This window comes from Alteromonas sp. 4NH20-0104 (assembly GCF_057547795.1).
In genome coordinates this window covers 1-41,742 of the sequence record NZ_BAAJLP010000039.1, presented here as the reverse complement: position 1 = coordinate 41,742, position 41,742 = coordinate 1, and the positions used below count along the sequence as shown (strand labels likewise).

General features: G+C 48.1%; 56 protein-coding genes. 25 read left to right on the top strand and 31 right to left on the bottom strand.

From position 1 onward, the window contains the following. Window positions 1–213: 213 nt before the first annotated feature. The 28 genes from AC27IB_RS21315 to AC27IB_RS21180 form a co-directional block, all read right to left on the bottom strand. The gene (locus AC27IB_RS21315) at window positions 214–1,428 is read right to left on the bottom strand and encodes a phage minor head protein (protein ID WP_487123516.1); all 1,215 of its coding nucleotides are present in this window, start codon (window positions 1,426–1,428) and stop codon (window positions 214–216) included. A 13-nt stretch (window positions 1,429–1,441) separates the two neighbouring features. Beyond that, on the bottom strand, window positions 1,442–2,092 hold the full coding sequence (locus tag AC27IB_RS21310) for a hypothetical protein (protein ID WP_487123514.1): 651 nt from the start codon (window positions 2,090–2,092) through the stop codon (window positions 1,442–1,444). 4 nt (window positions 2,093–2,096) lie between these two features. Further along, window positions 2,097–2,222: a hypothetical protein gene (locus AC27IB_RS21305; RefSeq protein WP_487123512.1), complete on the bottom strand. Its 126-nt coding sequence runs from the start codon at window positions 2,220–2,222 to the stop codon at window positions 2,097–2,099. A 15-nt stretch (window positions 2,223–2,237) separates the two neighbouring features. Next, window positions 2,238–3,683: a phage portal protein family protein gene (locus tag AC27IB_RS21300; protein ID WP_487123510.1), complete on the bottom strand. Its 1,446-nt coding sequence runs from the start codon at window positions 3,681–3,683 to the stop codon at window positions 2,238–2,240. After that, window positions 3,673–5,304, bottom strand: coding sequence for a phage terminase large subunit (terL, locus tag AC27IB_RS21295; protein ID WP_487123508.1), 1,632 nt, complete (start codon window positions 5,302–5,304; stop codon window positions 3,673–3,675). Before terL ends, AC27IB_RS21300 begins: the two co-directional genes overlap by 11 nt. Further along, window positions 5,297–5,794, bottom strand: coding sequence for a DUF1804 family protein (locus AC27IB_RS21290; RefSeq protein WP_487123506.1), 498 nt, complete (start codon window positions 5,792–5,794; stop codon window positions 5,297–5,299). The genes terL and AC27IB_RS21290 overlap by 8 nt, the downstream gene beginning before the upstream one ends. Next, window positions 5,794–6,012 carry a hypothetical protein gene (locus AC27IB_RS21285; RefSeq protein ID WP_487123504.1) on the bottom strand — a complete coding sequence of 73 codons (219 nt, stop codon included), beginning with the start codon at window positions 6,010–6,012 and terminating at the stop codon, window positions 5,794–5,796. The genes AC27IB_RS21290 and AC27IB_RS21285 overlap by 1 nt, the downstream gene beginning before the upstream one ends. After that, the gene (locus AC27IB_RS21280) at window positions 6,012–6,530 is read right to left on the bottom strand and encodes a hypothetical protein (RefSeq protein WP_487123503.1); all 519 of its coding nucleotides are present in this window, start codon (window positions 6,528–6,530) and stop codon (window positions 6,012–6,014) included. The genes AC27IB_RS21285 and AC27IB_RS21280 overlap by 1 nt, the downstream gene beginning before the upstream one ends. Further along, window positions 6,518–6,961 (bottom strand): M15 family metallopeptidase domain-containing protein, encoded by a 444-nt coding sequence (locus AC27IB_RS21275; protein WP_487123501.1) that lies wholly within the window; start codon window positions 6,959–6,961, stop codon window positions 6,518–6,520. Before AC27IB_RS21275 ends, AC27IB_RS21280 begins: the two co-directional genes overlap by 13 nt. After that, window positions 6,954–7,271, bottom strand: coding sequence for a hypothetical protein (locus AC27IB_RS21270; protein ID WP_487123499.1), 318 nt, complete (start codon window positions 7,269–7,271; stop codon window positions 6,954–6,956). The genes AC27IB_RS21275 and AC27IB_RS21270 overlap by 8 nt, the downstream gene beginning before the upstream one ends. 86 nt (window positions 7,272–7,357) lie before the next feature. Continuing rightward, window positions 7,358–7,762 carry a Mor transcription activator family protein gene (locus AC27IB_RS21265; protein ID WP_487123497.1) on the bottom strand — a complete coding sequence of 135 codons (405 nt, stop codon included), beginning with the start codon at window positions 7,760–7,762 and terminating at the stop codon, window positions 7,358–7,360. After that, the gene (locus tag AC27IB_RS21260) at window positions 7,759–8,160 is read right to left on the bottom strand and encodes a regulatory protein GemA (protein WP_487123495.1); all 402 of its coding nucleotides are present in this window, start codon (window positions 8,158–8,160) and stop codon (window positions 7,759–7,761) included. Before AC27IB_RS21260 ends, AC27IB_RS21265 begins: the two co-directional genes overlap by 4 nt. Then, window positions 8,153–8,326 (bottom strand): hypothetical protein, encoded by a 174-nt coding sequence (locus AC27IB_RS21255; RefSeq protein ID WP_487123493.1) that lies wholly within the window; start codon window positions 8,324–8,326, stop codon window positions 8,153–8,155. Before AC27IB_RS21255 ends, AC27IB_RS21260 begins: the two co-directional genes overlap by 8 nt. After that, complete coding sequence (locus tag AC27IB_RS21250) at window positions 8,326–8,934, bottom strand: hypothetical protein (protein ID WP_487123491.1); 609 nt, start codon at window positions 8,932–8,934, stop codon at window positions 8,326–8,328. The genes AC27IB_RS21255 and AC27IB_RS21250 overlap by 1 nt, the downstream gene beginning before the upstream one ends. A gap of 16 nt (window positions 8,935–8,950) precedes the next feature. Beyond that, window positions 8,951–9,124, bottom strand: coding sequence for a hypothetical protein (locus tag AC27IB_RS21245; protein WP_487123489.1), 174 nt, complete (start codon window positions 9,122–9,124; stop codon window positions 8,951–8,953). A 16-nt stretch (window positions 9,125–9,140) separates the two neighbouring features. Further along, window positions 9,141–9,386, bottom strand: a complete 246-nt coding sequence (locus AC27IB_RS21240) for a hypothetical protein (protein WP_487123487.1) — start codon at window positions 9,384–9,386, stop codon at window positions 9,141–9,143. Then, window positions 9,361–9,615: a hypothetical protein gene (locus AC27IB_RS21235; protein ID WP_487123485.1), complete on the bottom strand. Its 255-nt coding sequence runs from the start codon at window positions 9,613–9,615 to the stop codon at window positions 9,361–9,363. Before AC27IB_RS21235 ends, AC27IB_RS21240 begins: the two co-directional genes overlap by 26 nt. Beyond that, the gene (locus tag AC27IB_RS21230; protein ID WP_487123483.1) at window positions 9,612–9,833 is read right to left on the bottom strand and encodes a hypothetical protein; all 222 of its coding nucleotides are present in this window, start codon (window positions 9,831–9,833) and stop codon (window positions 9,612–9,614) included. The genes AC27IB_RS21235 and AC27IB_RS21230 overlap by 4 nt, the downstream gene beginning before the upstream one ends. Window positions 9,834–9,873: 40 nt before the next feature. Next, window positions 9,874–10,149, bottom strand: coding sequence for an HU family DNA-binding protein (locus tag AC27IB_RS21225; RefSeq protein ID WP_487123481.1), 276 nt, complete (start codon window positions 10,147–10,149; stop codon window positions 9,874–9,876). Between the two features lie 87 nt (window positions 10,150–10,236). Continuing rightward, entirely contained in the window at window positions 10,237–10,515 is a 279-nt protein-coding gene (locus AC27IB_RS21220) for a hypothetical protein (protein WP_487123479.1), read from the bottom strand. Next, complete coding sequence (locus AC27IB_RS21215; protein ID WP_487123477.1) at window positions 10,505–11,215, bottom strand: DUF3164 family protein; 711 nt, start codon at window positions 11,213–11,215, stop codon at window positions 10,505–10,507. The genes AC27IB_RS21220 and AC27IB_RS21215 overlap by 11 nt, the downstream gene beginning before the upstream one ends. 9 nt (window positions 11,216–11,224) lie before the next feature. Then, the gene (locus AC27IB_RS21210) at window positions 11,225–12,256 is read right to left on the bottom strand and encodes an AAA family ATPase (protein ID WP_487123475.1); all 1,032 of its coding nucleotides are present in this window, start codon (window positions 12,254–12,256) and stop codon (window positions 11,225–11,227) included. Continuing rightward, window positions 12,246–13,967 (bottom strand): transposase, encoded by a 1,722-nt coding sequence (locus AC27IB_RS21205; RefSeq protein ID WP_487123473.1) that lies wholly within the window; start codon window positions 13,965–13,967, stop codon window positions 12,246–12,248. Before AC27IB_RS21205 ends, AC27IB_RS21210 begins: the two co-directional genes overlap by 11 nt. Next, window positions 13,967–14,986: a hypothetical protein gene (locus AC27IB_RS21200; protein WP_487123471.1), complete on the bottom strand. Its 1,020-nt coding sequence runs from the start codon at window positions 14,984–14,986 to the stop codon at window positions 13,967–13,969. The genes AC27IB_RS21205 and AC27IB_RS21200 overlap by 1 nt, the downstream gene beginning before the upstream one ends. After that, entirely contained in the window at window positions 14,979–15,440 is a 462-nt protein-coding gene (locus AC27IB_RS21195; RefSeq protein WP_487123469.1) for a hypothetical protein, read from the bottom strand. Before AC27IB_RS21195 ends, AC27IB_RS21200 begins: the two co-directional genes overlap by 8 nt. Before the next feature lies 1 nt (window position 15,441). Continuing rightward, the gene (locus AC27IB_RS21190; RefSeq protein WP_487123467.1) at window positions 15,442–15,888 is read right to left on the bottom strand and encodes a hypothetical protein; all 447 of its coding nucleotides are present in this window, start codon (window positions 15,886–15,888) and stop codon (window positions 15,442–15,444) included. Window positions 15,889–15,907: 19 nt separating this feature from the next. After that, entirely contained in the window at window positions 15,908–16,372 is a 465-nt protein-coding gene (locus AC27IB_RS21185) for a hypothetical protein (RefSeq protein WP_487123465.1), read from the bottom strand. An 11-nt stretch (window positions 16,373–16,383) separates the two neighbouring features. Continuing rightward, the gene (locus AC27IB_RS21180) at window positions 16,384–16,647 is read right to left on the bottom strand and encodes a helix-turn-helix domain-containing protein (RefSeq protein ID WP_487123463.1); all 264 of its coding nucleotides are present in this window, start codon (window positions 16,645–16,647) and stop codon (window positions 16,384–16,386) included. Window positions 16,648–16,773: 126 nt separating this feature from the next. Here AC27IB_RS21180 and AC27IB_RS21175 point away from each other — a divergent pair, with 126 nt between their 5' ends. From AC27IB_RS21175 to AC27IB_RS21150, 6 genes are all read left to right on the top strand, one after another. Beyond that, window positions 16,774–17,145, top strand: coding sequence for a helix-turn-helix domain-containing protein (locus tag AC27IB_RS21175; protein WP_487123461.1), 372 nt, complete (start codon window positions 16,774–16,776; stop codon window positions 17,143–17,145). 31 nt (window positions 17,146–17,176) lie between these two features. Then, window positions 17,177–17,770, top strand: coding sequence for a hypothetical protein (locus tag AC27IB_RS21170; RefSeq protein WP_487123459.1), 594 nt, complete (start codon window positions 17,177–17,179; stop codon window positions 17,768–17,770). A gap of 21 nt (window positions 17,771–17,791) precedes the next feature. Next, entirely contained in the window at window positions 17,792–18,325 is a 534-nt protein-coding gene (locus AC27IB_RS21165) for a hypothetical protein (protein ID WP_487123457.1), read from the top strand. Between the two features lies 1 nt (window position 18,326). Continuing rightward, on the top strand, window positions 18,327–18,539 hold the full coding sequence (locus AC27IB_RS21160) for a hypothetical protein (RefSeq protein WP_487123455.1): 213 nt from the start codon (window positions 18,327–18,329) through the stop codon (window positions 18,537–18,539). A gap of 2 nt (window positions 18,540–18,541) precedes the next feature. Further along, window positions 18,542–19,486, top strand: coding sequence for a hypothetical protein (locus tag AC27IB_RS21155; RefSeq protein ID WP_487123453.1), 945 nt, complete (start codon window positions 18,542–18,544; stop codon window positions 19,484–19,486). Window positions 19,487–19,767: 281 nt separating this feature from the next. Continuing rightward, window positions 19,768–19,980 carry a hypothetical protein gene (locus AC27IB_RS21150; protein ID WP_487123451.1) on the top strand — a complete coding sequence of 71 codons (213 nt, stop codon included), beginning with the start codon at window positions 19,768–19,770 and terminating at the stop codon, window positions 19,978–19,980. A 200-nt stretch (window positions 19,981–20,180) separates the two neighbouring features. Here AC27IB_RS21150 and AC27IB_RS21145 read toward each other — a convergent pair whose 3' ends face one another. The 3 genes from AC27IB_RS21145 to AC27IB_RS21135 all read right to left on the bottom strand — a co-directional run bounded on the left by AC27IB_RS21145 (window position 20,181) and on the right by AC27IB_RS21135 (window position 22,309). Further along, window positions 20,181–20,660 carry a hypothetical protein gene (locus AC27IB_RS21145; RefSeq protein WP_487123449.1) on the bottom strand — a complete coding sequence of 160 codons (480 nt, stop codon included), beginning with the start codon at window positions 20,658–20,660 and terminating at the stop codon, window positions 20,181–20,183. A gap of 91 nt (window positions 20,661–20,751) precedes the next feature. Beyond that, window positions 20,752–22,077, bottom strand: a complete 1,326-nt coding sequence (dnaB, locus tag AC27IB_RS21140) for a replicative DNA helicase (protein ID WP_487123447.1) — start codon at window positions 22,075–22,077, stop codon at window positions 20,752–20,754. A 1-nt stretch (window position 22,078) separates the two neighbouring features. After that, the gene (locus tag AC27IB_RS21135; RefSeq protein WP_487123445.1) at window positions 22,079–22,309 is read right to left on the bottom strand and encodes a hypothetical protein; all 231 of its coding nucleotides are present in this window, start codon (window positions 22,307–22,309) and stop codon (window positions 22,079–22,081) included. A 196-nt stretch (window positions 22,310–22,505) separates the two neighbouring features. Here AC27IB_RS21135 and AC27IB_RS21130 point away from each other — a divergent pair, with 196 nt between their 5' ends. The 19 genes from AC27IB_RS21130 to AC27IB_RS21040 all read left to right on the top strand — a co-directional run bounded on the left by AC27IB_RS21130 (window position 22,506) and on the right by AC27IB_RS21040 (window position 41,636). After that, window positions 22,506–23,723, top strand: coding sequence for a hypothetical protein (locus tag AC27IB_RS21130; protein ID WP_487123443.1), 1,218 nt, complete (start codon window positions 22,506–22,508; stop codon window positions 23,721–23,723). A gap of 2 nt (window positions 23,724–23,725) precedes the next feature. After that, window positions 23,726–24,082, top strand: a complete 357-nt coding sequence (locus tag AC27IB_RS21125; RefSeq protein ID WP_487123441.1) for a capsid cement protein — start codon at window positions 23,726–23,728, stop codon at window positions 24,080–24,082. Between the two features lie 11 nt (window positions 24,083–24,093). Beyond that, window positions 24,094–25,023, top strand: coding sequence for a hypothetical protein (locus AC27IB_RS21120; RefSeq protein WP_487123439.1), 930 nt, complete (start codon window positions 24,094–24,096; stop codon window positions 25,021–25,023). An 82-nt stretch (window positions 25,024–25,105) separates the two neighbouring features. Further along, window positions 25,106–25,456 (top strand): hypothetical protein, encoded by a 351-nt coding sequence (locus tag AC27IB_RS21115; RefSeq protein WP_487123437.1) that lies wholly within the window; start codon window positions 25,106–25,108, stop codon window positions 25,454–25,456. After that, complete coding sequence (locus AC27IB_RS21110) at window positions 25,456–25,947, top strand: phage protein Gp36 family protein (protein ID WP_487123435.1); 492 nt, start codon at window positions 25,456–25,458, stop codon at window positions 25,945–25,947. The genes AC27IB_RS21115 and AC27IB_RS21110 overlap by 1 nt, the downstream gene beginning before the upstream one ends. Continuing rightward, on the top strand, window positions 25,944–26,390 hold the full coding sequence (locus AC27IB_RS21105) for a phage virion morphogenesis protein (protein ID WP_487123433.1): 447 nt from the start codon (window positions 25,944–25,946) through the stop codon (window positions 26,388–26,390). The genes AC27IB_RS21110 and AC27IB_RS21105 overlap by 4 nt, the downstream gene beginning before the upstream one ends. After that, window positions 26,387–26,842: a phage tail terminator protein gene (locus AC27IB_RS21100; protein WP_487123431.1), complete on the top strand. Its 456-nt coding sequence runs from the start codon at window positions 26,387–26,389 to the stop codon at window positions 26,840–26,842. The genes AC27IB_RS21105 and AC27IB_RS21100 overlap by 4 nt, the downstream gene beginning before the upstream one ends. Beyond that, complete coding sequence (locus AC27IB_RS21095; RefSeq protein ID WP_487123429.1) at window positions 26,839–27,000, top strand: hypothetical protein; 162 nt, start codon at window positions 26,839–26,841, stop codon at window positions 26,998–27,000. Before AC27IB_RS21100 ends, AC27IB_RS21095 begins: the two co-directional genes overlap by 4 nt. Further along, window positions 27,000–27,935 (top strand): phage tail tube protein, encoded by a 936-nt coding sequence (locus AC27IB_RS21090; protein WP_487123427.1) that lies wholly within the window; start codon window positions 27,000–27,002, stop codon window positions 27,933–27,935. Before AC27IB_RS21095 ends, AC27IB_RS21090 begins: the two co-directional genes overlap by 1 nt. Window positions 27,936–27,942: 7 nt before the next feature. Continuing rightward, window positions 27,943–28,260, top strand: a complete 318-nt coding sequence (locus tag AC27IB_RS21085) for a hypothetical protein (protein ID WP_487123425.1) — start codon at window positions 27,943–27,945, stop codon at window positions 28,258–28,260. A 50-nt stretch (window positions 28,261–28,310) separates the two neighbouring features. After that, on the top strand, window positions 28,311–28,577 hold the full coding sequence (locus AC27IB_RS21080; RefSeq protein WP_487123518.1) for a DUF1799 domain-containing protein: 267 nt from the start codon (window positions 28,311–28,313) through the stop codon (window positions 28,575–28,577). Next, on the top strand, window positions 28,578–31,388 hold the full coding sequence (locus AC27IB_RS21075; protein WP_487123423.1) for a tape measure protein: 2,811 nt from the start codon (window positions 28,578–28,580) through the stop codon (window positions 31,386–31,388). Continuing rightward, window positions 31,388–31,984 (top strand): hypothetical protein, encoded by a 597-nt coding sequence (locus tag AC27IB_RS21070; RefSeq protein ID WP_487123421.1) that lies wholly within the window; start codon window positions 31,388–31,390, stop codon window positions 31,982–31,984. Before AC27IB_RS21075 ends, AC27IB_RS21070 begins: the two co-directional genes overlap by 1 nt. Then, a complete protein-coding gene (locus AC27IB_RS21065) occupies window positions 31,977–32,582 on the top strand; it encodes a hypothetical protein (protein WP_487123419.1) in 606 nt (201 codons plus the stop codon). The genes AC27IB_RS21070 and AC27IB_RS21065 overlap by 8 nt, the downstream gene beginning before the upstream one ends. Then, window positions 32,582–32,995 carry a DUF6950 family protein gene (locus tag AC27IB_RS21060; RefSeq protein ID WP_487123417.1) on the top strand — a complete coding sequence of 138 codons (414 nt, stop codon included), beginning with the start codon at window positions 32,582–32,584 and terminating at the stop codon, window positions 32,993–32,995. The genes AC27IB_RS21065 and AC27IB_RS21060 overlap by 1 nt, the downstream gene beginning before the upstream one ends. Next, complete coding sequence (locus AC27IB_RS21055) at window positions 32,995–36,354, top strand: phage tail tip protein J-related protein (RefSeq protein ID WP_487123415.1); 3,360 nt, start codon at window positions 32,995–32,997, stop codon at window positions 36,352–36,354. Before AC27IB_RS21060 ends, AC27IB_RS21055 begins: the two co-directional genes overlap by 1 nt. Beyond that, complete coding sequence (locus AC27IB_RS21050; protein WP_487123413.1) at window positions 36,351–39,011, top strand: hypothetical protein; 2,661 nt, start codon at window positions 36,351–36,353, stop codon at window positions 39,009–39,011. Before AC27IB_RS21055 ends, AC27IB_RS21050 begins: the two co-directional genes overlap by 4 nt. A gap of 151 nt (window positions 39,012–39,162) precedes the next feature. Continuing rightward, a complete protein-coding gene (locus AC27IB_RS21045) occupies window positions 39,163–41,085 on the top strand; it encodes a hypothetical protein (protein WP_487123411.1) in 1,923 nt (640 codons plus the stop codon). A 284-nt stretch (window positions 41,086–41,369) separates the two neighbouring features. Then, window positions 41,370–41,636 carry a hypothetical protein gene (locus AC27IB_RS21040; protein ID WP_487123409.1) on the top strand — a complete coding sequence of 89 codons (267 nt, stop codon included), beginning with the start codon at window positions 41,370–41,372 and terminating at the stop codon, window positions 41,634–41,636. Window positions 41,637–41,742: the final 106 nt, after the last annotated feature.

Genomic DNA, 41,742 nt, shown 5'->3' with positions numbered 1-41,742 from the left:
CTACTCTCACATGGGGGTGATGTAGGGTAGTGATAGTTTTTAAATTAATCTGAAACGAGAAAATTACCCTCTAGCCCTTTTTTAATAAGGGATTCGGCCAATTATTACCAGAAACCAGTTTTATAATAGGTTTTGAAATATTTTGGCACTCTTCGAGTTTTTACTAGTAAGAAAGTGGGGGGTTAGTGGTAAAAAAGTTATCGCAAATTACCACTAATTAGCACCGGCTAAAATTCCAAATAACAGTACATATGGCCCGTTGATAAGTTCGGTACCGGATGTCAGGAACGCAGACTCAACGTAATTCAGTTCGCCCTGCCCAGCTATAGTCACAGTAAATGCCAGGTACCCGTTTTCTCCTTGTTTAGCGTAAACTAGGCTTTGGGTTGATTGGTTGTATAGCACTGCATCTGGATTTCGCAGTATCGCTGGGATCCTGTTTATAGATGAAAGTGCGATGCTCTGGCCAGGTACACCATTTAGCATTTCGGCAATGCTTTGGTCACGAATAGCGATCGCCGCGTTCGTTGGGTACCTGAGTTCGTCGGCCAGTTCATTTATAACGATGTTATTAAAGTAACCTACCCCAATAGCGCCGCTATCTATATCTGTTTTACCTTTTACCACCTGGTACGCCACTTTGTTTGAAAATCGTTTAAAAGGGTTTTCAAAGTGGTTTAAATCAATGTTATTAAGTGCGGCTTGTCTTAAATCGGCTGGTACTTCCATCAGTTGCTGGCCAAACGCCTTTTCTGGCCCCAGCCATTCCATACCAACGTTATAATCCCAACCAAAGCCGATACCGTCATATTCTCGGGTTACTTCGCCTGTTTCAGGATCTAGCGTGTCGGCCTGGCGAGGCATTTCTACCGTGGATTCGGTTAAACCTTCTTCTTCCATATCATCCTGGGAAAGTGATCTAACGCCACAGCGGCATAGCCAGTCGTTTGGTGGATATATGAGCTTCCATATTGCGTGTGTTATCCGAAATATTTTTAGGTGCCATTTCATGTGCGAATCACGCACCTTTTCGTCACCAACTGTAAGGTACTGCAGATAAGGCCGATACTCGCGCATGCGCCATAGCTGTTCCCATTTACCTGCCATATAGGCAGTAATTTTGTTGGTTTGGAATATAACGCGGGTGCGCCAGCCCCGTTTACCGTTATATGACCAGCCGTGTTTATCGACTATGCGATCAAACTCTTTTCTGAAGTCGTTTAAGGTACCGCCAGATTCAATTACCTGGTTTACAGCATTATAGAAGTCGGTAGCGATGGCTAGTTTAGCCGCTCCGGCTACAGTAAAGGCTTTTGAATGAACCGGCCCTACCAAATCCCGCCATTGGCGGGATGGTATGACAAGTTTGTTCTGAAAGAACTTAATGGCTTCCGTGAATGGCAGGCCATCGACTTTTATATCAGCCATTTATAAATTCAACCTAGCGGTTTAGTTGTTGGCGGAGTTGGCTATCCAAATAATCTTCAAGTCCAGCAGAGTCAACAAAGTTAGAGTTGTCATCTGAAAACTTAATCGCATCTTCAACACCCTTAATCTGCTGCTCAATGGCGAATTTGTTTAAAGCTGTATGACAGGAGTCGGTACAAGCTTCAGCTAATTCTTTCCTCATTCCTGAGTCTGGCATAAACATTAATACAGCCCTGCCTGCGACTAATCTAAGTTTGGATAATTTTGCACTAACTGCATCCCGCTCATTTTGCGTAGCTTCCGCGAGTTCTTTCAGTTCATTAACGTGCTCGTGGAGCGTGCTAAAGCCGCCATGTTGAAAGTCAATGTTATTTCCAACGATTGCCCAGCATTCATCCATTATTTCGTTTGATTTCAGCGCGCCTTTCTCCAACTCAACAATGCGGCTTACGTCTGATAAGGAGCGAAACTCTTTAAATCCGTAAATGCAGAAAGAATCAAAATCACCTTCAACCCATGTTGAATCATCGTCGAGGTACCAAACCTTTACACATGAAGCAAAATCACCGTCTAAATAAAGCTCGGTGCCACTGGGGCCATCATCTATAACGCCGAAATACTTGGCTTTAATTGGCGCATTAGCTGCTATTTCAATGTTGTTCATTGGCTTATCCGAAACTGATATTAATGAAGGAAAATAGCCATAAAAGGATTTCTATGACTGCCCAACCAACAATCCCTGCAATAAACATCAGTGCAGTCATGGCTTTACCTAAGTCTGAATCAGAAAACATGTTCGCTCTCCTGGTTTAACTTTCACTTATCATACCGCGCCCAAAGTCACCTTCCAGCTCCTGGGTAACTACGTTACGCAGTGCTTCGGTATCGAGGTCGGCGTATGAATTAACGATATTGGCTAATACTTCTTCTAAGGTTTCGCCGCTATCGATAGCCTGTTTTACCTGGTCAATGATTTGCTCTATGGCAATATCCTGCTCTGTCCATTCGTCTTCGGCTTTTGAGAATTGGGACTGTTCACCAGGTGTATTTTCACGTTGTTGGTTGCCGGTAAATACAACATCTTCGCCATCGGTGGGTTCCGATAGTTCCAGGCGCTTATAGATATCTTCACGCCGAATAGGTACTAGTGTGCTGGCCTGTTTGAAAAAGTTAACATCGCTGGTATTCAGCTCTTTTTTGTCAACATACTTATATTTAGGGGCAGCAACGTTTGGTCCAAAATTCACTTCAGTGATCATCTTGAACAGTTCGTTGTAGGTATCAGCTACCAGGGCTCTATCGGACTTTAAGTTTTCAACTGTGCGCTGCGCGTGTGTTTCAGCTGCCGCACGGCTACCACCGTCGATAATTTCAGTACTTAGGCTCTGGCTGGTAAGCGCCTTACTCATTTCGCGGTTACACAAGTTAACCAGGCGTTCCTGTGGCAATTCGCCGCCCGCTTTGGTTTCCAGTAGTGCTAACTCCACGCCCTCAGGCACTGCGGCTACAGCGTCTTCTATCATGGTTTGCAGGCGTTCTACCAGCTCAGCAATGCCTTTGTCATCGGTGCCTTGAGGATATTTACCTATAGGCCATGGCACCCCGTATTTTTCGCAGAATTTAACGAAGAATTTCATGCCACCATTTTTAAACATCCATGGCCAGAAGCAGCTACTTAGAAGCGCAACACCGTAGGGGTTATCGCGATCTGGCATGTGGCGTGTTACCAGCCAGCGGTATGGCTCTGGCGGCTCACCCTCGGGTTTTTGAATGGTGCGTATCAGTAACTCACCTTCATAATTAAAGGCATACGAGCGGGTGCTAATATCAAATAACTTTTCTGGTACCAGTTTGCCATCCAGTACTTGCCACTTTATATGGTGTACGCGTCTGCCATGTAGCGTGGCTTTCCCTATTGACCATGTGATATCTGGCCAGCGCATTGCGCTGTTGGGTTGCCTGGTGAAAATACTTTCACATAACTCCCTGGCCTGATCGGCATGGGAGCTATCGTCACCTGATTTAATCTCGTACTTAAACCCTAATAAACCGGTACGCAGTGAGCGAACCTCGCCTATCACATGGGCGTCTGCCAGTATTTCGTTATAGACGGCGTAATCGATACCGGCCTTACGTAAAATAACGTCCGGGTCGGGTAGTTCGTGGAGTAAATCAATCAGATGCTGATCCAGCAGGTTATCAATTACTGTTGAATCAGCGAGTGCGTGCTTTTTATTAATGACTTTATCCGCCATGTCCGTACCCTCTCATATCTGTTGTACCTCGGCGCTTGGCTGTACTCACTTTAGGTAATCCGCCTGCGCCACTTACTGCCAGCATCCACAGCATTTGCAAACAGTCCGGGCCATCATCGTGATCGGCTTCTGGCCAGTGCCTTAGTTGGTCGTAAAGTACGGTTTGAGAGCTGTGCAGTAATATCTCGCCGTTAGTAACATACGGTTCCAGGCTTTCTATACGCAGGTCTTTGTCGGTGTTAGGCACAATGGCTCTGGTAGGTACCGCAATGCCTTTTTCTTTGCCTCGTTCTATTAGCCTGGTACGCATAAATTCCTGAAACTGCACCGCTTCAATACCCCACACCATGCAGTTGTATTCGCGGTGAAACTTAATAATGTCTTCAATGATGAGGTTAGGAATGCGCCGCTTAATACTGGCTTCAACTACGTGTAAATTGCCTTTTTGCCTGTCGTAACCGCCCACCAGTATCGCGCTGGGGTCACGCTTTTTGTTCTTTTTACCCAATGAAGGATCGCACGCGCCGTAATACAACCAGCGGTCGGCCATGTGTACCCAGAATTTAATACCAGTAAAAGTAGCCTCTTCTTCGTTGGTCGGATCGTTTTGAAACTCGCAATCAAAGGCGTGTTTATCGTCGGCACGTTCCATCATCAGGAACAACAATGGCCGCTTTTCGGGCCAACTCACTATTGCGCCTTCATCCATCGCCGCTTTGCGCTGCAGGTAGAATTGCTCTGCGGCGTCTTCGCCATCGTTGCGCAGGATTTCTTCCCATTCTTCCCACAAATCCATGTTGATTGGCCAGCGGATAATCGACTGGAATTTGGCGTATTTAAAGCTTGGCAGCTTTATTGTCCTGGCCAGCACGGAGTCGTAGTGCAGCATGGTGCCGATATACATGATCTTCAATGAGCCATCGGGCGGCCCTAACTTAAATACTGCTTTCTTAAGCCATTTGAATATCTTGTCGCGCTGTTCAGGGCTTTTTACGTTTTCATCGTTTTCGATGTCGTCGAGCTTTACCCGGTCAGGTCGGTAAGCACCATGGCGAATACCCCGTATTTTTTGCCCAGCACCAAAGGCAGTCACTTTTATATCGTTGCGAGTAACCATTACCCCTGAACGCCATACTGGCCCCTGTCCGGCAATGTCGGGATAGTCCTGGGCTAACCTGGGGTTTGTGTCTAATTCTGCCTTAATGGCTTCTAGCATGGGCGCAGCTTGCGTTTCAAACGCGTCCATGATGATCACCGTGTTATGGGTTTTCTCGGTGATAATTTCCCATATTGTATGCAGTTGAGTGGCTATGGTGGATTTTGCTTCACCACGGGGGGCTATAATGGCCTCACGTACACCTTTTTTAGTGGCTGATATTTCTGGCAGGCGTTTAAATAAGTGCTTGTGTAAAACCGATTCCGTGTCATCGATATAGTGCGGAAAATAGGTTTTACAGAAGAACTTAAACCCAGTAACCGGATCATGGGTTTTACGGTCGCGTTCGGCCCTGGCGTCCTCGTCTGCAGCGAAGCCTTCCACCTCGTTTTCTATCTGCAGGCGTAATTCGTCACCTAATTGTGTCAGTTCTTTTAAAAACTGATTTACGGTGGTCTTAGCCATAGGTTTTACTTACCTCACGGCCAAAGGGCTCCAGGATTTCTAAGAATACATGCGCATGCTGTGGGTAATCATTGCGAATAAAGGTGCTTAACAGCTGTAGCAGCTCCATAGCAAAACCGATTTTATCGAAGTTGTTGCTGGTTCCCAGAAACTTACTCACCTTACTCATTGAGTCGGCCCACTTAGACATTAAATCCACCATGTCCTGGGGCTTTAGCTGTTCGGTTTTCTCGATGGATTCAAAGATGCGTTCGCTTTGAATATAAAAGCGTTCCAGTACCTGGTTAAGCAGCTCCTTCTTACCGCCCTGGGAGAGCAAAAGTGCATTGCGCGCGGTATCCCAGTCATCACCTTCTTTTTTGGCGCGGGCTTTCCAGTTACGCGCGGTGCCGTAGCTCACACCATGCATCGACGCAGCAACCGTTAAATCCTGCTGCTCGTTCACATAGGTGCTGCGTACTGCTAACTGGGTTTTAGATGAATGCGCCATTAACCGCTAATGCCCTTTTTAATCGCATCAATACTTACTGCCACAAATGCAGCTACAGTTGCCGATATGCCCGCACTGTGGGTTTCCTGTTTACGCAAGCGGGTGTCTAACCCTCGTTGGTGCTCCCACTGGTTTTTATTGTCTTCTTTCAAGCCGTCCAGCTTGGCGTCGATTTCACCTAATTTGGTGAATAACGCTTGTTTAGTAACATCATCCATTAACGTTCCCTCTCACTGGCGTCCATTGAGCCGCCAAAATAAAAACCAGTTACTTCTTTTCTTTCGTCAAATAACGATTTAATTGCCATACCAAGAACATTACTAACAGCCGCAAGCAAAGCCGCATCGTTGCGAAAAAAGTGCAGCACCACGCAGTTGATAATGACCAGGCCAACAATAAATGGCAGGTTATAGCGCATAACGCGCTCGGCAATTTTGTCGGCTTGCTGGGGGTGAATACGGTAGGTTTGCCGGGCATCTTTGCGGTCTTCATATGCCGCCATTTTCAATGCGTGTTCATTCTCCAAAACTAAATTTCGGAAATTGTGAGTATGGCCTGGGCTACTATTCACAGCTTCAAGTGCTTCTTCTGGGGTCTTTCTCCCGGTTACTTGTTTAGCCAGGTCGATTACCTTGCTAGCAACCTTGCCGGTTACCGTGCCGCTGATTTTCTCTTTTAGCCAGTCATCAACGCCCGCCGCTTTGGCGAGAGCTAACGCAATGGTTACAGGTTCCATACGTTTTCCTCGGTGAGTTCAAAGTGGGGGTAGTCTCTGAATTTATGGTCAAGTGTGCGGCCATCGCTATCCCAATCGCCGCCCCAAATAACCTGGTGTGTGATATCGCCAGCTATATAAAGTCGCTTAGCCGTTACTAGTACCGCGCCTGCAAAGGCAGCAAACGCTGATAAGTCGTTCCAGTCGGTGTTTTTAAGCTCTGAAAAATACGGCCCCATATCAATGGCCATACTGGGGTACTGGTTATGTTTAGAAAGTGGCCAGCGTAGCTCTGATTTGCCTTCATCTACCGCTTTATTCTGCGCATATTCGCCCCGGTGTCCTTCAAAAATACTGAAGTCGATAAAGTTAATTAGCTCCAGGCAAATCACCATCCAGTCTCGATGGCAGGTCATTAGCTCCTCATAGGAATTACTACCAAAGCTATACATTAGAGCCTCCCAGCGCGTTTTTTAAATCCTGGCAATGCTGAAGGGCCACAGAGGGTAAAACCGTTTTAGGCTTGGTTTTAAGGCTTTCTGGAAGCGGGGCAAATTTATAAGTATGGCGGTAGTCAGCCGGTCGCTTTTTGTTGCGGTTCATAGCCTCTTTACGTTGCTGGCTGGCTCGAACCATAGATACAGTGCTGCGCAACAAATTACGCAAATGGTGAGGGCATGTGTTGGCCAGCTCGTTCCTGCGTGCTTTGTCTTTGGCGCGGCATATTTTCACCGCTAACGAAATAAGATCTGTGGCTTTCATAACCACAGCATGCAGCATCTATTTAGGGGCTATATCCCGAAGCTTTTTCCGTGGATATAAATGTGGGGAGGCGTTGATATCGTGGGCTAAAAACCAGCGAATTTCAACTGTTGATTTTCGGTGTTATCGCGCTCGATTGGATCGCCGCTGTTGATGATTTTTTGAATTTGATAGCGGGTTAGCTGGTATTTTTGGATCAGCTCGCGCATGGTCATGCTTCTAGAGTCTTCGCGTATTTCCTCGTTACGCAGGCGCTTTTCAACATAGTTAATTACCGGTAACTCAAACTCCTGGTTAGGCCACAACTGAGACAGCGCGCGGTGTACCTCAATGCCTAACTTTTTACTGGCAGCATGGGCTGCTGTAGGGCTTTCGCTAATATAAAAACTCTGACCACCATACTGCTGTAACAATTTGTACGCGGCTTCTGGGCCAATAGCGCGTGCAATGACTTTGCCTGAGTTACTAAAGTGATCGAGAGTTAATTTCATTTGATTCGCCCTGTGCTGATGTTTTCCCGCGCGCACCACTGCTTGAGGGCTTCTACGATGTTTTGTAGTTGGCCTCTTTGTGCGCGGTAAAACGGTTTGCCATGAGTAAAGCGCTTGCAGAATGTTTCCATTGCTGCCTTGCCTGGTGTTTTTAGGCAGTCTTCTTCCCCTAACCGCATCCATAAAAACTGAATGGTACGGATCAGCTTTGCGTTTTGGTTATTGGGCTCCCAGCCAAGCCGTTTAAACTCGTTTAAAACCGCCTTAATCTCGGTTTTAGAAAGTTCGGTACTACTGGTTTTACCGGTAATGCGATGCAGCAAGCCCTGGTAAGTTTCCTGGTCCATATTCAGCTTCACCTGGGCAGCTTTTATCTGGCGGCGTAGTGGTTCAGTCATAGTGCTTCCATTTGTCATGAACAACCTCGGCGTTATCAATGCATGGGTTATTCTTTTCCATGCTGTTATAGCCACATAATTCAACGTGTATCCAATCGGTAATATCCTTATCAGAAGCATGATCGGGAACTTCGATATACAGAGTTACTTCTATTTCCTTTGCCATTACACTGTCTCCAGTTGTTCTGCGCGGTCTTTTACAAATCGATACACATCACCCAATTCATAGATATCCTGGTTACTGAATCCAGCCATCTGCAGCTCCTGGAAGTTCAGTGTGTCGAGTAAGCGAAAAAGCAAAGCGGTGCCTTTGTCGGTCAGCCCAGTAGCGACAGACAAGCCTGGTTGCACGTTTGCAGTTTTTTTTGGTTTTACAAGTGCTTCTGGCTGTTTGGGAGCTGCTTTTACGTTATCGACTTGGCGGGAGGGCTTCTTGGGTTCAGATGGTTGCTTAGCAGTGGCCACCGGTGGAGCCATCACATTACCTGCGCCACGCTTATAACGTTCAGCTCTTGTTTTTGCCGTTGGATGGATCTGCATTTTTTCGGCCCGGGCTTTTTCGATACCGGCTTCAGTCAGGGTGTAAACCCCGTTCTCCAATAACAACACTAAGCCTTCAGTGCGTAGCTCTCGCAACAGATTGCCAAGTTCGTACTTTTCAATACCCGTGGCCTCGTGCAGTTGCTTAGGAAAAATCAGCTTTTTGGCGCTGGCCAGTGCCGCCAGTATCTGATCTTTTTTACTGATTGATGATGTAGGTGCATCGTTAAACATGGTGTGCCTCGCAAATTTAGTTAATGTCGGAATAACTTAAGCCAAGCTCCCTGGCTAATTGCACGTCTTCCCATTTACGGCGTTTCTCACACTGCTTTTTTTGTTCCTCGGTCACTCTGGTGCTGGGTACCGTAGTGTTTTCGCTGTAGCGGTCTTTTGCGCTTTTAATGACAAAGTGCCCTGGTTTCATGTTGCACCTCCTCTGGTTATTGCACCCCGCCAATACTGGCCGGGATGGTTTCTTTTGTTTCCAGGCGATCGGCGGTATCTCTGAGAGCTGCGATACCGCTTTCACGATGAATGTTGCTGATATAGTCAGATACAGGGTCATTCTGTTTAAACGGCGTTACCACTAAGAAGAACCCCATATCTTCGCCATAGATACGGCGCAGCTTTTTGGTTAAAAGCTTTGCCACACCCCGCAGTTCACGCTCTTGCTGCAGCGTTGCCATTCAGCGCCTCCACTACTTCATTGCGGTGCGTTTCAACTGCTTCAGCCACATCAACGGCTGAATTACCAACCAACACAGTCATACCGTTATCCATGACGATTTCAGTACCAACAAAATGTGAATCCCGACCTTCGCCTTGTACGCCCTTCCAGCACGACACTTTTGAAAGGTCAACGCCTACTGATTTATCTAAGTGGCGGCCATAGCCACGGAATAATTTGGTTTTCATGCTGCTGCTCCCGTTTGTTTGTTGCCATGTTTGGCAATAATGTGTTCAACCTGATTTGGCATGTCGCCCACCAACAACTCTGAGCCATCATCCATGTGTATTAGCGTGCCAACATTGCCCAGGCTCGAAACAAACTCCCAGGACACAATGCGCTCTAATACAACGCCGGTTTTTAAGTGGGCTTTTTTGCCCCAGCCAGTAAATTGATGCGGTGTCATAACGTGCTCCTTGTGGGGGGCGCAAAGCGCCCCGGTTGGGTTAAGCGTTAACGCTGTCTTTTAAGGTTTTACCCGCTTTAAAAGCAGCTGATTTAGAGGCGGCAATGGTGATTGCCTCGCCCGTTTTTGGATTACGGCCCTGGCGTTCGCCGCGTTCTCTCACCTCAAAGTTACCGAAGCCAGGCAGGCTCACTTTGCTACCCGCTGCCAGGCTTTCGGTTACCGTGTCGGTAAAAGCATCCAGGGCACGGCCAGCGGCTGCTTTAGAAATGTCAGCTTTACCTGCGATAGCGTCGATTAATTGTGTTTTGTTCATAGTTACTCTCTTTTGTTTTAATGGGCCTGGTGCCCGGTTTAACGGCGCTGTTGCCAGCGCCAGTGGTGGCGACGAAAACGAATTGCTTTATTCTTCGTCATCGTCGGGATCTTCAATTTTTAGCGGAAACTCACCGATTTGATTTTTGGCCAGCATCAGGCCAAGTCGCATGCCGGTTATAATGTCCGGGTTATCAATCTCGGTATCGTTAAGGTGCACTACGTCAGCTTTTTTTGTGTACTCAATCAGCTGGTCGATGCTGGTTAATTTACTTTCGTAGTGAGCCTCAACACGCAGGATTAGGTTGTACTGCTCCTGGTTTACAGAAACCTTTTCACCGTTGGAAAAATCGAGATTAAGCGGCATCGGATTGCTCCTCTTTGGCTTCACCCTGGGGAGCAGTTGCAGCGATGCTGCTAAACTGCAGTGGCATGGCTGTCCAGGAGTCATCCCTTGGATTGCGAATGTAAAAACGCAGGTAGGCTTTGCTACCGCTAATAAACAGGCTCTGCATGAGTGCAGACTTGGCACCCACGTATAACGGGTGGTCAATGTCTTTGTTCAGTAGATCGATTAAGCGGGAGGTAGAGTACTTACCGTTCTTCGCAGTGGTGGCGATATCGATAAACTTAACGGCATCCGGCCCGGCCTGTTCTTTGAGTACTTCTGAATACATCGCAAACTTTTGCATAGCTACTTCAATGCTGCTGTCGTGTTCGATGCGATCGTCGACGGCGCGCTGAATTTTGTAGTTACCGTTCACACTTACAAACTGCACGTTGCCTTTAATTTTGGTGAACTTTTTAATGCCATGTTCTTTCACGCAGCGCTTTATGGTTTCTTCAATCATGTTCATTGCGACATACTTAAACTCTGCCATGGCATCGTGCAGGGCTTTGGCTCTGGGAAATATGGCGTTTACCAGGGCGTCTTCCTCGCGCTCAAGGTCGGTTAGGTTTTCCAGTTTCACCAGGTCGCCATTGGCGCGCATGGCATAGCCTGGTGGGATCTGAATTTCATCAGTCATAGGTTGTTCCTGTTTAGTTGGTTTATTGGTCTGTGACATGTGCCCCCCTTATATGGCTGATGCCTTGCGTGGTATTGCTGGAGGGTGTGCAATACCCATATAGGATTTGGCGATTTTGGCCATCAGTTCGCGGCTAATACCGCCATAGCTTTGGCTGTTTTCGCGGGAATGTTTATCGAGCATCAGCACCTGCTTAATCAAACTCTTAATAAGCTTTCTGGCGCTGCCGCCTACCAGGTCAAAGGCGTACCGGGCTACCTCGTCGAAGGTTTCGTATTTTGTGATCATGTCTTCGGTGATGTAGGGCTGCATCAGTAGTTTTACGTCTTCTGGCGATATCTTGTTGATGATCTCCGGCCAAAACACTACGCGGCTTTCAATCAGGTCGTAGCGGTTATCACCCATGGCCACCATGTTGCGCAGATTAACGTTACCGGCCAGTACTACACCGCAGCCAGTGGCATCGGATATGGTGCGTAATGGATCGGGCGTGTCTTTTTGGCATTTGTCGGTTTCGTCCAGAATGATTAAGCGGCCCGTGTCTTTAAGCTGATCCACAATGGCGGCAACTTTGGCGCTTTTACGGTACTGTCGGCCGGTTTTAATGCTCAAAGCATCCAGCAACATATCGATAACCGCTGTGCTGTTAATTACCTCGCTACCGCACAGGTAAATGGTGTTGGGGTGCAGCTCGGCGTAGTGGCGTAGGCTGGCAGATTTACCCACACCAGGCGATCCGGCAACTACTGAAAAGCCGCCCTCTGCTCTGGCCATCCGGCAGGCATGCTGCACAATCATCCAGATGCTGGTTTCTATAAAGTCTCCAGGGCGGTGTTCGCGCTCGGTGTCTTCAACAATGGGCAGTATTTTGGCAATCAGGCCATCCGCCTTTACTGCATGACGTCCGGCCAGCAGCGTTGAAATGTACGCATCACTAACACCGGCGCAGCGTGACAGCCAACGGTTGGTGCGCGATGGGCTGGCATTCATCCAGTCGATAATGTTGTTAACGTGGGTGATATCCTGCTCTGAATAGTTCTCGTTAAAGCTGGCAGGTTTATCAATGGTTTTAGCGGCCATGTGTAGTTTCTCCTGGGTGAATGGATAAAGGGTCGAAGTCGTCGTCTTCCTCGGGCTCTGGGTCCGGTGCGTGGATAACGTTTTGCATCAGGCTGTCAAAATTCAGTTCATCGTTTTTTGGGGCTTGCGCGGCCACCAGGTTGGCAAAGCTTTCTTCCAGTTGGTCGATATCGCTGGCTTGTTCAACATGCAGCGGAATATCGCGCCCGGCTTCCATACGCTTTTCGTGGATCTTGTTGTTAAGGCGTTTGGTTTGCTCCAGCAGGCGTTTGCGCTGCGCGTCTTCAATACGGCTGGTAGAGATATAATCCTTTTTGGTTTTAAGCGTGGCAGTGGTAAGCCAACGGCCGTCCATATCGAATAACCGTATAGTGCTGTCGTCGTGCAGGTCGTACTCTGCAACGAGCTTTTGCCCTTCGTACTGGTAAAGGTATTCACTGATGTATTTACGCTTGTGCAGCGTTACCAGGGAGCGAGAAACGGATACTTCTTCGCGAGGTTTAACCAGTAAGTTGTGATCAACCACCGGCACTCGCTCTAACTGCGACCATAACTCAGCCGGGGTGGTACCAGGTTCTTCCGGGTGTGGCCGGTTGTGATAGCGGTTTAGCCAATCGGTGAACGCTTCGCACCATTCATCAACAGTGGGAATGTGGATCTTACCTTCCGCTGCGGCTTTCTCGGCTTTTACCGAGCTGCTGAACAGTCGGCTGGCGTCTGGGCTCATGTCGTAGCCGCAGTACGTATCAAAATCTTTGCCAAAGTCGTCTTCCATGGTGCGGAAGAAACGCTCTACGTTTTTGGCTTTGGCGTTGCCGGGTAATGCCCAGATAGGCTCGATACCGAATGATGTGTAAAAGCCCGATGTTTCGCTGTTCATCAGCTTAGACTTAAAGCCACTGCCGTTATCGATATGGATTAGCGCCGGTACGTGGTTGTGGGTACCCATGGCATGGCTGAGTGCAGCCATGGTGCTAATACTGGATTCAGCCACGCTCAGGTACCAGCCCACAATGTAACGGCTGCGCACGTCCATAAACACGGTTAATTCAGCACGCCAAAGCTTACCAGTACGCGGGTGGCGCAGGTATACGTCGATAGTGTGTCCATCACCCTGGAACAACACACCTACGGGTAAATTTTCGGTTGTCCGGGCGATATGCTCTCGCAGTGCATCGTTATATTGTTTGCGGCCCATGCGCCAGGGCGAGCGTTCCTGCAGGTCGGCCGGTAACGTGCTAAAGAAGTAGCGCACATTATGCTCTTTGGCGCTTCTGAAACCGTATTTTTCGCGTAGGTCTCGGGCAACCTTACGAATGCTGGGCTTTTGTGGTTTGTGGTACAACTCCAGGGCTCTGGCTTCCCAGCCGTAGTCATTGCGGGAGGTGCCAGAATGTTTGGGGAGTAAACCGTTTTTACCTGTATCGTCGAACGCTTTACACCATAGGCGAATGGTGGCGGGTTTTGGGTTGCTTAAGGCGACATATGCCTTTGCCAAAGTTTCGTCGGCATTGTTGTGTTCACACTGTTGTATAACGTGAGCCAACGCCGCCTGCATTGTCATGGTGGTAGCCGCTTTTTGAACAGCAGTGACTACATGCATGCGTTTGTTGGCAATAGACCGGGCTTTTTCAGTAGCGCGTGTCCACGGATCACAATCGTGGATAACCTGCTCTATAATTTGGTTAAATTGGTGAACAGCAGGATGCATTACTTACGCCCCCGCTTTTTACGTGGTTTAGTGGCATCCTCGTGCAGCAAAATAATGGTTTGGCGTTTGTTTTCGGCCTCTTCCCATTCTGCTTCGCTGTAGGTGGGTAACTCCGCATCAACGCCGGTCAGGTCGTCCCCAAAGTGTGCTTCCAGGCGGTTAATGGCTAAACCAATTTGTTTGTATGGAGCTGCTATAAAGTGATACAGCGCCTGTGCGGCCATTTTTGCTTGCACGTAATCCAGGTTAGGGGCGATTAAACGTTCTACCAGGTTCACCGCTGTTAAGCCGTGCTCATGGATTTGCTGGCTAACTGAGGGCGCTTCCTGGCGGATCATGGCAACCAGTGGCAATAGCCCATAAATCTTTTCGGGTGCCTTGGCTATTTTTTCGCGATTCATTTCGTTAATGGCATCGGCATGCTGGACTTGCAGTTCTTCCAGCTGTTTCTTTAAATTGGCATTCTGGGCTTCAAGTTTGCTTTCGCTTTCAAAGTCCAGGTTCATTTGTTTTACCGCTGTTTTAAGAGCGCGCACGGGCATTTTGCTTAGTTCCTGCAGTTCTTCTGGCTGCAGTGATTTGATCTTTTCTTCCGGGAGTCGGGTCAGTTCGGTTAGTTGGCTAAAGCTGAATGATTCAAGTGTTACTGATTCGCTACTTTCCAAATCCGCAGACGTCTGCGGTTTTGAGTTTTCTGCATCGTTTAAAATGGCAGACGTCTGCCGATTTAAAGCTGGGCAATTTAAAATTAGTTCGGCTACTGCTATTCGATTCTGAGCATTACGCTCTGGGATACCTCTACGTTTTAGTTCAGAGTTAAACTCACCATGCGGCAACTGTTCTTTTAGTGCTTTATACGCCAGGCCAGCTTTAACGTGGTACAGGCAGGCATATACCTCGCTGTTTTCAACTATCGCCCATAGCTCGTTTTGCTCGGCTGGCAGGGTAAACTCTTCTTCGCCCAGCTTTGTAATTAGCTGGTTCATAATGGTGTTAACCGGTGCTGCAGGCTTAGTCATTTAACGCCCCCATAAAGCTTGATACACCCCAACCTAAAACCTGGTTAAACTCAGCTACTGGCATGTTGTGCATGAGTATCTCCAGGTCATCCAGCCGATGGTCGCTAACGCTAAATTGCGGCGTATCGCAGAGCATTAATACGCGGTACAAACTTACGTGGTCCCAACCGCCACCACATAAAAAACTCAGTTTGCTGGCTCCGGTGAGTTCCTCTCTCAGACTAATAAATCGATTGTTCATTACCACACACTCGTGTTTGAATCTCTTGCCCATCAAATTACTCAGAGTCTGATTGCTAAGTATTTTGTTACCCAGCAACACACGGCTACAAACTTTACGAGCTGTATTTAACTGAGGGTCCTTTAACGGTGTGGCCGGGTGAGCGCAAAAATGCTTTATATCGGCACTAAACACCTTGTTTGCGGGTATCTTGTCGAGCTGTTGTAAATCCATGCTATTTCCCTCTTATCATCATTTGCTGAAGCGCTCGCTCTATGTCTCTGGATTCCTTCTGGCGCATTTTGTTGCTCACATCCAGTTCGGCTTTTTGGCGTAGCAGGTCGGCGCGCATATCAGCCGGTTTAAAGCCCAGGGGGTTAAGCATTGCGGTCATGGGTTCAATAGACTGAAGTGCCCAGCAAATGGCTGGCATTACCCAGGCAGGTACACAGTTGTCCTGGCTTGGTGATAGCCACTTGTTTAATTGGATCTTTGTTACTTTTTGGCCGGTATCACGCAGGCATAAGTTAATGCGATCTAAAAAGCGGTCTCGGCCCAGTCCGCTGTTGCGCTCGCATTGCTTAATGATTTGAATAACGTCCAGTTCTAAATCCAAGCTAGGAGCGTTTTCGGTGTTGAGTAAGTCCAGATCGAGCTGGTCTAATAAATCGCGCTGAGACATGTGTTAAACCTCCACCGGCTTACCGGTAAAAATTTGGAATGGTTTTACCAGTGACGCGGGTAGCGGACTCACCTAGCATTAATGTTGTTTTTGAATCTGCGGAGAGAACTTGTGTACCATGCTTTGGATAAGCGCGTTGAGCGACCACTAGTAAGTAGCGTTTTAACGCGGCAAGACATTGAGCAACTGCAGACTGAAGTGCGCTCGGTTGGGGTGCGTACACTTCTTTTGCGATTGCCACCTTTACCTGCAGTGGAATGGTGCTTATCGGTGTGCCCAGGTACTCATGACACACTGCGTACAATGCCCAATCGGCGTCATTTAGTGTGGCTGGGTCTTGTGCTTGTTGCACTGCGCGCAGAACGCTTACGGGCACAACAAGGGATTGCTGTTTCAAGAAATATAGAACATCTGGCCGCTGAGCAGCTTGCAAACCTATGTCGGTGGGTACGGGAGTCAAAATGAGAGAGCGAATTGAGATCATCCTGGTTCCCCTTATGCGCTTAGCAACTGAGCAAGTTCTTGCTTTTTTTGCTCACGTAACTGGGATTTGGATTGGTGGTAAGGCTTTACATCGTGAAATACATCGAGGAGATCTTTATCGATGGCTTTGCATACCGCTTCGGCGATTTCACGAGAATAGGAGGTTTTGTTGATGACCTGGCCAACAGCAGAGACGCTTTTGCCCAAAATTTCGGCCAGCATTTTGTTTGAGTAACCACGGGCTTTTAATTCCGCTTTAATTTCTTTCGGGGTCATAGTATGTTTACCTTACGTGTAGCGCTTTCAGCGAACCTTGCCGGGATATCTGAAAGCGTTTTGTTAATGTTGATGTTTATCATAGGTTCTAAATGTGGAACCTGTCAATACTTTAGGTTTTAAAAATTGAACCTTTTAAAGGCTGAAAGAGAGCGTTTGGGGCTAAAACAGAGTCAAGTGTTTGAACATATTGGAGTTTCTAAAGGAACTTTTATTAGGTGGGAGCAAGATGCTCCTATACCTTCAGACAAGTTGGCTGGGTTAGCTAGTTTAGGTTTTGATATTAATTATGTGGTTACTGGTATTAGAACGGTAAACACTAAACGAGTAGCTGAAATCGTAGAGCTTATTGAATCACTATTAGTCGAGCATGGCAGGCATGTTAGCCCCAAAGGCAAAGCCCGTATCATTGCCGGGCTATTGGAATTAGAACAAGAATCACAGCAAGAGGTGAAGGCGTCTAACGTTCTGCCTTTTGTTACAGCAGCAGGTTTTTAATATGTAACTTTCACGTAGTCTGGAGTGAATTATGGATGATTTTGAAAGTAAGGTTACGCAACTCTTTAAAGAGAGCTTTTCGGAAAGTGAGGGAAGCTCTTCTGTCCCTCAAAACGTAACCACATCAGGTACAGGTAACATTGTGTCTATTGGTACTAACCATATCAATGTGACAAACCAGGAAGTAATCGTAAAACCCAATGTAATGCCTGGTAGCCATCACATCACAAGTGATCAGCAATACATCATCCGCCTGTTAGTCGATGACGTGGTTACAGCCGAAAAAGCATCTAAAAAGAACCCCAGAAACCATGCTGCGGTTTGGACGGCCCTAAAGCGAAAGTTTAAATTCTCCTCATACAAATTCATAGAGCGGGAAAAGTTTCCAGAAGTAGAAAGCTACTTACGCCAGACGATCGGAAGGCTTAAACGTGCCAAATCAGCTCGCGGCTTTTCATCATGGCGTAAGAGCCGCTACAGTTTCATCTATACTCGATTAAGAAAATTAGATCGGGTTGATGACAAAGACTGGTACCTGGAATTTAGTTTTGGTTGCAGTTCGTTAACTGAATTAACCGATGACCAACTTCAACAAACTTATGATTGGGTGGCTTCGCTCAAATAATTTTTAACAAGGATGTTAGCAATGAAAATAATACTACTTTCCCCACTTTTTTTGTTCTTATCTGGCTGCTTAGACCCAGGGAATACGAAGTACATTGATAACCAGGTTTTAGCTATCTCCAGTCGTCTAAGTGAGTTGGAAAATCGAGTAATAGTTAATGAACAACAATTGGGGGAGTACCGTTATATAGCAGTTGACCCCCAACTTAGCTTTACTGTCGAAAATGTAAAGTTTGTTGAGCCAAAGAGTGAGTACGGGAGTTACTATATTAAAGCAGCTATTGATGTCACTCAGCATAATTTTTCTTTTGTCCCTTCAGAATACGGTATAAATGTTCAGTTAGAAATTTTTGATAAAGAGGGGTTCTCCATATACACCACTGGAGCATCCGGGAAAATGAAAAATGGGATTGATGCAATAGCTCTTGATAATAGCTTATATGGAGTCAATAAAGATGATTTTACGGGACATACTCTAAAGGTAACTGCTTACTCTTGGTACCCGATTGACAAGTTTGAACCTTTTCTCTTGGAAAATAATAGCGAGAGTATGTGACATGGATACTGATGACCAAAATAGTATTTTAGAGCAAATAGTTTATTCAACTTACGCAGTTCTCCAGGACAAAGGGCTTCACCTGAATCAAATCCGGGATGAAGTGATCGAAAAGGTTACGGAGAATGCCCCTCACACATTTATTTCCAGCAATTTAAAAACACAATTAATAGCGACATTAACAGAGATTGTTGCTCAAATCGAAAAGGACTAATCATGCTTGTTAGGTTTGTAGGTTTCTCGATAGAGGTGCCTGATTCACTGCCCTTATCTGAACTAATGGCATCTATGGCCGCTGATGACGCCAACTTCGAGAGTGCTGACGATGTTGGCAGATTTATGTTTATCGACGATACTTCCAACGACGATTATTACCTAGGCTTAGTTGTCACCGTTAAAAATCAGCGTACATTTTGCGAGTTAAAGGAAAAATCCGGAGCATTTAAAATTCAAGTTAATAGCTTAGAAGATGATTCCAGAATTATGGATTTTAATTTTTTTGTGATCAATAAAGCTTCGGGAATAGGTTTATATCAACACTACCATCAATCCTGTAGTATCGGACAGGCTATGAGAGGCATGAAGAAGAAATTTTTACGCCTAAAAGATACTAGGAAAGAGGCTAAAAAAGCTGAAGTACTCGAAAGTGGTAAAAGCGAAGGCGCAGCAAAGAAAGCTGCTGGTAAACAATATAAGGGTACCTTTAAGTGGCAGGTACTTATTAGTAGAGAAAGCCTACCGAGCTTGCTAGCCGAAATGGATAAAATTAAATCATTGGAGTTTGATTTTGCATATTTGGAACCTGAAGCACGATATTTTAGTCAACTTTCTGGATATGTTCGCAAGCAACGAAAAAAGTTTAGTTTTTCAACGAGTGCACCATTTTCAGGGGTGCTAGACGCAGTTGTGAGTTCAGTTGAACAGGCAATAGGCCAGGATGAAGCTGAGCAAGGAAAAGTCTTTGCATCGGATAGCGAAGGTTTTGATCGAATCATTCGAATTCAGAATCAACCAGATAATTTTGGTGAATATGACTACGATGAATTGGCTTCGCATATAAGTGATCTAGAAGTTAGCGACTTCGCTAGTAGCTGGGTTACAGCAAAGTTAATTGAAATTTGTATTGAACATGATGAAGTATTTGAGGCTCCAATAAGATGAGAATACGGTTTCTTTTATGTGCATTGATAGCGACTATTATTATAGGCGCTGTGGATTGTTACGTAACAGATATACCGAAGTTTGTTAAATTCTACGAAGAAAACCTGCGCGGAAACTTATTTGCCGGTTTTTTAACGGTTGGTGGATTTCTGCTTTCGTTAAAAACATTCATCCTGATAAAACTGAAAGAAAACGTGTACGATCGTCCCCAGTATAAAAAGCGGTTTGAGAAGCTGCGAAAACTTGATACTTCACTACAAATTTATGCCCCATTGAGAAATTTGAGCGATTTTTTATTTTGGTCGGTGCTCGCTACCATCTGCGCAGCCATTGCCCAGCTATCGATCGGCCTTATTGGTATTCAGTGGTTTGTTTATGCTGCTATCTGGATTTCGGTATTTGCGCTTTGCATATTGATCGCTTCATTACTGCTGATAAAAACAAGCCTGAATGACTGGTTTGATTTCATTAACGAAGATATTGGCCCATCTTAAAGACCTTTACGGTCTTTCTACGCCTAGTGATAACGTAGAAAGCTTGTTTTGGAGGAAAGCGCCTAAAATCATTCAGAAGTCATTATCTGAAAATATTTGAACGCTGGTTTGCGTCTTTGATTTGATGCGTTTTTAGAGTGCTTTTAAAACGGTTTTCAACAACTTTTTGGTTTAAAAGCCTGTTTTGCTAAACCCCGTTTTTAGAACCTTGTAAAAAACTGTTCCGGCTCAGGAAATCCAAACTGCATTAATGCTATCGATGGGCGAATTAGATCGTAAGGGGCAATATCCCCTTTGGTAAGTTTGGTAAACGTTGTAGATGATACTTTTAATATCTCTTCCCAGTCTTTAGGGCGGTCGCTTATTTCCATCATAAAATCATAATCAAGACGGGATTGCTCCATTGGCGCTTCGACTCGGTTTTTGTTTTTTGGATACCAGGTGGTTTCGTTTATCCATAGCTGCTCTTGCCGCCGCATTGGAATATTCATAACAATGCAAAAAATGCCTTCCGCAAATACCTTTTGTTCTTGAGTGAAGTTATCCCTTCCGAGTAAGAAGGCAAATGGGCTGGTTAAATCCAGTCCGAGCTCAACAATATAATTTGAACGTTTGCCACTGGTTGCACCAATGGCTTCTTTCATTATCTGGATAAATGATCTTAATTGTTGATGGGTCATAGTTGAAGAATCGATGCATTGCGTGGTCATTTTTTAACTCAAAGCTATTTTAAAGCTTAAATAAAGCATTAAATAAAACTTTTTGCAAAAACTAATTGCGGTTGACGAATTTTGAATACTCCCCCTGAAACAACAAGTGAGCGGTCCCTGTGGGGCCGTTTCGCTGTTTGCCAATTATTATTTCCGCTTCGCCCGGATGTTCTGTTTCCGGGTTGTATACTTCATCCCGATAAATAAACAGGATCACGTCTGCATCCTGTTCTAACGAACCCGACTCCCGAAGGTCAGAGTTAATAGGGCGTTTATCCTGGCGGTTCTCCAGGCTGCGGTTAAGTTGAGAAAGTGCCACCACCGGTATGCCGAAGTCTTTGGCCATTTCTTTTAGACTGTTTGAGATCTCAGCTATTTCATCTGCGCGGTTTTTCCTGGTCTCGCTTACTCGCATCAGCTGCACGTAATCCACCATTAGCATACTGGGCTTGCCGTGTTTACGTATTAGGTTACGGGTACGGGTACGAATGTCTGACGGGGTTAGCGAAGCGGCATCATCAATAAACAGGTTGCCCCGTTCTTTAAGGGTAGTCATTACGTTTGCTACCCGACACCATTCTTCGTCGTCCATTTTACCGTTACGTATCTTGGTTAGGTTCACCCGGGCCAGTGACGCCCAGAGCCGCATCATAATTTGCTCTGAAGGCATTTCCAGGCTGTATACCACCACAGGTGCCGTGCTTTGCATCATGGCGTTTTCTACCAGGTTCATAGCGAAGGTGGTTTTGCCTTGTGAGGGCCGGGCCGCAACCAGTACCAAATCACCCGGGGCCAGTTCGTATATCAGTTCGTCCAGTTCGTTAAAGCCGGTGGTTAGCCCTTTAGCTGGGCCGCGTCCTTCTGCAATGGCCTGCAGCTTGTCGGCAATACTGAGCGTCATTTGCCCTATGCTTTGCATCTTTGTGGCTTCGTGCTGGGCATGGCGCAGGTTAAATAGGGCGGTTTCGGCGCGTTCCAGTATCGATACTGCAGTAGCGCCCTGGCTGTCGTAGCAGGCGTCTTTAATTTTGTTGCTGGCCAGTATTACCTGGCGTTGTGTGGTGAGTGTGGCAATGCGTGTTTTAGCCTGCATTGCCTGGGCTTCATTGATATGGTTGCGCACCAGCTGCTGCAGGTAAGCTAAATCCCCGGCTTTTTCGAGCAGATTACGCTGGGCCAGGTAGTCGGCAACGGTGAGCGTATCAATGGGGCTGCTGTTTTGATGCAGGTATCGGATGGTGGTAAATATGTATCGGTGGGCAGAAAAATAGAAAAACTCAGGCTCTATGCCTTCCAGCAGGTCGTCGTGCTCGTTTGTTACCAGCAGCTCTCCTAATAGCATCTGCTCCGCTGCCATGTCCTGAGGCAGCGTATTAGCAGGCAGCATGTTAGTGCATCTTACTGTTAGGGATGGTTACCTGGCGTGCAGCCCAGCCTTCGTGTTTTAAGTCGAAGGTTAGCTGTGCATTGGCTTTTGCTTCGCTTTCAAATACCAGTGCGGTGGTTAGGTCGGTGGTAAAAATGGGGCGTAAACGTTGAGTGATTTTAGCCAGGTAATGCGGCTGAGTAATATCAAAATAGCGGGATGTAAATTGCTGCAGTACCCAAACTGTTTGCATAATGATTCTCCGGCTGGGTAGTAAAAAGAGCCCCTGGCAGACCAGGGGCAAGAGGTTACACATGTCCAAAGGAGCTGATTAAAAAACTCGTTGAATTTCTTAGTCAGCGCAGTTAGGTTATTAAAAGGAACCCCATCCTTTACCCCGGAGTTTTCTTCGGGCGGCAGCATAAGTTTTCTCGGGCCATCATGGCTCCATGAAAACGAAAACCCCCACATTCAAAAAATTACCCATCAGCGACGTTGTGGCCGACGCCATGACAACGGTGACCGAGTTTCCCTGGCATGATGTTTTTTTTGCGGGGGAGCATACCGACAACACGGGTAAATCACGTAACTACAGCCGCGAAGACTTGCAGCAGGTAGTGGATAACTTTACCCCCAACAAATCGCCCCTGGTGATTGGCCACCCTAAAACCAATGCCCCGGCCTTAGGCTGGGTAACTGGAGTGCGCTTAACCGACGATGACCGCCTGGAGGTCACCGCCAGCAACGTCAACGTGGACTTTGCCAAAGCCGTTGCGGCCAAGTCATTCCCTAATCGCAGTATTAGCCTGGTACGCACAGATAAGGGGCTTGCCCTTCGCCACATTGGTTATCTGGGCGCAGTTGAGCCTGCCCTGGAGGGATTAGGCTGGCAGTTTAACGGTGCAGAGGCTGACCCAACCGAAACTGTTGAATTTAGCGCGGAACCATCAGAAACCATTGAGTTCAGCATGGAGATGGAACACCAGCGCACCCTGCTGGATATGTTCTCTAATATGCGCGACTTCTTTATCGAGAAGTTTTCCCAGGAAGACGCAGACCGCGTTGTACCTAAATGGAGCCTGGACTGGATGCGGGAGGCATTAACCCGCGAAGAAGTACGCAAAGAGACCCCTGATGACCCGTTAACACCCGAATTTTCTAAACCCAAAACTGAGGAGCCTGCAGTGACTAAATACACTCAGGAGCAGCTTGATGCTGCCATTAAACAGGCGAAAGATGACGCCGAGGCCAGCTTTAGCAGTCAACTGAGTGCTGAAAAGTCTCGCGCAGACAGCGCCGAAAAGACCCTGGAAGAGCAAGCCTTTGCGGCGCGTGTGGCTGATTGTAAAGCCGTGGTGGATGCACAGATTGCCGCAGGCCGCTTAACCCCGGCAAATGCCGCTGGCCTGGCTGAGTTTATGGCCAGCCTGCCACAAGGTGACGATGCGCAAACATTCAGCTTTAGCAAATCAGACGCCGAAACCGTTGAGCAAAGCCAGTACGACTTTGCCAAGGCGTTTGTCGGTTCGCTGGGTGCCAAATCGCCAATGGGCGGTGATCCAGAGCTGGGCCACGACAAAGACCTGGACGAAAAAGCCGAAGAATATTCAAAGGCACATGGTGTTAGCTACGCAGACGCCGTTATTGCCGTAAGTCAAGGAGCATAACCATGGCGAATTACTTAAACAAAGCACGGGTAGCAATTTTAACTATTAGCGTACAAGCAGCTGCTGCATTAGCGCAGTGCCGTGCTGTTGGCGCAGACGGTAACTACGCGTCTGCCGGTGCTCACATGACTGGCGTTACCTATAACCCTGCAACAGCAGGCGAACAGGCGGCGGTTGATGTATTGGGTACCGTTCCTTGTGAAGCGGGAGCTGTCATTGCAGCAGATGCCCTACTGGAAGTAGGTGCCAGCGGTAAGTTAATCACAAGAACCTCTGGAAAGGTTGTTGGCCGTGCGCTAACGGCAGCAAGTGGCGATGGCGCGATCTTCACCGCGCTATTAATTCCGGCTAACACATAAGGAGCAACGAAATGGATCGCGTATCAATTCGTACCGACAAAGTTTTAAGTAAAATTGCGCTGGGCTTTATGGCCCCGGGTTTAATTGGTTTTGAGCTGTTCCCGCGTGTTTCAGTAGATGAGGCCAGTGGCAAAATCATCCAGTTTGATAAATCTGCCTTTCAACTGATTAACACGCGCCGTGCGCCGGGTGAAAACACCAAACGCATTAAAGTGGGTTTTGATAAAGGCAACTACAGCCTGACTAACAACGCCCTGGATGCGCAAATACCCCGTGAGTGGTTACGTGACCAAGCGAGCACACCAGGTATTAACTTTCAGCGCCAATCGGTTGAAACCGTGATGCAGGTAGAGCAGAACAACCTGGAGTTTGAACAGTCAACACTGGCTCGGGATGCCACCAAATACGGCACCAATAACAAAATCACGCTGTCAGGTAGCGACCAGTGGAGCGACTACGAAAACTCAGACCCACTGAAAGATGTGGCTGATTACAAAGAAGCCGTCCGGGCCGCTATTGGCTCGTATCCCAATAAGATGGTTATTCCTGCTCAGGTACATAAAACGCTTAAGCACCACCCCAAGTTGTTGGCACGCATGAGCAATAACGACCTGAAAATGCTTACCCTGGAGCATTACCGCCAGCTGTTTGAAATCGAAAATATCGTTATTGGCCAATCCATGGTGGTTGATGCTTCAGGCAATTTTGAAGAGCTATGGGGCCTGGACGTGATTTTGGCGTATGTGCCCACTGTTATCACCTCTCGCGCCATGCCGTCTTATGGTTACACCTACGTACTCAATGGCCAGCCGCTGGTTGAGCCTATGTGGTACGACAAAGCCACTAAGAGCTGGATTGCCGGTGTGGAATACGAACGCCAGCCGCTGCTAACCGGTATTGCCTCAGGCTTCCTGATTAAGAGCGCCGTAGCCACCTCTTAACGCTACAGCAAACCTATAACCACCTGAGAGCGAAGCAAGGACGATAACGGGCCACGGAGTTGGCCCTTTACAGGAGCCTGACATGAGCGAGACAACCCAGTTAACCGATTATGAGTGCGTAGAGCCGGTACAGCATAACCAGAAAAAGTATCTACCTGGTGCACCCATTAGCCTGAGTGGCAAGGACGCTGCGTCTTTGTTGGCCATTAACGCCATCAAAGTGCCTGCAGGCAAAGCTGAACCTGTGGTGCCACAGCTTTCAACCCTTGAGCAATTACTGACCGTTATCCCTAATGTGATTACGGATAAAGCCAATTTAACCAGCAGCGGTTTGCCCCTGGTTGAAGCGCTAACGGACGCAGTGGGCTTTGATGTGAGCGCGGATATGCGTAACGAAGCCTGGGCAGCCTTTCAGGCAAAGGACGCTGAATAGTGATCACGGCAGCAGCGGTTATCGAGCGCATTGGCACCTTTGAGCTGGGCAATATTCTGGCGGGCCGGATTGAGGGTGACATTAACACCCTGGCTCTTGTTGCCCTGGTAGAAAACGCAGACACCAGCAGCTTTACTTCGGAGGAACTCACCGTTGCACAAGCCGCCCAAGACCGCCTGGTGTTAGCCATTGATGCTGCTACCCGGTTGATTAACGGCTATGTGGCTAAGCGCCACCCTGCGGGGTTATCGCCCAGCCAAATTGCTAACAGCCCGTTACCAGATATCGCGTTAGTACTGGTGAAGTACGAATTAATGGTAACAACCGACGAAGACACCCGAAACAATCACAAAGCTGCCATGGCGCAGCTGCGCGACATTAGCAGCGGCGCGTTAAGTTTGGGCGCAGACGACCCGGCAAAACCCAGTGATGCCCGCATTGTAGTGGGCGGCGGTTATAGCGGTTTTGACTGGTCGGGGTTTGGTAAATGAGTGCCACGTTTATCGAGATTAACTTATCTGGAGACGATGTTTTATCGGTATTTAACCAGGTAGGCACCTTTTCCCAGCAGCCTGCGGCCATGCTGGATGAAATAGGCAGTTACCTCGATAGCGATGTAGCCAAACGGTTTTACGAGGGTAAAGCCCCGGATGGCAGTAAATGGCTGGTATCCCAACGGGCCGAGGCCGAAAACGGCAAAACCCTGGTCGATACCTCGATACTAAGCAAAAGCGTTACCCACGAAGTGAGAGCGCAGAACCTGGTTCACGGATTAACCGAAAAATACGCCGCTATACATCAGTTTGGTGGCAAGGCCGGGCGTGGTAAGCGGGTAACTATTCCCAAGCGGGAAATTATCGGCATTACGCCTGTACAGCAATCGCGCATCGACAAGATTTGTTTGCGCTGGGTAGATAGTTGGTTTCCGAAATGAGTACACCCGTTTACAACCTTGATTTAAACGTAATTGAAACGGTTTTAAAAGCCGCTGAATTTAACGTTAAACCCGCGATGAGCATGCCTGCATTGCTGCGCAGTGCAGTGCAACGCAACACCACGTTTGTGCTGCCACTGGATGAACAGGCCGAAGACTTTGACGAAATCGGCGGCATCGATGTTTCGCAATACAGCATAGAGCAATTTGCCGTAGTGGGTGTGTTTAGAGCTGCAGGCAGCAGTTCGGGCAGCGTGGCTGGCAACGAACTGCTGAACTGGCGCGACCAGGTAAAAGCCGCGTTGATTGGCCTGATGATTGAGCCGTTTGAGCCCATCACGTTTCAGGCAGGACGCTTAATCGAGGTGAATAAAGAGACGCAAAATGTGGTGTATCAACTGCAGTTTAAAACCACATGCACTGTGGTAACCAATGTAAGGACGTATCCATGACCACCAAAAAACCATTTAAACACCCTGAGCTGCCAGCCGCGCTGAAAAAAGCCGTGGCGGCAGGCTTGCCAGGTGGCCAGTACAGGCTGGACGGCGACAAAGTGAGCCCGGTTGAACCCGATAACAACGGTGCCAAAGGTACTAAGGAGAAAGCGTAATGGCTATGCGTTGGCGTGAAAAACTTATTCTAGCGGGGGTGGAAAGTACTTATGGTGCTGGCCCGGCAGCTACCCTGGATGCCTCCAATTACATTCGGCTAACAGAGCCCTCTATCGCGTTTGAAAGCGAAAACATTACCGATGAGTCGGTGCGCTTTGGTGAAGGTGCTTATGAAGACATCCCGTTTGGTGAGCATATTACCCTCACGTTCAGGGTGCACCTGTTTGGCTCCGGTACAGAAGGTGTGGCCCCGCCGTATAGCCCGCTACTGCTGGCCAGTCGCATGACCGAAACCGTGGTCGCTGATACCAGTGTGGCCTATACCCTGGCCTCTGATTTTGGTAGCTCATTAGCCATGGAGTTCCGCATTGGCAATAACCTACATGCCATTAACGGCGCACGGGGTGCCTGTACCATTATAATGGAGCGCGGTATTCCTATGCTGGAATTTACTTTTAAAGGCTTGTGGTCTGTCCCTACGCATACAACTGCCAGCCTGCCTTCAGTAAACAATGCGCCCTGGGTAGGATTTGTGCCCACTGGCCCAGGCCGTACCACCGCCGTAACGCTGCACGGTGAGAACGTGCGACCTTACTCACTGAACCTGAATCCGGGTAACGAGGCGGTGTACGACCAAAGTCTGGTGGACGAAACCATTATCTATTCCGATCGTGATGGCAGTGGCCAAATCCAAATTGAAGCCCCTACGCTAGATACCATTAACTTTTTTGCCCGCCACAGCAACCGCCAGCACGGCCCACTAGCCGTTACCCACGGCGCTACGGCAGGCAATATCTGCACCATTAGCTGCCCCCGGGTACAGGTGCAAAAACCGTCTTATACCAACCTGGATAACAACAACGTTGGTTACGACATCGACCTTAAGCTGTTGCCGGATGCCGGTAACGACGAAATTTCCCTTTTATTTACATAGGTGACATATGGCGTTTAAACGCAGCGCATTAAAAAACTGGATTATTACCCGCCCGGTAACTCTGTTTGGTGAAAACTCCGTTGAAGTGGATGTGCGGGTTATGCCCAAAACGGATGGTGAGGCCATTATCGCCAAAGGCTCAGATGTTGAGTCGGTAAAGGGCTTTGTATCGGCTATGCGCGGGTATCAGGACGAAAAAGGCAAAGAACTGGGCTTAGAGGGCTTTATTGCCGACCTTGAATCCGGCCTGTTACCGCCAGCTGCTGCAGGCGGCGTAGCGTCTGTCGCGATTAACGCCCAGTTTGATGCGGCCATAAAAAACTAACGGAGGTTGCCGAAGCCTGGGCAACCACAGGTAACCAGAACAGCAAGGAACTGAAAGATGACTGGGCATTCTTTGGGGGCGACCTTAAAGACCTGGTTAAACCGGATACCGACATTGAAGTTCATCCTGATAATTGGCTGGCACTGCAGGCGTTTCGGGTTTCCCAAACCCAGTGGGTGCTGGATAGCAAAAATCGCAAATATGCCCTGGACTACCAGCGTGCAGAAGTCTGTTGGCAAAAATTGGGGTTAACCGTTGAAGGTGACGACTTTTTTAAAGTGCAGCACCTTGAGCAACTTTTACGAGAATCGGTGTAGATGGCAAATTATAACGTAGCATTACGGGTGGGTTATAACGGCAGAGACGTAAGCGCAGGTGCTGCGCGTAACGCTGCCGATCTAAACCGCCTGCAACAAGCTACCTACACCCAGGGGCGCGCCAGCGCCACTGCAGCAGCTCAAAATACCGCATTAGCCGGTAGTTATCGAGCGCTTGCCGGCGCGGTAAGTTTATACGCTGCGGGCGCTGCCGGTATTAATTTTATCCGCGCTGCCTCTGATGCCGAAATGCTGCAGCTGCGGCTTGAAAACCTCACTACCAGCGCCTCGCAAAACGCAGAAGCACAGCGTTATCTGGAAGAAGCGGCCGACCGTTTAAACGTGCGGTATTCGGTACTGGCCGACAGCTATACCCGCCTGTTAGTGCTGGAAAAGCAGCGCACCGTAACGGCCACTGAATCCCGCGAAATTCTGGAAGGCATGACCAACGTAGCCCGCACCCTGGGGGCGAGTAACGTGCAGGTTAGCCAGGCCATGTACGGTATGACCCAGGCATTTACCCAGGGCCGCGTGCAAGCGCAGGAGCTTAACCAGGTAGTGGAACCTCTGCCAGGCTTATTACAAGCCCTGGATAAAGCCGCTGGCGTTGCCAGTGGCGGCTTCCGTAAAATGGTGGTGGATGGTGAAGTAACCAGCCAAATGTTTAAACGCACGTTGATTACGGCATTGCAGGACTATGAAGGCGCTGCAGAAAACGCCGCTAACACCATGTCTGCCGCGTTTAACGACTTTTTATCAGAATACGATAATCTGGCCAAACGTCTCTCTGCTCCCATTAACTCTGCCATTGTACCGTTAGTGACCACAGCAACATCCGCCCTGGAACTGCTGGGTGATAACGTTGATGTGTTGGACGACCTGGCAGTTGCTGCGGGTATTGTAGCCGCTGTGTATGCTGGACGTTTAACCGGCTCCATTGCCAGTGCAATTAGTCAGAAGATGGCAGATGTAGCTGCATCCAACGCCCAGGTAGCCGCTAATCAACGTACTGCGGCTAGTAATGTGGCTGCGGCCAATACCCAGTTGCACTATGCTCAACAAATTCAGCAAGGCGCAGCGCGCCAGCTGGCAGCGGCGAGAACCGATGCCGCCAGAGCTGCAGCGGTTAATAACCTGGCAGCTAGTAACGTGCGGCTGGCAGCTGCTGAAAGAGCCGCCGCCACAGCAACAACAACCTACGCCGCTGCTGCGAGTGCGGCGACGATTAGCACCCGTGCACTAACAGCAGCTAAAGCCATTCTCGGTGGACCCGCTGGCATAGCTATGACTGCCGCTCTGGCGCTGGGGTACTATGCCACGTCTGCAAACGATGCCTCTTTTGAAACTCAAGAGTTAACGCAGGACGTTACGGACCTCATTGCTAAATACAAAGAGCTTGATCAGACCGGTCGTAAATACGAAATCCTGAATATAACGTCACAGGAACAGAAGTTTCGTAAATCCCTGATGAATGCGCAGGCCGAACTGAGAAAACTCGAAGACCCCGTTAACCGCATTCTTAACAAGCGGATGTTTGGCGAAGGTGATCCAAACAAAGAGCTGCAAGATACCGCTCGTATTAAAGAATTGAAGGTTGAAATCGAAGAGGCCGAAAAGCAGCTTAATACCTTAGCTGAAACGAAAGCCAAGTTATTCAACGCTACGTTACCTGGGGAGTGGTTGCCTGTTGAAGAGGAGTCCAATGCGCCCGCTTCAGTGGATTACTCCAAGCAAGTTTTGGACCTCGAAACCTTTCTGAATGGCCAGGAAGGCCGGATTAATGCCAGTTACGTTAAACGCCAGCAAATGCTGGATAAAGCCTACGCCGAAGGCGGCGTAAGCCAACAAAAATACAACGGTCTTTCGACCCGGTTAGAGCTGCAGCGCGATCAGGATATCGCTGAAATTCGCAAACGTGCCAGGGAAGCCGAAGAGCGCGCAGAAAATGAAGCTGAAGAAAATAAGCTCAATAAATTACGTCAACAATATGAAGAGCAACTTGCTCTTCTGCGCGGTTTTAAAACGCGTGAAGCACTGTTAACCGCTCAGTACGACAAGCAGCTGGCGGATCAACGTAATCAGCAGCAAATTCTCTTTGCACAAGGCTTTAAAAACCAGTCGGAAGCTGATGAACATGCCCGACAGGAAGCGCTGCTACAGGCGCAAACACGCCGCACTGGCCAAATGCAGAACCTGCTATTTAGCCAGGCGGAATGGGAACGCAAAAACGAGCTGGAAAAAACCGATGCAGTTCTATCGATTGGTGAATTTGGCTTTAAGCAAATGGCCGGGCAAAGTAAGAAAGCCTTTGCCATGTACAAAGCCTTTAGCATCGCTAAAGCCGTTATTAATACCTATGAGATGGCCACTGGCGCTTATACGGCATTAGCGCCTATTCCATTTGTTGGACCGGCTCTGGGTGCCGCTGCAGCAGCTGCTGCTATTGCATATGGTATTAACCAGGTTAACACCATCAAAAACCAGCAGTACAGCGCAGCCTATCATGGTGGTGTTGACTACGTGGCCAATGAACAAACGGCATTAATACAGCGTGGAGAACGGGTGGTTAGCCCTCGCCAGAACGTTGGGCTCACTAAAGCCATCGACCGCATAAATGGTGGCGATGCGATGCGCGGTAATACCACTAATCATTTCCACTTTTCGCCAACCTTTGAAACCGATGGTAGCGCAGGCTCTATGCAGCAAATCGAAGCACTTGCTGTGCGCTTGTTCGGACAGTTTGAAACACAGCTTGCCCGCAAACTTAAATCCGGTACCGGCGAGTTTTACAATGCAGTGAGGGCCGCATAGTGATTTACGACTTATTTAGCGCCAAAGCACCCGCTGATAGCCTGTTTTACATTAAGGCTGGCAGCTCGGTAGAGGACAACCCGTTTAATCCCCGCGTTATCGTGGCAGAGGGCGACGAGTTCTGGGATGGCAAATTAACCTACCGTAACCTCTCCTATGAACAATCGGTTGCCATGCGCACTTTTATAAACAAGCTGCGTGGCCCGGTTGGCCAGTTTTGGTTTAAGGATTATGCGCACCAACAAAGTAATGCCTGGGACGGCAATCCGGTTGTGGATGGCAACAACCAGGACGGCACACTTTTAGGCGTTCGTAACCTCACACCCAACATCTTATTGCCAGAAGGTGATCGTTTTCAGTTGGGCGATTTTCTGTACGAGCTAACCAGTGATATTGCTGTGGATGGCACTGGCCGGGCGCAATTGGAGTTCTTACCCGATATCCGGCTTATCCCGTCTGATGGGGCTTCACTGATTGTGGATGATCCTAAATGCAAGTGCATGCTCTACGGTGGGCAAACGCCACCACAGCCGTCTAGAGGTAAAGCCGTCTTAACTAATTATGAATTTACGTTTCGGGAGAGCATTCGTGATTAGTAACCCTACCATCCTAAATGCCATGAATAACGATGTATCCCGGCTTTTGTTTTTAGCGGACATCAACTGGCCTACAGGACATGTATATACCCATTCCCGCGCGGGTGAAAAGTATTGGGATAACCGCAAGTGGATTGGTGTAGGCCAGTTCGCCTCGATCGAGAACGCGTCCAGTGGCGTTCAGCTTGGCGACATGAACATGACACTGCAGACGACTGACCTGGCGATCGTTAATGATGCCATTAAAGACAATGCCGTTGGCCGGGATGTAAAAATCTACCTGGCCTGTACGGACGAACACCGGCGTATTATCGCCGCCGAGCTTATCATTTATCGATTTATAGGTCGGGTACCCGTTGAAACAGGCCCGGTAAATACGATCCAACTTAACCTGGTAGGGGCACGTGCACGGTTTAAGTCAGCCAAGAAACACCTGCGTTATAGCGCTAAAAGTTGGCGAAAAGCCCACCCTGGCGATAGTTACTGTGATGATGTAGAAGCGTTGGCCAGTAGCCCTCTCAATACTTATGACGGCAGTAACTCCGTAGGTAAAGGTGGCAGAAGCCATGAAACCACTACCCATCGGAGGATGCCTTAATGCGGCTGCCTGATTGGCTTGATTCCACTAATACCTATCTGGAAACCTGCAGAGCTAAGCAGTTTGTTTGGGGTGAACACGACTGCTGTTTGTTTGCCGCTGAGGTTGCCAAGCGGATCACCGGTATCGATTATGCGCAAGACTTTCGTGGCCACTATAGCACCGAACGAGGCGCTCTGCAGGCTATACGAAAATATGGTTCGGGTAACCTGCCTGACACTGTTAATAAATACCTCGGTGAGCCGGTACCACCGCTATTACTGCGCCGTGGTGATGCTGCGCTGATGGAAGTGGACGGTTTGATTGGCTATGCCATTGGCGTGTGCTGGGTGGGTGGCCTCGTGTACGTTGGTCAGCATGGGCTGGTATCCATGCCGCTAAGTTATGCCGTGAGCGGCTGGAGGGTTGGTTAGTGGGTACGGTCGCTATTGGCGCAGGGATTATCGCTGCCGCAGGAACAGCATATGTTGCCGTTGTATCAACGGCGACTCTAATAGCAATCGGTGTTGCTACTGCAGCTGTAACCCATCTGGTTATTAAAGAATTAATGCCAGATGTGGCAACCAACGTTAAATCCAACCAGGATATGACTGTGGGTAAGCCAGTGCCCAGAATTGTGGTTGGTGAGACGGTGATTAGTGGTTCAATCATCAAATACGATAAACAGAAAATCGATAAAAAAGAATGGAATCTGTTTTACCTGGCATTAGTACCACATCCGTGCGAATCCGTGTTGCTGTATCAGTTAGAGGGCAAGCGAACCACTGCCATGCTTGGTGAAGGATACTACATGGAGGCACGTCTGGGTGACCAAACCGGGCCTACAAGCCGCAGCCTGCAAACCATGACGAATGTAGACGGCACATTCATCGGTACTAACGCAACTGATGTGTATTGCGAGTTCGTGGTTGATGGGAAAATCTGGCCGAACGGCATTCAGGATCTCAAGTTTAAAGTGCGCGGCATTCGCTGCTACGACCCCCGCAAGGATGATACGGCCGGTGGAAGTGGTACACATCGCATTACCGACGAGACTACATGGGAGTGGACAGACAATGCGGCACTGATTAACTTCTGGTGGAAACGGTTCAACAACTCAGTTAGTTATTCAGACGAGATGTTCGATATGGCCAACATTGCGTATGAGGCCAATATCTGTGACGAAGTAGTCACGTATACCGACAGTAATGGCGTTCAGCGGACTGAGAAACGTTATACATGTAATGGGGCATTCGACTCTACTGTTGGACATGAAAGTATCGAGAGCGAGCTTCTGAAGAGTTGTGGTGGCCGATGGATAGAAAACGCGGGCGGTGGGCAGTTCAGGCTGCAGGTTGCTGCCTATCGTGGTCCTGCAATCTTTACTGTTACTGAAGCACACCTGGCCAGCCCGCCACGGAGAACACCTCACACCTCGCTGACCGATAAAATTAACACCATTAATGCCTCTATTGTGGACAAAAACCGCTTTTATCAGGATGCAGACATAACCCCGGTTGTATCGACAAATCTGATAGATAATCGCGATGAAGGCGTTGAATACGAAGACGATGAGCAGTTGCTATTTACCCAGACTGAAAGTATGGGCCAGCGCCTGATGGTGATTAAACTGCTGCGTAACGCTGCTGGCGACAGTGTAGAACTGGTATTAAAGCGCTGCTATGCCAATTTTGTAGCGGGCTCGGTTGTGTATTTAAATATGCCTGAGCATCTGCTGGTCGGTAATTATGAAATTGAAAAAAGCGACTTAAACAGCAGTAACGGCCAGGCTTCACTGACCATTAAAGAAACCAGCGCCGAAATGTATAACCAGGCACAAACGCCGCCTGATTATGACGCTACGCCAAATTTCCAAATCGATAATACCTATGTTGATCCAGTTGAAACCCTGGCTTATTCCCCAACGCCGGATAGCAGCTTTCGACAAGGTGTACTCACCTGGGACCACCCTTCCTCAGATTCGGTAGTGAGGTATGTGGTTACGATTGAAGAAAATGGTGAAGTAGTTCGCTCTGACGAAACCATCGAGCGTTACTACAACATCGTCAACCTACCTGTTGGCAATTACACTGCGCTAGTTTACGCCGTTAATACCTTTGGCAAGCCCAGTGACGTCATTAGCCGGACATTTAGCACTGAAGTACCTTCAACACCAACTGGCCAGATTGGCATTCAGGTTTTACCAGGGCGCGTGATCATCACCGGACCCACGCTGCCTAACAGTTCATCAACCTATGAGTGGCGATATTACTTTTCTGATAACTTCGCAAACGCGTTTGAAGGTGGTTTAAATAAGGTTTTAACTGTTACTAACACGCCTTCAGGTGGCACATTGTACGTTTGGTACCGGATTGTTGATGGTGACCTGATTGATCCTGGTTGGGTGCCATTTGCAGTGCCGAATTTGGTGGGTATCTCAGCAGACGAAGTTTCACCTGAACTCATAGCCGATATGATCCTGCCTGAATCGACATTATCGATTAAAGATACGTTTGCGAGCATTGCTTCAGACCTTCAGGAAGCAAGCGACCAGTACGCAGAAACGAGTGGTAATTACACGTTGCTCGCTGAAGAACTGGTCACACTGGATGGTGAACTTGGGCTGGTAAAACTAGATATTCAGCAGTTAACCAACGACATGTCTGCGTTCGATAGTGAAATTACACTAACCAACTTTTTAAATGCCGGTTTTGGTTATGAAGACGGCAGTGGCAACTGGGTAGACGGCGCTGCATTTGTTCGGGCATTCGATGAAAAACGCATAGAGCAACCGGGTGGCAACTACGTCTCAGTGTACGAATATTTTGAGCTGCTAGAGACCCGCACCGGCGACTTGGAAGGTTTATACCAATTCGGTATCGAGACCTATAACAGCTTCACCGGTATCGAAATTAAGAATGGCACTAGCAATGTCAGCTCTGTGCGATTGTTCATGGATAACCTGGTGTTTGCCGGGAAAGATGGCAGCGTGGGTTATCAATACAGCGCTACGTTGAATCGGCATATCTGGTATGGCGCTCGGGTGTCTATTGGCGGTACCGAAATGACCGTAGAAGACTATGAGAACCCGTTTGGCCCGGATGGCTTAAGCTACTGGCGCGGCCCGACTACGTTGAATCTTGGTGAGCCAGATTTAGACTCACTGACCAAAGCAAATGCCAATGAATGGCGAACCCCTGACGGCGAATGGTTCAGGAAAGGTGCAGCCACGCTGGCTGGTCCTGGGCTTAAGATTGTCGATAGCAATGGAAACCCGTTAGTCGAATATGACACCGTAAACGACACAATTAAAAACTACGGCACGTTCTATGCCGCCAATATCATCGGTGGTCTATATGGCTCAATCAACAAGACGGTAACGCAACCGGCTAACGCAGTATCCACCACCCACCAGGTCTTTTTAACGATTACTGCTGCCGGTCAAGTTGTCGGCGGTACGTTCGACCGTATTCTAAAATCGGAACCACTTCGACTTACCTGGACATCACCGAATAACGTCGATACCGCAACCTTTGTAATTGACGTGTTAGTAGATGGTACCGAGGTCGTTTCGGCCAGCCAGTTCGTTACTTCACCATCAGGCGCAGATATGGCTATCACTTTCAGTATGCCTTCGTTTTTGGTTGATGTGCCAGGCAAAACAACTGATACCAGCATTCAGTTCAGGATTTCGAGCACCGCGGCCACAGCCGGATCAACAACCATTACCGGCCAAGCCGATGGCGGCATCGTCAACCTATCCATATTTAAATCAGACGGGAGCTTGTCATGAGTACCTACAAACTCTCAGATGTCACCGCGTTAAATGGCGACCCGGTAGTTCAGATAAACAACGCCGATTCGGTGCTGGGCGCGGTGTCGGGCTCATTAGTGCAAATTGGTAAAGAGCAAATCGTGTTTCTGGATTCAGTTGACATGGAAAACAGCCAGATAACACTGACTTCGCCCTGGCCCTACGCAGATGCTATGAACGATGAATGCACTATAGCTCCAATAACAGCGGTGTCTTCGCTTTTAAATGCCATCACCAAAGCGAATGAATTGGTCAGTAAATCAAAGGCAATTGCTGATATATCGACGCTCTTTAACTATTCTTCGCTAGCCGCGTTAGTGTCTGCTGTACTCAATGGTGACTTATCACCTGGCGTCAAAGCGGGAACAGATGGATATTATGACGGGAGCACGTTAGGTGGAAATAAATACCTAATCAAAGATGCATCAGTTTCTTCGGCCCGACCTCAGTCAGACGGCGGACGATATATTCATGTAGGAACCAACGGCCTCTATTTACAGGGGCTATTCGAAGACAATAAATATCGCTTAACACAATTCGGTGGCGGTCGTGGTAGTCAATCCGAGGATAGTGCTGCTGCTCAGGCCATGATTGACGCCGGGATAACCCATTGCTTGCTCGACGAAAATGAAAATGAATATGAATTATTAGGTCTCGTAGTACCACGGAATCAGGAATTTGTGTTGCATGGTGTATCACGCCAGAAATGCCACGTTGCCGTGCGTGGACAGGTAATTGTTTATGGGGTGATTAATCAACCCTCTAATTTCCTGGGCCATGTCCATACCCTGACATTCAACATTTACGCCGATGTAACAAGTGGCGTGATTGAAGCTCGTTTTTGCCGCAATTTTACAGTGAAAGATGTATTTGTAACAGATGGTGATGATACCACTTGGATTGGTCATTTTTTAAATCTGAATAAATCCTACCAGTGTAAGTTATCGGATATACACGGGCGGTGGTACGGCGGTGCGCTCTACGAATTAGGTGCAACCTCAGGCAATGAAGTATTGGACACCATCACTTGTCACAATACCGTTTGGCATGGTAATTACGGGCTATTTCAACGCTCAGGCCCGGTGAATGTTCACAACCTGGTCTTTGATAATGCTAAATTCAGGGACAAGCGCAATTCGCCAGAATGGATAGATGTGCACTCTCAGGGAGAAACGCGGTTAGCCGCTGACGCTTTAGCAGGGGCAATCTCCTTTGATGTCACGGATATGACTCAGCTCAATTACGGAAATCTGGTAAACGGGCAATTTCTATATATCGGGTATAACAAAACCGCTGAACAAGTGCGTGTTGATTATATAAGTGGAAATACTGTTTACCTTGAAACACCATTGCGTTTTGACCACTTTGCGAATGTGAATGGGCTGGGTAACGGTGAGCCAGTCATTTATGGTGCGGTATTTCTATCCCTTGGATTTAATTACTCGCTTAATATCCAGACCGCCCACATTGAAGGTGGCTGGATAGCGATTCACGGCACCAGTTTACGTGGTGTGAATATCGGTAATCTGTATTCAACGTGTTATCACACCTTCCGCATGACAGACAAATGCCGCTCTTGGGATGTGGGGGTTGTCACCATGGGGAACAAGAATTGGGGAGACCCGATCCTTTTCCATGTGCCTGATTATCACAACCCCGATAATAACCATTTCGATGTGGGGTTAAATAAGCAAGTTAATACAGATTCTGGGGTCGCTCTGCGATACATGGTGAACGACTCGCAGCAAGATTCATCCTCCATTTTTAGCTATAACGTCATTGCCCGAGAATACATAACCCGCTCGCTGTCTATAACACTAGTGCCAGCGCATATGAGTGAGGTTTATATCACAATGACAGGCCGAATTGACCAGCTCACAGTACAAGATGGTTTGATCCCCTCGCAAAAACTGCGCATCTATTTCACCCAAGATGACAATGGCCACCGGTTTATTGTGGCGTGGAATGCCAGCATTAATCTGCGCGACACGGTGCATTTGTCCAGCCGCGCGTATGCACAGGATTGGATTGACCTGGTATGGAACGGTACTGAATGGGATGAAGTGGCTCGGTACATCGCGGATTTATCCGAACTTCCACCGGAAGAAAGCCAGGGGCGGTTGCTGGATACTAGCGATGAACTTAACCAAATCAACAAATACGCTGGTAAACGTGTGCTTGAAACCGTTACCGGGCGTATTCTTCGGGCCGCTGGGCCCTTACCCACCGACTCGTGGGTGGATTTTATGGGTATTACTCGCGTTATCCCCGGTGACTCAATCCCAGCTGATCCATCAGACCCAACAATGGCGACTTTTTTAATATTTAACGATAACGAAAATCTCACGTTAGATAACACGGTTATTGGCAGCAGCGCCACATCACCAGAATGGACCATTATGGTGACAAATAAAAAGTCACCCGTTGCACCGCTTTGGATACATGCGTTGCGTAAAGGACTTTTCCATGGTCAGCGTGCTCGCATTATTAACACTGGCGAGTCGTACAGTCTGGTTAAGCTCTCATCAGCGTCGGGCAGCAATTTTAACGTATCCAGCGACTACGATTTGAATCCAGGCCAGACCAGCATGTGGATTTACGATAGCGCGACTGAAAAATGGCTTATAGGGGGATAGCAGATGGCTGAATCACTTGTAAACGAATTGGTCGAGCCATTAGTGCGAGACATATTTTATATCCCACCGGGGGCGTTTTTGCTGCTTACCGAAGATGGCGAATTATTGATAACAGAGGATGACAAACTAGTCATCTTAGGAGGTTAGCTCGATGGCATTTACCACAGAAATCTTTGATTTAAGTCAGGCCAGCGCACAGGCCGTCAAGGCCGTTGGTTTTAATAAGGCGACAATTCAAAGCGCACTGGAGGCGGCCAGAGGTCTGGCGTCAACCGGACTTGATGAGCAAACGATTGCCCGGCTGACCAGCGCCGCACTGGCTTTGCCTCCTTCTATTCGTTCATTCGGTGCGGTGGGTGGCGATCAAGCGTTGGACACCGCGGCGGCGCAGGCCATGGTGGATGCCGGATATACTTCCTGCCTTATTCCTGATGATGGCAATGAGTATGAAATTCTCGGTGTAGTGATACCACAGGGGCAGTTTTTTGAGTGGGTTGGTGAGTCGCAAAGTGCGATTATTGCCGTGCGTGGCACGGTAGCTACCTACGGTAATCTCACCTCACATACTAGCGTCTTTTCATTAGCCAGAAACGTACAATTAAAGGTCTACGATGATTGTATTGCCGGTATCTTTCACCTGAAATTCTGCCGCAATGGCTATATTAATAATCTGCTGGTGACCGATGCCACGAACGGCACGGCCATCGGGACGGTATTTAAATTTGATCGTAGCTATCAAATGAACCTCAACGACCTCCACGGTGTTATTAAAGGATTCAGTATATACGAATTGGGCGATTCAACCGGCAATGAGGTATTGGATACGGTTTCGCTCGGTGTGAATGTGGTGTGGCACAGCAATTACACATTATTTATTAAAAGTGGCGCACTGAACATTCATAATATAATTGTAAATAGTAAACTGCGTGACGTGACTGGCAGCGGCGAGGATGATGTCAATAATGTTGGTGAAACGACATTAACCGCCGGCTATGCAGCCGGGGTCAGTGTGATCACCGTCACCGATGCCAGCGTGCTCAATAACGGCAATTTAGGCGCTGACAACCTGCTGTATTTGGGGGTGGGATATAATGCTGAACAGGTCAGAGTGGCCAGCGTCAGCGGCAACCAAATCACCCTCGACACGCCGTTACGGTTTGCCAAATCAGCCGGGCACCCTGTGATTTTCGGGGCGGTGTTTATTACCCTTGAATCAGTATATTCGTTTGTCTCACCGCATATTCATTGCGAAGGGGCGTATATCTCGATTCATGCTAAAAATGTTCGTGGCCTGTCTCAACAATCCGCGTATACCACCTCGAAAATCATGTACCGAATTATTGATAATTGCCGAGGCTGGACCATTGGGCCGGTAACCTATGGCAACCGGGGATGGTCCAGCGTGTCATTGTTTGACATACCGGCCTATCACGACGGCGGTAAACCCTGTCGAACCATTAATCTCATTGGCGATTTACAGGGCGACTCGGGTGTCACGTTTAACACGGCGACGAACAATAGCACTCAGCCCACCGATGACATTATCGCCTGGCGTGTCGGGGCCGATAAAACCGTGGATCGGGCGTATAACATGACAATTAACACCCGTGAAACGGCTAAAATCACTATTAATATCACCGCTGCCATTGGTAATCTGACGTTGACAGATGGGATGGTCCCAGGTCAACGGTTAGAAGTAACGTTTTTGCAGGACGCTACCGGCAATCGTTTCATAGAGGTTGACGGTGCTACAGGTAACACTAAAACCAATGCGGTGTTAAACAGCAATATGGTGTTATCCACCGGGCCACACTATACCGATCGCTATGATTTTGTATGGGACGGCGTTAACTGGAATGAAATAAGCCGCCAGATTGGCGACACGCTCAACCCGCCGTTTGTCGGGTTCACTTTTGCGGATGCGACCAATGAGATTAATACTCGCAACAAATATCAAGGCAAGCCTGCGCGCCGCCAGTCAGATAATCAATTGTTAGTGGCAGCAGGCCCAGCACCCACTGACCCGTGGTTGAGTGTTTCGGGCACAGCCGTCGTTACACCAACAGAAGATTAAGTGGAGGATTAGTAGTGACCTATTCAACTACAACACACCAGGGTGTCGTAGTCGAAGAATACGTAACTGGCCGTATTCTTCGGATTACCCATAAAGGACAGAGTTTTAAATTCTTTGCCCAATCAGAAGGGAAGTCCGGAGTGGCAATTTACATAGGCCATGGAACATTGACAGCCGCTATCAAGAGAGCAATCAGAGCCTGGGCTGCCGAACACGGAGTTACTATAGGTAGCTGGGGTCGAGACAAAGACTTAAATACTGCAATAAAGCCATAGGAGCGCAATGTGCAAAATTTAACCAACCAACAAGAGCTGCCAGATGACGGCGGTGTGAAATTAGTGAACATTGACCCGAAGAACGGAACCTTCAACATCTATAAACGTAATCCAGATGGCAGCTACCCGACAACACCGTTTAAGTCGGTTGTTAACACTTCTGAATCGAAAGATATGATCTTCTACGCTCCCACACCCAAAGGACTTGTATGGAAGGTTGAACTGCTGAATGGTGCTGAGGCTAGTTACACTCGGCATGCAACTCGCAATATGTAAATAAGTAGGATTTAAAATCTATTGTGATATTTTTTAAATCCTACTGCCGCGCTACAGGTGAAGAACGGTGCTTCGTAGAAGCATGACGAATGCCAGTGGCATTCGG

What these genes read in the sequence shown, in the direction of transcription:
- AC27IB_RS21315 (WP_487123516.1), bottom strand. Translation starts at nt 1,428, where the DNA reads ATGGCTGATATAAAAGTCGATGGCCTGCCATTCACGGAAGCCATTAAG.
- AC27IB_RS21310 (WP_487123514.1), bottom strand. Translation starts at nt 2,092, where the DNA reads ATGAACAACATTGAAATAGCAGCTAATGCGCCAATTAAAGCCAAGTAT.
- AC27IB_RS21305 (WP_487123512.1), bottom strand. Translation starts at nt 2,222, where the DNA reads ATGTTTTCTGATTCAGACTTAGGTAAAGCCATGACTGCACTGATGTTT.
- AC27IB_RS21300 (WP_487123510.1), bottom strand. Translation starts at nt 3,683, where the DNA reads ATGGCGGATAAAGTCATTAATAAAAAGCACGCACTCGCTGATTCAACA.
- terL (WP_487123508.1), bottom strand. Translation starts at nt 5,304, where the DNA reads ATGGCTAAGACCACCGTAAATCAGTTTTTAAAAGAACTGACACAATTA.
- AC27IB_RS21290 (WP_487123506.1), bottom strand. Translation starts at nt 5,794, where the DNA reads ATGGCGCATTCATCTAAAACCCAGTTAGCAGTACGCAGCACCTATGTG.
- AC27IB_RS21285 (WP_487123504.1), bottom strand. Translation starts at nt 6,012, where the DNA reads ATGGATGATGTTACTAAACAAGCGTTATTCACCAAATTAGGTGAAATC.
- AC27IB_RS21280 (WP_487123503.1), bottom strand. Translation starts at nt 6,530, where the DNA reads ATGGAACCTGTAACCATTGCGTTAGCTCTCGCCAAAGCGGCGGGCGTT.
- AC27IB_RS21275 (WP_487123501.1), bottom strand. Translation starts at nt 6,961, where the DNA reads ATGTATAGCTTTGGTAGTAATTCCTATGAGGAGCTAATGACCTGCCAT.
- AC27IB_RS21270 (WP_487123499.1), bottom strand. Translation starts at nt 7,271, where the DNA reads ATGAAAGCCACAGATCTTATTTCGTTAGCGGTGAAAATATGCCGCGCC.
- AC27IB_RS21265 (WP_487123497.1), bottom strand. Translation starts at nt 7,762, where the DNA reads ATGAAATTAACTCTCGATCACTTTAGTAACTCAGGCAAAGTCATTGCA.
- AC27IB_RS21260 (WP_487123495.1), bottom strand. Translation starts at nt 8,160, where the DNA reads ATGACTGAACCACTACGCCGCCAGATAAAAGCTGCCCAGGTGAAGCTG.
- AC27IB_RS21255 (WP_487123493.1), bottom strand. Translation starts at nt 8,326, where the DNA reads ATGGCAAAGGAAATAGAAGTAACTCTGTATATCGAAGTTCCCGATCAT.
- AC27IB_RS21250 (WP_487123491.1), bottom strand. Translation starts at nt 8,934, where the DNA reads ATGTTTAACGATGCACCTACATCATCAATCAGTAAAAAAGATCAGATA.
- AC27IB_RS21245 (WP_487123489.1), bottom strand. Translation starts at nt 9,124, where the DNA reads ATGAAACCAGGGCACTTTGTCATTAAAAGCGCAAAAGACCGCTACAGC.
- AC27IB_RS21240 (WP_487123487.1), bottom strand. Translation starts at nt 9,386, where the DNA reads ATGGCAACGCTGCAGCAAGAGCGTGAACTGCGGGGTGTGGCAAAGCTT.
- AC27IB_RS21235 (WP_487123485.1), bottom strand. Translation starts at nt 9,615, where the DNA reads ATGAAAACCAAATTATTCCGTGGCTATGGCCGCCACTTAGATAAATCA.
- AC27IB_RS21230 (WP_487123483.1), bottom strand. Translation starts at nt 9,833, where the DNA reads ATGACACCGCATCAATTTACTGGCTGGGGCAAAAAAGCCCACTTAAAA.
- AC27IB_RS21225 (WP_487123481.1), bottom strand. Translation starts at nt 10,149, where the DNA reads ATGAACAAAACACAATTAATCGACGCTATCGCAGGTAAAGCTGACATT.
- AC27IB_RS21220 (WP_487123479.1), bottom strand. Translation starts at nt 10,515, where the DNA reads ATGCCGCTTAATCTCGATTTTTCCAACGGTGAAAAGGTTTCTGTAAAC.
- AC27IB_RS21215 (WP_487123477.1), bottom strand. Translation starts at nt 11,215, where the DNA reads ATGTCACAGACCAATAAACCAACTAAACAGGAACAACCTATGACTGAT.
- AC27IB_RS21210 (WP_487123475.1), bottom strand. Translation starts at nt 12,256, where the DNA reads ATGGCCGCTAAAACCATTGATAAACCTGCCAGCTTTAACGAGAACTAT.
- AC27IB_RS21205 (WP_487123473.1), bottom strand. Translation starts at nt 13,967, where the DNA reads ATGCATCCTGCTGTTCACCAATTTAACCAAATTATAGAGCAGGTTATC.
- AC27IB_RS21200 (WP_487123471.1), bottom strand. Translation starts at nt 14,986, where the DNA reads ATGACTAAGCCTGCAGCACCGGTTAACACCATTATGAACCAGCTAATT.
- AC27IB_RS21195 (WP_487123469.1), bottom strand. Translation starts at nt 15,440, where the DNA reads ATGGATTTACAACAGCTCGACAAGATACCCGCAAACAAGGTGTTTAGT.
- AC27IB_RS21190 (WP_487123467.1), bottom strand. Translation starts at nt 15,888, where the DNA reads ATGTCTCAGCGCGATTTATTAGACCAGCTCGATCTGGACTTACTCAAC.
- AC27IB_RS21185 (WP_487123465.1), bottom strand. Translation starts at nt 16,372, where the DNA reads ATGATCTCAATTCGCTCTCTCATTTTGACTCCCGTACCCACCGACATA.
- AC27IB_RS21180 (WP_487123463.1), bottom strand. Translation starts at nt 16,647, where the DNA reads ATGACCCCGAAAGAAATTAAAGCGGAATTAAAAGCCCGTGGTTACTCA.
- AC27IB_RS21170 (WP_487123459.1), top strand. Translation starts at nt 17,177, where the DNA reads ATGGATGATTTTGAAAGTAAGGTTACGCAACTCTTTAAAGAGAGCTTT.
- AC27IB_RS21165 (WP_487123457.1), top strand. Translation starts at nt 17,792, where the DNA reads ATGAAAATAATACTACTTTCCCCACTTTTTTTGTTCTTATCTGGCTGC.
- AC27IB_RS21160 (WP_487123455.1), top strand. Translation starts at nt 18,327, where the DNA reads ATGGATACTGATGACCAAAATAGTATTTTAGAGCAAATAGTTTATTCA.
- AC27IB_RS21155 (WP_487123453.1), top strand. Translation starts at nt 18,542, where the DNA reads ATGCTTGTTAGGTTTGTAGGTTTCTCGATAGAGGTGCCTGATTCACTG.
- AC27IB_RS21145 (WP_487123449.1), bottom strand. Translation starts at nt 20,660, where the DNA reads ATGACCCATCAACAATTAAGATCATTTATCCAGATAATGAAAGAAGCC.
- dnaB (WP_487123447.1), bottom strand. Translation starts at nt 22,077, where the DNA reads ATGCTGCCTGCTAATACGCTGCCTCAGGACATGGCAGCGGAGCAGATG.
- AC27IB_RS21135 (WP_487123445.1), bottom strand. Translation starts at nt 22,309, where the DNA reads ATGCAAACAGTTTGGGTACTGCAGCAATTTACATCCCGCTATTTTGAT.
- AC27IB_RS21130 (WP_487123443.1), top strand. Translation starts at nt 22,506, where the DNA reads ATGAAAACGAAAACCCCCACATTCAAAAAATTACCCATCAGCGACGTT.
- AC27IB_RS21125 (WP_487123441.1), top strand. Translation starts at nt 23,726, where the DNA reads ATGGCGAATTACTTAAACAAAGCACGGGTAGCAATTTTAACTATTAGC.
- AC27IB_RS21120 (WP_487123439.1), top strand. Translation starts at nt 24,094, where the DNA reads ATGGATCGCGTATCAATTCGTACCGACAAAGTTTTAAGTAAAATTGCG.
- AC27IB_RS21115 (WP_487123437.1), top strand. Translation starts at nt 25,106, where the DNA reads ATGAGCGAGACAACCCAGTTAACCGATTATGAGTGCGTAGAGCCGGTA.
- AC27IB_RS21105 (WP_487123433.1), top strand. Translation starts at nt 25,944, where the DNA reads ATGAGTGCCACGTTTATCGAGATTAACTTATCTGGAGACGATGTTTTA.
- AC27IB_RS21100 (WP_487123431.1), top strand. Translation starts at nt 26,387, where the DNA reads ATGAGTACACCCGTTTACAACCTTGATTTAAACGTAATTGAAACGGTT.
- AC27IB_RS21095 (WP_487123429.1), top strand. Translation starts at nt 26,839, where the DNA reads ATGACCACCAAAAAACCATTTAAACACCCTGAGCTGCCAGCCGCGCTG.
- AC27IB_RS21090 (WP_487123427.1), top strand. Translation starts at nt 27,000, where the DNA reads ATGGCTATGCGTTGGCGTGAAAAACTTATTCTAGCGGGGGTGGAAAGT.
- AC27IB_RS21085 (WP_487123425.1), top strand. Translation starts at nt 27,943, where the DNA reads ATGGCGTTTAAACGCAGCGCATTAAAAAACTGGATTATTACCCGCCCG.
- AC27IB_RS21075 (WP_487123423.1), top strand. Translation starts at nt 28,578, where the DNA reads ATGGCAAATTATAACGTAGCATTACGGGTGGGTTATAACGGCAGAGAC.
- AC27IB_RS21060 (WP_487123417.1), top strand. Translation starts at nt 32,582, where the DNA reads ATGCGGCTGCCTGATTGGCTTGATTCCACTAATACCTATCTGGAAACC.
- AC27IB_RS21050 (WP_487123413.1), top strand. Translation starts at nt 36,351, where the DNA reads ATGAGTACCTACAAACTCTCAGATGTCACCGCGTTAAATGGCGACCCG.
- AC27IB_RS21045 (WP_487123411.1), top strand. Translation starts at nt 39,163, where the DNA reads ATGGCATTTACCACAGAAATCTTTGATTTAAGTCAGGCCAGCGCACAG.